Origin of the sequence: Cytobacillus horneckiae (assembly GCF_002835735.1) — a bacterium.
Taxonomy (GTDB): Bacteria; Bacillota; Bacilli; order Bacillales; family Cytobacillaceae; genus Cytobacillus; species Cytobacillus horneckiae.
In genome coordinates this window covers 1-57,671 of record NZ_PISD01000018.1, presented here as the reverse complement: position 1 = coordinate 57,671, position 57,671 = coordinate 1, and the positions used below count along the sequence as shown (strand labels likewise).

63 protein-coding genes, 1 other RNA gene and 2 other annotated features are annotated in these 57,671 nt (G+C 38.7%); of the genes, 9 read left to right on the top strand and 55 right to left on the bottom strand.

Going from position 1 to position 57,671, the window contains the following annotated elements; all coding sequences use genetic code 11:
* The first annotated feature begins 306 nt into the window (after positions 1 to 306).
* The gene (locus CWS20_RS09675) at positions 307 to 441 is read left to right on the top strand and encodes a YqzM family protein (RefSeq protein ID WP_066191919.1); all 135 of its coding nucleotides are present in this window, start codon (positions 307 to 309) and stop codon (positions 439 to 441) included.
* Between the two features lie 171 nt (positions 442 to 612).
* Here CWS20_RS09675 and CWS20_RS09670 read toward each other — a convergent pair whose 3' ends face one another.
* The 3 genes from CWS20_RS09670 to CWS20_RS09660 all read right to left on the bottom strand — a co-directional run bounded on the left by CWS20_RS09670 (position 613) and on the right by CWS20_RS09660 (position 4,430).
* Entirely contained in the window at positions 613 to 2,931 is a 2,319-nt protein-coding gene (locus CWS20_RS09670; RefSeq protein WP_066191918.1) for a DNA internalization-related competence protein ComEC/Rec2, read from the bottom strand.
* A gap of 142 nt (positions 2,932 to 3,073) precedes the next feature.
* Positions 3,074 to 3,640: a ComE operon protein 2 gene (locus CWS20_RS09665; protein WP_066191917.1), complete on the bottom strand. Its 567-nt coding sequence runs from the start codon at positions 3,638 to 3,640 to the stop codon at positions 3,074 to 3,076.
* A gap of 178 nt (positions 3,641 to 3,818) precedes the next feature.
* Positions 3,819 to 4,430, bottom strand: coding sequence for a helix-hairpin-helix domain-containing protein (locus CWS20_RS09660; RefSeq protein ID WP_066191915.1), 612 nt, complete (start codon positions 4,428 to 4,430; stop codon positions 3,819 to 3,821).
* Between the two features lie 88 nt (positions 4,431 to 4,518).
* On the opposite strand from CWS20_RS09660, the gene comER reads away from it, so the two are divergent.
* On the top strand, positions 4,519 to 5,343 hold the full coding sequence (comER, locus tag CWS20_RS09655) for a late competence protein ComER (RefSeq protein WP_066191914.1): 825 nt from the start codon (positions 4,519 to 4,521) through the stop codon (positions 5,341 to 5,343).
* Between the two features lie 80 nt (positions 5,344 to 5,423).
* On the opposite strand, the gene CWS20_RS09650 is transcribed toward comER, so the two are convergent.
* From CWS20_RS09650 to CWS20_RS09615, 8 genes are read right to left on the bottom strand one after another with little or no spacing between them, the layout of a single operon-like run.
* A complete protein-coding gene (locus CWS20_RS09650; RefSeq protein ID WP_066191913.1) occupies positions 5,424 to 6,170 on the bottom strand; it encodes a class I SAM-dependent DNA methyltransferase in 747 nt (248 codons plus the stop codon).
* Complete coding sequence (gene rsfS / locus CWS20_RS09645) at positions 6,170 to 6,526, bottom strand: ribosome silencing factor (protein WP_066191909.1); 357 nt, start codon at positions 6,524 to 6,526, stop codon at positions 6,170 to 6,172. The genes CWS20_RS09650 and rsfS overlap by 1 nt, the downstream gene beginning before the upstream one ends.
* Positions 6,523 to 7,098 (bottom strand): bis(5'-nucleosyl)-tetraphosphatase (symmetrical) YqeK, encoded by a 576-nt coding sequence (gene yqeK, locus CWS20_RS09640; protein WP_066191907.1) that lies wholly within the window; start codon positions 7,096 to 7,098, stop codon positions 6,523 to 6,525. The genes rsfS and yqeK overlap by 4 nt, the downstream gene beginning before the upstream one ends.
* On the bottom strand, positions 7,088 to 7,657 hold the full coding sequence (locus CWS20_RS09635) for a nicotinate-nucleotide adenylyltransferase (protein WP_066191905.1): 570 nt from the start codon (positions 7,655 to 7,657) through the stop codon (positions 7,088 to 7,090). The genes yqeK and CWS20_RS09635 overlap by 11 nt, the downstream gene beginning before the upstream one ends.
* A 23-nt stretch (positions 7,658 to 7,680) precedes the next feature.
* Complete coding sequence (yhbY, locus tag CWS20_RS09630) at positions 7,681 to 7,971, bottom strand: ribosome assembly RNA-binding protein YhbY (RefSeq protein ID WP_066191903.1); 291 nt, start codon at positions 7,969 to 7,971, stop codon at positions 7,681 to 7,683.
* Positions 7,972 to 7,973: 2 nt separating this feature from the next.
* Positions 7,974 to 8,804 carry a shikimate dehydrogenase gene (gene aroE, locus CWS20_RS09625; RefSeq protein WP_066191901.1) on the bottom strand — a complete coding sequence of 277 codons (831 nt, stop codon included), beginning with the start codon at positions 8,802 to 8,804 and terminating at the stop codon, positions 7,974 to 7,976.
* 24 nt (positions 8,805 to 8,828) lie between these two features.
* Complete coding sequence (gene yqeH, locus CWS20_RS09620; protein WP_066191900.1) at positions 8,829 to 9,932, bottom strand: ribosome biogenesis GTPase YqeH; 1,104 nt, start codon at positions 9,930 to 9,932, stop codon at positions 8,829 to 8,831.
* 4 nt (positions 9,933 to 9,936) lie between these two features.
* Positions 9,937 to 10,452: a YqeG family HAD IIIA-type phosphatase gene (locus CWS20_RS09615; RefSeq protein WP_066191898.1), complete on the bottom strand. Its 516-nt coding sequence runs from the start codon at positions 10,450 to 10,452 to the stop codon at positions 9,937 to 9,939.
* An 879-nt stretch (positions 10,453 to 11,331) separates the two neighbouring features.
* On the opposite strand from CWS20_RS09615, the gene CWS20_RS09610 reads away from it, so the two are divergent.
* Complete coding sequence (locus CWS20_RS09610) at positions 11,332 to 11,472, top strand: sporulation histidine kinase inhibitor Sda (RefSeq protein ID WP_083957188.1); 141 nt, start codon at positions 11,332 to 11,334, stop codon at positions 11,470 to 11,472.
* A 112-nt stretch (positions 11,473 to 11,584) separates the two neighbouring features.
* On the opposite strand, the gene CWS20_RS09605 is transcribed toward CWS20_RS09610, so the two are convergent.
* Together CWS20_RS09605 and CWS20_RS09600 are read right to left on the bottom strand one after the other, a co-directional pair.
* Entirely contained in the window at positions 11,585 to 12,364 is a 780-nt protein-coding gene (locus CWS20_RS09605; RefSeq protein ID WP_066191896.1) for a phosphatidylserine decarboxylase, read from the bottom strand.
* A 418-nt stretch (positions 12,365 to 12,782) separates the two neighbouring features.
* Positions 12,783 to 14,579 (bottom strand): M3 family oligoendopeptidase, encoded by a 1,797-nt coding sequence (locus CWS20_RS09600; RefSeq protein ID WP_066191894.1) that lies wholly within the window; start codon positions 14,577 to 14,579, stop codon positions 12,783 to 12,785.
* A 173-nt stretch (positions 14,580 to 14,752) separates the two neighbouring features.
* Between CWS20_RS09600 and CWS20_RS09595 the strand changes: the two genes are divergently transcribed.
* A complete protein-coding gene (locus CWS20_RS09595; protein WP_066191892.1) occupies positions 14,753 to 15,724 on the top strand; it encodes a F510_1955 family glycosylhydrolase in 972 nt (323 codons plus the stop codon).
* Positions 15,725 to 15,781: 57 nt separating this feature from the next.
* Here the strand turns inward: CWS20_RS09595 and CWS20_RS09590 are convergent, their stop codons facing one another.
* The gene (locus tag CWS20_RS09590) at positions 15,782 to 16,114 is read right to left on the bottom strand and encodes an antibiotic biosynthesis monooxygenase (protein ID WP_066191890.1); all 333 of its coding nucleotides are present in this window, start codon (positions 16,112 to 16,114) and stop codon (positions 15,782 to 15,784) included.
* A gap of 168 nt (positions 16,115 to 16,282) precedes the next feature.
* Positions 16,283 to 17,002 (bottom strand): RNA polymerase sporulation sigma factor SigK, encoded by a 720-nt coding sequence (gene sigK / locus CWS20_RS09585; RefSeq protein WP_066191888.1) that lies wholly within the window; start codon positions 17,000 to 17,002, stop codon positions 16,283 to 16,285.
* 131 nt (positions 17,003 to 17,133) lie between these two features.
* Here sigK and CWS20_RS27725 point away from each other — a divergent pair, with 131 nt between their 5' ends.
* Positions 17,134 to 17,358 (top strand): hypothetical protein, encoded by a 225-nt coding sequence (locus CWS20_RS27725; protein ID WP_142385374.1) that lies wholly within the window; start codon positions 17,134 to 17,136, stop codon positions 17,356 to 17,358.
* A gap of 152 nt (positions 17,359 to 17,510) precedes the next feature.
* On the opposite strand, the gene CWS20_RS27945 is transcribed toward CWS20_RS27725, so the two are convergent.
* From CWS20_RS27945 to CWS20_RS09560, 6 genes are all read right to left on the bottom strand, one after another.
* Positions 17,511 to 17,681, bottom strand: coding sequence for a hypothetical protein (locus tag CWS20_RS27945; protein WP_157090490.1), 171 nt, complete (start codon positions 17,679 to 17,681; stop codon positions 17,511 to 17,513).
* Positions 17,682 to 17,898: 217 nt separating this feature from the next.
* Entirely contained in the window at positions 17,899 to 18,039 is a 141-nt protein-coding gene (locus CWS20_RS09580; protein ID WP_083957187.1) for a YrzI family small protein, read from the bottom strand.
* 438 nt (positions 18,040 to 18,477) lie between these two features.
* Complete coding sequence (locus CWS20_RS09575) at positions 18,478 to 19,614, bottom strand: bifunctional cystathionine gamma-lyase/homocysteine desulfhydrase (RefSeq protein WP_066191886.1); 1,137 nt, start codon at positions 19,612 to 19,614, stop codon at positions 18,478 to 18,480.
* 1 nt (position 19,615) lies between these two features.
* Positions 19,616 to 20,539 (bottom strand): PLP-dependent cysteine synthase family protein, encoded by a 924-nt coding sequence (locus CWS20_RS09570; protein WP_066192072.1) that lies wholly within the window; start codon positions 20,537 to 20,539, stop codon positions 19,616 to 19,618.
* A gap of 22 nt (positions 20,540 to 20,561) precedes the next feature.
* Positions 20,562 to 21,263 carry a 5'-methylthioadenosine/S-adenosylhomocysteine nucleosidase gene (gene mtnN, locus CWS20_RS09565; protein WP_066191884.1) on the bottom strand — a complete coding sequence of 234 codons (702 nt, stop codon included), beginning with the start codon at positions 21,261 to 21,263 and terminating at the stop codon, positions 20,562 to 20,564.
* Between the two features lie 17 nt (positions 21,264 to 21,280).
* A complete protein-coding gene (locus tag CWS20_RS09560; RefSeq protein WP_066191882.1) occupies positions 21,281 to 21,919 on the bottom strand; it encodes a class I SAM-dependent methyltransferase in 639 nt (212 codons plus the stop codon).
* Between the two features lie 207 nt (positions 21,920 to 22,126).
* Here CWS20_RS09560 and CWS20_RS09555 point away from each other — a divergent pair, with 207 nt between their 5' ends.
* On the top strand, positions 22,127 to 22,333 hold the full coding sequence (locus tag CWS20_RS09555; RefSeq protein WP_066191881.1) for a YrzA family protein: 207 nt from the start codon (positions 22,127 to 22,129) through the stop codon (positions 22,331 to 22,333).
* Positions 22,334 to 22,403: 70 nt separating this feature from the next.
* On the opposite strand, the gene CWS20_RS09550 is transcribed toward CWS20_RS09555, so the two are convergent.
* The 21 genes from CWS20_RS09550 to CWS20_RS09455 all read right to left on the bottom strand — a co-directional run bounded on the left by CWS20_RS09550 (position 22,404) and on the right by CWS20_RS09455 (position 42,049).
* Complete coding sequence (locus CWS20_RS09550; RefSeq protein ID WP_066191878.1) at positions 22,404 to 23,060, bottom strand: DUF1510 family protein; 657 nt, start codon at positions 23,058 to 23,060, stop codon at positions 22,404 to 22,406.
* A 193-nt stretch (positions 23,061 to 23,253) separates the two neighbouring features.
* A complete protein-coding gene (locus CWS20_RS09545; protein ID WP_066191876.1) occupies positions 23,254 to 25,020 on the bottom strand; it encodes a peptidoglycan D,D-transpeptidase FtsI family protein in 1,767 nt (588 codons plus the stop codon).
* Positions 25,021 to 25,088: 68 nt separating this feature from the next.
* On the bottom strand, positions 25,089 to 25,565 hold the full coding sequence (gene greA / locus CWS20_RS09540) for a transcription elongation factor GreA (protein WP_066191874.1): 477 nt from the start codon (positions 25,563 to 25,565) through the stop codon (positions 25,089 to 25,091).
* A gap of 154 nt (positions 25,566 to 25,719) precedes the next feature.
* The gene (gene udk / locus CWS20_RS09535; RefSeq protein ID WP_066191872.1) at positions 25,720 to 26,355 is read right to left on the bottom strand and encodes a uridine kinase; all 636 of its coding nucleotides are present in this window, start codon (positions 26,353 to 26,355) and stop codon (positions 25,720 to 25,722) included.
* Between the two features lie 151 nt (positions 26,356 to 26,506).
* Complete coding sequence (locus CWS20_RS09530; protein ID WP_066191870.1) at positions 26,507 to 27,145, bottom strand: O-methyltransferase; 639 nt, start codon at positions 27,143 to 27,145, stop codon at positions 26,507 to 26,509.
* A 262-nt stretch (positions 27,146 to 27,407) separates the two neighbouring features.
* On the bottom strand, positions 27,408 to 28,547 hold the full coding sequence (gene mltG, locus CWS20_RS09525) for an endolytic transglycosylase MltG (RefSeq protein ID WP_066191869.1): 1,140 nt from the start codon (positions 28,545 to 28,547) through the stop codon (positions 27,408 to 27,410).
* Positions 28,548 to 28,806: 259 nt separating this feature from the next.
* Positions 28,807 to 29,094: a DUF1292 domain-containing protein gene (locus CWS20_RS09520; protein ID WP_066191867.1), complete on the bottom strand. Its 288-nt coding sequence runs from the start codon at positions 29,092 to 29,094 to the stop codon at positions 28,807 to 28,809.
* A 13-nt stretch (positions 29,095 to 29,107) separates the two neighbouring features.
* A complete protein-coding gene (ruvX, locus tag CWS20_RS09515) occupies positions 29,108 to 29,524 on the bottom strand; it encodes a Holliday junction resolvase RuvX (RefSeq protein WP_066191865.1) in 417 nt (138 codons plus the stop codon).
* A 2-nt stretch (positions 29,525 to 29,526) separates the two neighbouring features.
* Complete coding sequence (locus CWS20_RS09510) at positions 29,527 to 29,793, bottom strand: IreB family regulatory phosphoprotein (RefSeq protein WP_066191863.1); 267 nt, start codon at positions 29,791 to 29,793, stop codon at positions 29,527 to 29,529.
* A 238-nt stretch (positions 29,794 to 30,031) separates the two neighbouring features.
* Positions 30,032 to 32,665, bottom strand: coding sequence for an alanine--tRNA ligase (gene alaS, locus CWS20_RS09505; RefSeq protein ID WP_066191861.1), 2,634 nt, complete (start codon positions 32,663 to 32,665; stop codon positions 30,032 to 30,034).
* A gap of 78 nt (positions 32,666 to 32,743) precedes the next feature.
* Positions 32,744 to 32,951 (bottom strand) — a binding site (T-box leader).
* 60 nt (positions 32,952 to 33,011) lie between these two features.
* Complete coding sequence (locus tag CWS20_RS09500) at positions 33,012 to 34,094, bottom strand: AI-2E family transporter (protein WP_066191859.1); 1,083 nt, start codon at positions 34,092 to 34,094, stop codon at positions 33,012 to 33,014.
* Positions 34,095 to 34,202: 108 nt separating this feature from the next.
* A complete protein-coding gene (locus CWS20_RS09495) occupies positions 34,203 to 34,334 on the bottom strand; it encodes a DUF3918 family protein (protein WP_083957186.1) in 132 nt (43 codons plus the stop codon).
* A gap of 33 nt (positions 34,335 to 34,367) precedes the next feature.
* Positions 34,368 to 34,559 carry a YrzR-like zinc ribbon domain gene (locus tag CWS20_RS09490; RefSeq protein WP_066191858.1) on the bottom strand — a complete coding sequence of 64 codons (192 nt, stop codon included), beginning with the start codon at positions 34,557 to 34,559 and terminating at the stop codon, positions 34,368 to 34,370.
* Positions 34,560 to 34,575: 16 nt separating this feature from the next.
* Complete coding sequence (locus CWS20_RS09485) at positions 34,576 to 35,046, bottom strand: PRC-barrel domain-containing protein (RefSeq protein WP_066191856.1); 471 nt, start codon at positions 35,044 to 35,046, stop codon at positions 34,576 to 34,578.
* 80 nt (positions 35,047 to 35,126) lie between these two features.
* Complete coding sequence (locus CWS20_RS28950) at positions 35,127 to 35,252, bottom strand: hypothetical protein (protein ID WP_276328299.1); 126 nt, start codon at positions 35,250 to 35,252, stop codon at positions 35,127 to 35,129.
* An 84-nt stretch (positions 35,253 to 35,336) separates the two neighbouring features.
* Positions 35,337 to 37,757, bottom strand: coding sequence for an SF1B family DNA helicase RecD2 (gene recD2, locus CWS20_RS09480; protein ID WP_066191854.1), 2,421 nt, complete (start codon positions 37,755 to 37,757; stop codon positions 35,337 to 35,339).
* 38 nt (positions 37,758 to 37,795) lie between these two features.
* Positions 37,796 to 38,455 carry a tetratricopeptide repeat protein gene (locus CWS20_RS09475; RefSeq protein WP_066191851.1) on the bottom strand — a complete coding sequence of 220 codons (660 nt, stop codon included), beginning with the start codon at positions 38,453 to 38,455 and terminating at the stop codon, positions 37,796 to 37,798.
* A gap of 141 nt (positions 38,456 to 38,596) precedes the next feature.
* A complete protein-coding gene (mnmA, locus tag CWS20_RS09470; protein WP_066191850.1) occupies positions 38,597 to 39,712 on the bottom strand; it encodes a tRNA 2-thiouridine(34) synthase MnmA in 1,116 nt (371 codons plus the stop codon).
* 24 nt (positions 39,713 to 39,736) lie between these two features.
* A complete protein-coding gene (locus CWS20_RS09465; protein WP_066191849.1) occupies positions 39,737 to 40,882 on the bottom strand; it encodes a cysteine desulfurase family protein in 1,146 nt (381 codons plus the stop codon).
* Positions 40,883 to 40,905: 23 nt separating this feature from the next.
* Complete coding sequence (gene cymR, locus CWS20_RS09460; RefSeq protein ID WP_066191848.1) at positions 40,906 to 41,325, bottom strand: cysteine metabolism transcriptional regulator CymR; 420 nt, start codon at positions 41,323 to 41,325, stop codon at positions 40,906 to 40,908.
* 67 nt (positions 41,326 to 41,392) lie between these two features.
* On the bottom strand, positions 41,393 to 42,049 hold the full coding sequence (locus CWS20_RS09455) for a YczE/YyaS/YitT family protein (protein WP_066191845.1): 657 nt from the start codon (positions 42,047 to 42,049) through the stop codon (positions 41,393 to 41,395).
* Positions 42,050 to 42,302: 253 nt separating this feature from the next.
* Here CWS20_RS09455 and CWS20_RS09450 point away from each other — a divergent pair, with 253 nt between their 5' ends.
* Positions 42,303 to 43,568, top strand: a complete 1,266-nt coding sequence (locus CWS20_RS09450) for a replication-associated recombination protein A (protein WP_101226296.1) — start codon at positions 42,303 to 42,305, stop codon at positions 43,566 to 43,568.
* A gap of 32 nt (positions 43,569 to 43,600) precedes the next feature.
* Here the strand turns inward: CWS20_RS09450 and CWS20_RS09445 are convergent, their stop codons facing one another.
* From CWS20_RS09445 to CWS20_RS09420, 6 genes are all read right to left on the bottom strand, one after another.
* On the bottom strand, positions 43,601 to 44,353 hold the full coding sequence (locus CWS20_RS09445; protein ID WP_066191842.1) for a polysaccharide deacetylase family protein: 753 nt from the start codon (positions 44,351 to 44,353) through the stop codon (positions 43,601 to 43,603).
* 294 nt (positions 44,354 to 44,647) lie between these two features.
* The gene (locus CWS20_RS09440) at positions 44,648 to 45,607 is read right to left on the bottom strand and encodes an ABC transporter permease (RefSeq protein ID WP_066191840.1); all 960 of its coding nucleotides are present in this window, start codon (positions 45,605 to 45,607) and stop codon (positions 44,648 to 44,650) included.
* Position 45,608: 1 nt separating this feature from the next.
* On the bottom strand, positions 45,609 to 46,526 hold the full coding sequence (locus CWS20_RS09435) for an ABC transporter ATP-binding protein (RefSeq protein WP_066191838.1): 918 nt from the start codon (positions 46,524 to 46,526) through the stop codon (positions 45,609 to 45,611).
* Positions 46,527 to 46,536: 10 nt separating this feature from the next.
* On the bottom strand, positions 46,537 to 47,229 hold the full coding sequence (locus tag CWS20_RS09430) for an ABC transporter ATP-binding protein (RefSeq protein ID WP_066191836.1): 693 nt from the start codon (positions 47,227 to 47,229) through the stop codon (positions 46,537 to 46,539).
* Entirely contained in the window at positions 47,226 to 47,597 is a 372-nt protein-coding gene (locus CWS20_RS09425) for a GntR family transcriptional regulator (RefSeq protein WP_066191834.1), read from the bottom strand. Before CWS20_RS09425 ends, CWS20_RS09430 begins: the two co-directional genes overlap by 4 nt.
* A gap of 3 nt (positions 47,598 to 47,600) precedes the next feature.
* The gene (locus CWS20_RS09420; protein WP_066191831.1) at positions 47,601 to 48,395 is read right to left on the bottom strand and encodes a hypothetical protein; all 795 of its coding nucleotides are present in this window, start codon (positions 48,393 to 48,395) and stop codon (positions 47,601 to 47,603) included.
* A 134-nt stretch (positions 48,396 to 48,529) separates the two neighbouring features.
* Here CWS20_RS09420 and CWS20_RS09415 point away from each other — a divergent pair, with 134 nt between their 5' ends.
* Positions 48,530 to 48,919, top strand: a complete 390-nt coding sequence (locus CWS20_RS09415) for a hypothetical protein (RefSeq protein ID WP_066191828.1) — start codon at positions 48,530 to 48,532, stop codon at positions 48,917 to 48,919.
* 166 nt (positions 48,920 to 49,085) lie between these two features.
* Here CWS20_RS09415 and CWS20_RS09410 read toward each other — a convergent pair whose 3' ends face one another.
* The 7 genes from CWS20_RS09410 to CWS20_RS28380 form a co-directional block, all read right to left on the bottom strand.
* Positions 49,086 to 49,856 (bottom strand): tRNA threonylcarbamoyladenosine dehydratase, encoded by a 771-nt coding sequence (locus tag CWS20_RS09410; RefSeq protein WP_066191826.1) that lies wholly within the window; start codon positions 49,854 to 49,856, stop codon positions 49,086 to 49,088.
* A 117-nt stretch (positions 49,857 to 49,973) separates the two neighbouring features.
* A complete protein-coding gene (locus tag CWS20_RS09405) occupies positions 49,974 to 50,381 on the bottom strand; it encodes a hypothetical protein (RefSeq protein WP_066191823.1) in 408 nt (135 codons plus the stop codon).
* A gap of 312 nt (positions 50,382 to 50,693) precedes the next feature.
* Complete coding sequence (locus tag CWS20_RS09395; protein WP_083957185.1) at positions 50,694 to 51,326, bottom strand: nuclease-related domain-containing protein; 633 nt, start codon at positions 51,324 to 51,326, stop codon at positions 50,694 to 50,696.
* 118 nt (positions 51,327 to 51,444) lie between these two features.
* Positions 51,445 to 51,634, bottom strand: a non-coding RNA gene (gene ssrS, locus CWS20_RS09390) — 6S RNA.
* Between the two features lie 114 nt (positions 51,635 to 51,748).
* Positions 51,749 to 53,521: an aspartate--tRNA ligase gene (gene aspS, locus CWS20_RS09385; protein WP_066191816.1), complete on the bottom strand. Its 1,773-nt coding sequence runs from the start codon at positions 53,519 to 53,521 to the stop codon at positions 51,749 to 51,751.
* Positions 53,522 to 53,534: 13 nt separating this feature from the next.
* Entirely contained in the window at positions 53,535 to 54,809 is a 1,275-nt protein-coding gene (gene hisS / locus CWS20_RS09380; protein ID WP_066191814.1) for a histidine--tRNA ligase, read from the bottom strand.
* 327 nt (positions 54,810 to 55,136) lie between these two features.
* Positions 55,137 to 55,377: a binding site (T-box leader), on the bottom strand.
* Positions 55,378 to 55,471: 94 nt separating this feature from the next.
* Positions 55,472 to 55,648 carry a hypothetical protein gene (locus CWS20_RS28380; RefSeq protein ID WP_162840959.1) on the bottom strand — a complete coding sequence of 59 codons (177 nt, stop codon included), beginning with the start codon at positions 55,646 to 55,648 and terminating at the stop codon, positions 55,472 to 55,474.
* A gap of 223 nt (positions 55,649 to 55,871) precedes the next feature.
* Between CWS20_RS28380 and CWS20_RS09370 the strand changes: the two genes are divergently transcribed.
* Positions 55,872 to 57,659, top strand: a complete 1,788-nt coding sequence (locus tag CWS20_RS09370; RefSeq protein WP_066191810.1) for an N-acetylmuramoyl-L-alanine amidase family protein — start codon at positions 55,872 to 55,874, stop codon at positions 57,657 to 57,659.
* Positions 57,660 to 57,671: the final 12 nt, after the last annotated feature.

Sequence of the window (57,671 nt, the reverse complement as noted above, 5' to 3'; positions counted from 1 at the left end):
CTTTCCATCATTCACGGCTTATCCTAAATTGTCGTCTTTAACGGTCGTACCTACCCGTTAATCTGCGTAAAATAAACAAAAGAAAAGGCACTTAATAAGCGCCTTTTCCAAATCTATATAGAACGCTTCAACGACGAGGCCTAGGATACTCTCGTTGTAGCGGTGCACCCTTGTTATAGATTATATTGCACAAGCTGTCCCTTACTTATTGCTGACAACTCTTGTAAGGATAGGAAAAGGAAGCTTAGAAGTGTAGATTTTTTCTAGTAAATCACTTATACTTAATAGGAAATAGGAGGGTTGACTGTGAACGAATTTGAAAAAAACGTCCAATCAAAACGTCACGACATTGGTGACTCAGCAATGGGATTCATTGCCTCTTTCGGATTCTTTGCACTACTGTTCATTATTGCAACAGTCATTAAAGTTATCGGAGCTTAATCGCAAATTTGCGAAAATTGACTGAAGAGTTTAATAAAAGCAGACAGCTTCTTATGAATACAGCTACATATTGTTAAGACTTTTATTAAACGCAATCATTCTGGAGACTGCATTATATGCAGTCTTTTCCTTTTTGTTTTGCTTTAGACCTTTCTAGTTAGCTAAAATATCTTATGGCAGGACTGCGGAAAAAGTTCCTGTTTTTCCAGAGAATTTATAGGTAATTGCACCATGCAAATCCGTCCGGTAGATCATGACATCGAATTGATCGAGACGGTCTAATACCTCACTATGCGGATGACCATAGCGATTCTTTCTCCCCGCTGATATCACTCCTACACTTGGCTGAATATGCTCAAGAAAAGCCTCGGTCGAAGACGTTTTACTTCCATGGTGGCCAACCTTTAATATATCTGCAGTGAGGTGAGGGTACTTCTTAATGAATTGCTCTTCCCCCACTTTTTCTAAATCCCCGGTAAATAACCACCTAAAACCACCTATTTTTGCAAAAAGTACAATCGAACCGTCATTTTTTGATTCTGCCTGTGCAACAATTGGCATGAGAGCAACAAATTGCGCCTCCCTGAATCCCCAGCTTTCTCCTGCACCTATTGTCCTTAAAGGTATACCTTTTTCCAGTGCTATCCTCATTAATTCCTTTTCCAGCTGTGACAGTTCTGCTGTAATTGGCATCACAATCTCCTTCACATGAAAAGCCTTCACAATTGCTTCAGCCCCACCAATATGATCTGCATCTCCATGAGTCAATATTAGTTTATCAATCGTTGTAACTCCCTTGCTTTTTAAAAAAGGCATCACAATCTCCGCTCCTGGATCAAATTTTTTCTTCCTTTGCTGCCATACCTCCAACGGAAAAGCAAGACTGCCTCCCGTATCGATTAAATAATTTCCTTGATTATACGGAAGTTTAATAAATATGCTGTCTCCTTGACCAACATCAATGAAAGTAATTTCTCCATAAGGTGTGTATACTTGCGAAACATAATGGATGACAACCACAAAACCTGGTATAAAAGAATATTTTATGAACTTCCTCTTCCCCTCACACTTTTCCCATAATATAAAAAAAAGGATTGCTGCAGCGATATAGAGCATCACGATAATCGGATGAGGTCTTCCTAGCGTTAGGACTGCAAAAGGGAGGTCAGCCATTACTTTTCCGAAATCATCCAACCAGCCAAGGAGTGTATTAATAATGGTCAACAGAATAAAAACATGACTGCCAAAAAGCAAATGTAGAAGAAATAAGATGAGTAAGGAAGGTAAAATAATCACTGAAAACAACGGAATATAGAGGATATTAGCTAGAATGGAAATGATTGATACTTCAAAGAAATAGTAAAACAAGATAGGTACAGATGCTAATTGGCAAACAACAGATGTAAAAAATATCGTTTTCATTGGATGCATCTCTTTTTTTAATAATATGGGCGTACTGAGAATAAGGAAATAGGTTACGACGAAGGATAGCTGAAAACCGACATGAAAAATAATATACGGTGTGAAGAGAATGTATAGTATTAAAACAAAGGAAAGTACATCCTGAGTTAATATAGATGGTATATATTTTCGGATAGCCAATACAAGCACCAGCATCAATACCGCTCGTACAACGGATGGTGCTGCACCAGCAAGTATCGCATAGCAAGGTAGAAAAACAACTAAAAAATGTATCATGCTTTCCCTTGTTATTCCAATTCTGATTCCTAAATAAAATAACATCCCAGTTAACAATCCGACATGTAATCCGGATATAGCTAATAGATGGACGATTCCTAGTCTTTCATAGGCGAGCAGGCTAGATTCATCAATCAACCCTCTATCTCCAAAAATAAGTGCGACGGCTAGCGGAGCTGTATGAGAGGGGAAATTTGTTCGAAGATAATCAATTCCTTTACTTCTTAAATTTTGAAAAAAGGTTACAAGGGATGAGTCTTCCTTTTTACATTGTTGCAGTGATAACTCATCGGCTGTCAAGATCCAGTAAGTTTGCTTATGATATAAAAAGTTTCGATAATGAAACCCATTAGGGTTGGTCGCAACGGCAGGCTCTGCTAAACTGCCCTTTAAGCTGCAGCCTACGCCTGCGCTTAGTCTCTCATTTAATAACCGCTTTTCTTCCATAGACTTTATTTTATACCGCAAAATAAGCTTCTCACCTGCTCTAACCTCCTTCACTTCAGCCGTTAATAAATCACCATTTATATCCCAATCACGTAAAAACAGGATGTGAAACTGATTTGTTTCTGATGCTATTTTTGAAATATTGAATCTTTCTGCAAGCTCTCCTCTAATAAAAAAAGCAAGAAAACATAAGCATAGAAAAAAGAATTGTTTGTAAGATAGACGTTGAATCCGAATGATAAACAGAAGGAAAATGATATGGAGGAAAATAAAAACTGATGAAAACAGCGAAGAAAGTAAACCAGAAACACTAGCAATGGCAAAATAAATCCATTTGCCTCTCAAAATCAAACCACCTTTCTAAAGGTAAGTTCCATAAGCAAGCTGAAATTCACCTCGCTCATGGAATTTCCCACTTTTGAATATGAATAATAGAGCTTGAATTGACGATGACATTCCGGCACTTTATATAGGATTATATTAAAATCTATTCTGCTGAAAAAAGCTTATCAGCTTCTTTCTTTAATTCAGCTAACCCTCCTTTATTAGCAGCATTCTTTTCAAGCTCATTGAATACTCTATCTAAAAATTGCTGTTTTTCCAGTGAATGAAGCTCAACTTTCATTTCATTTTGTTCAACTTTTTCTACAGATACTCCTGCTTGTCCGAATAATTCGATGGCATAAGGATGATTTTTATAATCCTGTGCGTAATATACTTTTTTAATGCCTGCTTGAATAATGGCTTTGCAGCATTGCAAGCAAGGAAAATGCGTCACATAAATTTCGGCATCTGTTGTTGGTACACCGAATTTTGCGCATTGTAATATCGCATTCATTTCTGCATGAATCGTTCTCACACAATGATGATCAATTACATAACAGCCTTCATCAATACAATGTACCCCTCCAGCTATGGAGCCATTATAGCCTCCAGCGATAATTCGTTTATCACGGACAATCGTTGCTCCTACAGCTAGTCTTGTACAAGTACTCCTCAGCGCAAGCAACTGGCTTTGCGCCATAAAATATTGATTCCATGAAATTCTTTCCACTTTTCTCTCTCCTCTTTCAATACATCTATTTCTTCATTTAAGTTTAATCCCCCGGCTGAACATGGTCAAATCACATTAAAAGACTATCCCTCCTTAATGCCTCTCATCATCAGTCTTGGATTACTTTTGATAGTTTTTTATTATCGGTTTCATAGAGGACAGGTGCTTAACAATCAGACTATTTAATTTTTATTGAATCTTTAAGTTTTTCGAAAGTCTTGTCACCAATACCGCTAATTTTCTTTATATCTTCAATTTGCTGAAATGGTCCGTTTGCTTCTCTATACTCAATGATGGAAGCTGCTTTTGAAGGTCCTATTCCAGCTAGCGTTTCGAGCTCTGATTCAGTTGCTGAATTTATATTAATGATACCATCATTAGCTGATTGGCTCCCTGCAATTTCCTGCATCGTATAGCCATCAGCTTCTTCGCCAATGACAGGGATATATATGACCATTTCATCCATTACCTTCTGTGCAAAGTTTACTAGCATTTCATCTGCATTTTCAGACAGCCCTCCAGCGCGATTAATCACATCAATTACACGCTCTTGATTGGAGGCAGTGTACACACCAGGGCGATTAACAGCCCCTTTTACATCTACAATAATTTCGTCGATTTCTTCCTCTTCATCCACTATGTCTGTTGATTTTGTTTCTTCAAGAAGCAATTGTTCTATAGAAATAGGTTTATCTTCTGGTTGTCGTAAATAAACAAGTACCGCAGCAATGACAGCAATAATTCCGCCGCAAACATAAAGCCAATTTTTCTTCATCAGCGTATTGATCATAAAACGATTCCTTTCTTTTAGCATAAATCAGAGCACTATTTCATACTTTTATAGGAGTAATTCTTGCTTGTGAAGGAGGGAAAAACTTATGAAAATCGGCATGATTGGCACAGGCAATATGGGGAGGATTTTGGCAGAAGCAATGCTTGACAGCAAAGCCGTATCCCCTTCTTCCATGACAATCACAAACCGGAGTGTCAAGAAGGCTTTACAGATTAAAAAGGTATACACTGAAGTAAATGTTGCTGCTGATGCCATCACAACAGCAAAAAATGCATCGCTTATCTTCATTTGTGTAAAACCTCATGACGTTTATCATGTCATTAAGAGGATTAGTCCTTATCTTACAAAGGACAAATGTGTAGTCTCCATAACTAGCCCTATTAGTGTAAAACAGATGGAATCAGTCGTCCCATGTTCAACTGCCAGGGTGATACCAAGCATAACTAACCGCGCTTTAGCAGGTGTGTCATTAGTTTCCTTTGGAGAACAGTGCGAACAAAGCTGGATTCAAAAGATTAAATTATTATTTGAGCATATATCCATACCAGTGGAGATTAATGAAGAGATTACGAGGGTTGCTTCAGATATTGTTAGCTGCGGACCAGCTTTTTTCAGCTTTTTAACTCAGAAGTTTATTGAGGCCGCTGTATCAGAGACCGAGATCGATGCTGAAACAGCAACTAAGCTTGCGAGCGAAATGCTGATCGGACTTGGCGAGCTGCTGCGACAAGGGCACTATACATTACCTACTTTGCAGGAAAAGGTATGTGTAAAAGGCGGAGTAACTGGAGAAGGAATTAAAGTAATGGAAGCTGAAATTGGAGAAATGTTCGAGCACTTATTCCAAGCAACACATGCAAAATTTGATGAAGATATAGAAAATGTTAAAAAGCAGTATACAACTATTTAATTCTCCATCTCCATTGTTATTCCCTCTAAAAAAGCCATCTCTTTTTGAGATGGCTTTTCTTATTTACACCTTTGCACAGATTAATTTTTTGTACAAACAAAGAATATCCGCTCAGGATTTTCCTCAATTGGCCCGTCATGAAAATCAGCGCTAACTTGAAGTATTGTAAATCCACATTCATTCAGCCACGTCTGATAAACCTCTGGAGAAAATGTGCGTTGATAATGGAGCTCATCATAGCGGTCATAGCGGCCGGATTCTTCATCCAACACAAAGAACGATAATTCATGCTCGGCACTATGTTCATGCTCACCGGCAAAGCTTTGCCATATATAACTTATTTCTTCATCGTTTAAAACATAGGTTTGATCGATAAATAAATAAGCCATTTTATAAAGTGAATGAACATCAAAAACAAATAAGCCTCCATTGCTTAAATGATTATACACAGCGTGAAATGTGGCAGCCACTTCTTCTTCAGTTTCTAAATAATTTAGTGAATCACATAATATACAAATCAAATCATACTTTCCTAAGCCGTCTAGTTCCGCCATATTTTGCTGAAAAAACTGGATGGATGCTTGCTGGCTTGCTGCTTTTCCCTGTGCCACAGCCAGCATATCTTCAGAGAGATCCACACCCACTACATCGTATCCCGCTTGTGCGAGCCGAACAGAAAGCTCACCTGTACCACATGCAAGATCAAGCAATCTATTTCCCTGAAGTTGATGTTTTTCCGTTTGTTTCGCTAGAAATTTCACCCACTCATCATATGGAGCATCTTTCATTAACTCATCATACAAATAGGCAAATTGTTGATAGCTCATTATTGTTGAAGCTCGCTTTGAATATCTTCTACTTTGGCATCTCCCCAAAGACGTTCTAAATTATAATAGCTTCTTTCATCACGATGAAAGACATGGGCGACAACATCTCCAAGATCAACCAAGATCCATCTGGCTTCATCAAACCCTTCCAATCTTTTCACTTCATAGCCATTCTCTTCAGCCTTATCCTTTATTTCTCTTGCAATCGCCTGTACTTGTTTATCTGAGTTACCGTGACAAATGACAAAATAATCCGAGATTAAGGAAATCCCTTTCATATTTAGTGCGACAATATCCTCCGCACGTTTGTCATCTGCAGCTTTTACAGTTGTCAGCAATAATTCTTTTTCATTCATCTAATCAATCCTTCCTTATTTATTACTAAGTCGTTATACATATCAATTGTTAACGGGTAAACTGGCTGGCCCTTTTTTAATAAAAACATGATTGAATTTTGTACAGATGTCACTAATGCAGCATGAAGATCTGTTTTCGCAAGTCTACGCACTTCATCAACCCCAGGGAAATGCCTGCCCGGTTCTATATAATCGGCTAAATAAACAATCTTCTCCAATAAGGACATGCCTACGCGACCAGAAGTATGAAATCTAATCGCATCTAATATTTCTTTATCATTGATGCCAACAGCCTTTTCAACGAAATAAGCACCTACTGGAGCATGCCAAAGTTCACTACTAAAATCAAGCAAATCACTAGGCATCTGTTGTTCAATAATAATCTGCTTCATTTGATCCTTCGGATGAAACTTTGCATAATCATGGAATATAGCAGCTGTTTCGGCTTTCTTCTCATCAGCTCCATATTTTTCTGCCAGCAAAATAGCTGTTTCCATTACCCCAATTGTATGTGTATATCGATGATCTGTTAATTGTTCTTTAACGATTTTTAAAGCTTGTTCACGATTCATATAACCTGTTCTCCTTCATATATACCCGCACTTCATCAGGCACCAAATAACGAATGGTTTTTCCCTCTTCCACTCGTTGTCTAATTAAACTTGACGAAATTCCGATTTCAGGAACATCTACATAGATTATTGGATATTTCGAATTCAGATTATAATCGGGCCTTTTCACTCCGATAAAACGAACTAGGTGCAATAATTGGTCAATTTGATGCCATTTAGGTAAATATTCAACCATATCTGCACCAATAATAAAGTAAAACTCTACATCCTTTTCTCTCTCAGTTAGGATTTTCATCGTTTCTGCTGTATAGGAGGGGCCTTTTCTTTCCAGCTCTATCGTCTCTATCCGGAACTGCTTATGAGTCGAAATTGCCCGCCTCAATAAATTGACTCGATCTGCATTACTAATCTTATTAGTTTTTACTTTATGAGGAGGTTCCTGATTTGGCATAAACCAAATTTCATCTAATTCTTGGGTATGCAGCACTTCATTGGCAATGATTAAATGACCAATATGCGGCGGATCAAAAGTGCCGCCAAGAATACCGACTTTTTTCACGTTGTTTCACCCCTCACCTCTAACTACGGCAATTTAATTTGCTTGTTTTCTCTTGATTCTTTGTAAAGAACAATGATATTGCCAATAACCTGTACAAGCTCTGCTCTAGTACCTTTTACTAGTGCACTCGCCACTGTGTCTTTATCCTCGTCACAATTTTGCAGTATGCTTATTTTCAAAAGCTCTCTTGCTTCAAGTGCATCTCTAATTTGTTTCACCATATTTTCGTTTACCCCGCCTTTTCCAACTTGAAAAATTGGGTTTAGATGATGTGCCTGTGAGCGTAAAAATCGTTTTTGTTTTCCTGTTAACATTGTTAACCTCCTAGTTGTTGTAACACATTTTTCTTCATCCGTTCGCTGTCAGGCAAAATGCCTGTCCATTTTTCAAAGGCAAGGGCACCTTGATATACAAACATATTTAAACCATTTTGTACATTTACGCCTCTCTGTTTTGCTTCATGCAAAACAGCGGTCTCATGTGGGTTATAAATAATGTCACTGACAAACGCATGTTGATTTAATTTTTTTAATGACAGTGGCTTTTCTCCAATGTGAGGCGACATTCCAATCGATGTAGTTTGGATAATACAATCATATTGCGCCAACAGCTGCTCTGCCTCCTGTATTGTCAAAAGTGTTGATTTTACAGGATATGGACATTCCATAGCCAGCTTTCTCGCTTTATCCAATGTGCGATTGCAAATATCGATTTCCTCTACTCCTGCTTCAGCCAGCGCATAGTAAATGCCTCTTGCTGCGCCGCCTGCCCCGATGATTAACATTTTTTTCTGATTGAAATCTTGCAAATCTTCCTTTAAGCCAGCAATATAGCCTGTACCATCCGTATTGTACCCAACGAGCTTTCCAGCTTGATTAACAACAGTGTTGACTGCACCAATCGCTTTCGCCAATGGATCTATCTCATCTAATAATGGCATAATTGCTTCTTTATGCGGTACAGTTACATTGAATCCAGCTATTCCAATAGCTCTAAGACCTGCAACAGCCACACGCAAGTCTTCACTTTTTATTCGCAGCGGCAAATAATAGGCGTCCAGTTCATTCAATTGAAATAACTCATTATGCATCGCTGGAGACATCGAATGTGCAATTGGATCACCGATTACAGCAAAAAATTGTTGCATCTGTTTCTCTCCCCTTGCCTTTTACTATATTAAGGATTTTCTCAATAAAACACTCACACCTCTAGGTACATATGCAGCCACCTTTATGCCGCCCTCATTAATCGTCATCCATCCTAATCCTGAAAAGACCACATCCGTCTTCCCTTCTTTGATTGAAAATTCATGACGGACAAGCTCTGGGAATGTCCCAAGCTGATCTTGACGCGGAGGCGTAAGCATTTCACCTACATGCTTATCATATAATTGATTGGCGTTCTCTGTTTTCGTTCGATGGATATTTATTTCGTTAGATAAGTGACAGCTAAATGACTTTCTCCCTCCGCTAATAAAATCGAAGCGGGCCAGGCCGCCAAAATACAAAGTTTGTCCTTCATTCAGCTGATAAACTTTCGGCTTAATTTCTTTCTTTGGTGTTATTACTTTTAAGTCTCGCTTGTCAACGAAATGAGCCATTTGATGGTGATTAATAATACCCGGTGTGTCCACTAATGCTTTGCCGTCAGCTAACGGTATTTCAATCATATCCAATGTTGTTCCCGGAAAATGTGAGGTTGTGATAACATCACCCTCACCGGTCACTTCCTTCAAGATGCGATTAATAAATGTCGATTTCCCTACATTAGTACAGCCGACCACATATACATCTTTTCCACGTCGGTACTGATCAATCGCTTCTGCCACTTCAGCAATTTGCTTTCCCTTTGCCGCACTGACAAGAAATACATCTTCAGGCTTCAGCCCTAATTGTTTCGCTTCTTGTTTCATCCATTGAATGAGTTTATTATGTTTAACAGACTTTGGCAATAAATCAACTTTATTACCGACAAGCAGTACTTTATTGTTGCCGACAAATCGGTGCAGGCCTGGAAGCCAGCTCCCATTAAAGTCAAAGATATCAACGATTTTGACAATCAAAGCATCCTTTTGACCAATTCCGTTTAAGATTTTGAGAAAATCATCATCTGTTAAACTTACATCCTGGACTTCATTATAATGCTTTAAGCGAAAACAGCGCTGGCAAATAATTTCTTCCTTTTGCAAAGCAGACAGCGGCGCATATCCAATTTCATCACGTTGTTCCGTTTGAATTTTCACACCGCATCCGATACATACATATTGTTCTGTCAATTCCTTAATCCTCCCAGCTAATCATACCTTTTTTTCTAAACCAATTAAGAATTCTTCGTTCAATTTTACGGTTGAATCTAGTCATAAAACCATCAGTTTGTGCGACCGGAACGACTAAAATGGTATTAAATCCGCTTCTATTTCCGCCTAATACATCTGTTAAAAGCTGATCTCCTATGACGACCGTTTCCTTCTGAGTTAAATTCATTTCACGAAGCGCTCTTTTAAATGCACGCCCCATCGGTTTTCTTGCCTGATAAATAAATGGTATATTCAACGGGTCTGAAAAAGCCCTTACCCTGCTCTCATTGTTATTGGAAACAATCGTTACCTTTATATCGCTCATTTTTAATTCTTCAAACCACTTAATTAATTGCGGAGTAGCATGTGGTCTATCCCATTCTACAAGCGTATTGTCTAAATCTGTAATGATTCCCTTCACACCCTGCTCTTTTAATAATTCAGGTGTGACCTCAAAGACGGTTTTCACATGCTGGTCCGGCAAAAAGTTTTTTAACACTATTATTTACACCTCAATCTTTTTAATATCAAAATCTGCACTTTTTATTTATACCCGATAAAGTGAAACTTCCTTCAGTGGAGGTGTTTCTAAATCCCCCACTGAAGGTTAGTTTTGGCACGCAGGAGACGGGTCACTCAGACGTTGCCACAGTAAGTGCGTATTTAGTCTGAATTATAAGAAGCGGGCTTTTACGGGCATATACGCCACCTAAACTTTGAGGTGGCGGTCTTAGTGCTCGTTAATCTGCGATTAGTAGATCTCATTGATCAAATCCGTCTTCTATTTTCAAACTCTTACTACCTTTCCTGCCTTGCAACAACACATGTCTCAAATAAAGCAAGGTAGTCGAAATTATCTGCCCTTCAATCAGACTCAAATCAAGGAGGCGACGCACTGCCCTTTTGTTTTTTACTCTTTTATGTCCCATTTTTATTAGATAACTAATCAATACTTGCAGTCTTACAATTCCTCTAGTCCCGTTTAGGTGAGATTTATGTTAATTGTAATTCATTAAGATAACTGAGAATGGTAATTATTTATTATCCTGCCCTACTATGGCATATTCGAATATTGCGGTCAATCCTATTTTAGCCATTCATACCGATTCAGTTTATTTATACATAAAATATTTTTCGACAATTTTCACTCTAAAAAAATTGTGGATAACGTTATGCACATTATACACTGCTCAGCTTACCACTTAGTGGAACATATTAACAAATTAATAACAAGTTATCCACTATTCGCTGTGGATAAACGAACGATTGTTCTATTTCTTTCGTTCTGCTAAAGTTATACTTACAGCTAGGAAACCTACATCTTATGAAATAAATTGATTAGCTAGAACGAATCATTTGATGGAGGTGAGAGTCCAACATGCGAAAATTATCTGATGAGTTATTAATTGAGTCCTACCATAAAGCCATAAAACTACAACTTTCCCTGGACTTTATCCGTCTCATTGAGACTGAAATTCACAGGAGATCTTTATCAAATAGAATTAAAGCTTCCTCTTAAAGGAAGTCAGCCCAAATAAGAGGGCTTTTTCTTTTTGGCTATCCGGTTACGTGAACTGAAAAACTATGGCATTCGCTAAGTAGACTTGGCGAATGCCAAGTTATTCTATCTTTCACACAATATGACCTATACATTCTCCCACTTTCACCGGTGCAGGTGCTTGGATGGAAGGTAATAACTGAAAGGCATCCTTTTGAAAAAGTAATATAACTGTCGAACCAAAAGAAAAATATGCCATTTCCTCGCCTTTTTGCAATGTTTCATTTACATGTGTTCTTTCAATAGAATTTACGAACATTGCGCCCACTTTTACAATCGCTAATTCTCCACCGTCAAATTGCACTTCTGATATTTTCCGATAATTTTTAGATAACGTATCTTTTCCGAAGGCAAGACCCCACTTATTTACAGGATATGACTTTTTGCCAAGTGTCCATTGCCTTTTAACTTTTCCAGTTACCGGACTATGAATTCGATGATAATGGCTAGGACTTAAATAAAGAATCATAAAAGTTCCACCTTTATACTTTTCCGCCTCTTCATCTCCGCCCAGCATTTCTGCTATAGAGTAATCTTTTTCTTTTACTGTTATTTTACGATCATTATCAACAAGACCAATATCCTCAATCACAGCATCGACAGGGCTTACAATTGAATCCTCATCCACGTCGATCGGCCTGGCGTCTAGTTTTAACTTCCTAATAAAAAATTCATGTAAGGTTGCAAAGCTGCTAAGTTCATTTTCAATTTCACTTTCATTAATTCTATATGTTTTTGAAAATGGGGCGATTGCAAATCTGCTTAATTTTGACCTTGCAAATTTGTACAAAAGCGAAGATGTGAACCTCCCATTTGTTAATTCAATCATTGCACGGTAGATGGACTGCTTCATATTTTACACCTTTCTTTACTTCGTTCATATTTATCTTATTATCGCATCATTGAATTAAAAGTGACAAGACTACATCAATTAATGATTATATTCAAATAAAGCGAACCTTCAATTAGTAAGATATTTCTCTACTCTCACAAATCAATTAGAGTTTTTACGAACAATTTTATCAAAGTTTTTTCCGCTCTTTCGCATTCTGGTCTAATTGCCGTTAATCTGCGATAAATCAATAGAATCATGTTACTAAACAAATGTGATGATTCCATGAGTGCTATTATATCATTTGAAAGAACAACTGGACTATTAAAATTAGAGGATATTTGGAATCTCATCCATTTTTATTTGCGAGGCTCTATGAAGGTAAAGCAAAATGGACCAAAAAAATCTCATTGAAAAAATTCAATGAGATCTTAAATTGTTACGACTGTGTTAAGCTTAAAAATTCTTCTACATCATCAATGCATAATTGCACTGCTTTTTCCCAAAAATCAGGTTTAGTTAAGTCTGTCTGCAAATGCTTCTTCGCAAGGTCTTCTACTTTCATAGAGGCGGTATCTTTTAAAAGGGCAATGTACTGCTCCTCGTAAGCTGCTCCCTTTTCTTGCGCATAAGCATAAATACCAAGCGAGAACAAATAGCCAAACGTATATGGAAAATTATAAAACGGTACGCCGGTAATATAAAAATGAAGCTTTGATGACCAGAATGACGGATGATACTCATCGAGCGCATGACCATAAGCTTCCTTCTGAGCTTCAGTCATCAGCTCATTTAATCTTTCAGCGGAAACCATTCCTTTTGCTCTTTCATTATAATATTTTGTTTCAAAAAGGAAGCGCGCATGAATGTTCATTAGCAACGCTACAGAGCGCTGAATTTTATCTTCAAGCAGTGCGAGCTTTTCCTCATCTGTTTTTGCATTTTTTACTGACGCATCAGCAACAATCATTTCTGCAAAAGTTGACGCAGTTTCAGCCACATTCATGGAGTAGTTGCGATTTAAAAAGTGCAAGTCTTTCATTGCGTAAGTATGAAAGCCATGACCCAATTCATGCGCCAATGTCGATACATTTGAAGCCGAACCGGAATACGTCATAAAAATTCTCGACTCCTGGCTTTCGGCAAAATAAGTATGAAAGCCACCAGGCTTTTTACTTGGGCGGTCTTCAGCTTCAATCCACCGGTTTTCAAAAGCTTTTTCTGCAAAAGCCTTCATCTCTTGGCCGAATTGGCTAAAATGCTCAATGATAAACTCAGCACCCTCTTGGTAGGATACCTTTGTTTCAGCGCTTCCAAGCGGAGCGTCTAAATCATACCAGCTAAGCTTTTCCACCCCTAATAATTCCGCTTTACGTTCTAAAAACTTCACAAATGGCGCTTTATTCTTGGCAATGACGTCCCACATAGCATCAAGTGTGTTCCGCTCCATTCTATTAATTGCCAATGGCTCCTTTAGCGGGTCATCCCAGCCTCGTTTTTTATAAATATTTAATCGAAAGCCAGCGAGATGATTTAATGTTTTTGCAAAATATGGAGCTTTATCCTGCCATGCTTGCTCCCATTTTGTAAATACAGCTTGCCTTACGTTTCTATCTGGATGAGAGAATTTATTTGCTGCTTGTCCAACAGATAAATTCTGTTCTGCTCCATTCTCGACAAAAGGAATTACCATCGTACCAACAACTACATCATACATCTGACCCCACCCATGGTAACCATCAACACTTAGAGATTGTATGATTGCTTCCTCTTCCTGAGACAGCTTCTCCTGTGCTTTTTCACGTCTTTCATTCAGAATAAAGGATATTTCTTTTAATTCATCCGTTTGTAAAAACGCTTGCCATAAATCATGCTTAATCTTTGTAAGCTTTTGATCAAACGGCAATAAACTTGTGTTTAAGTCTGCGCTTAACTCTGTCACCCTTGCTCTTAATGGTCCGGCATTTGTATCTGCTGTATTTTCCGCTTCCAAACAAGATACATAGGCTCCGGCCTGTCTTATCTTCACCCCTGCCTGCTGAAATAAAAACAGGATTTGAGTGATTTTTTCTCTATCCTCTTCGTTATTTGCTACATCCCAACTATGTATCGCCTGACTTAAGGAATCAATGCGCTTATGGACCTCCATTAAATAAGCTTGAAATTCCGCTGACTCACTTCCCCCTAGAAAGAAGGTATCCAAATCCCATACATCAGAATATATAGCAGCTGTCATTTTATCTCTCCCTTTCAATATGTACTAATCCTATTATAGGAATTTTATTCTGAAATTTCTATCAATAATTTCGAAGGTGACATCTATTTGACATGCAGGTTGTACTCCATTACCTTAAAGTAAGTAGAATATTGGCTACAAAATAAATGACATATCTTGGAGTGGTTTAAAAGATGAAGTGGAAATATTCCGTCGGCTTATTGCTATTCTTTCTTATTTTTATGACAGGTTGTTCTAGTTCAGATGAGAAAGAGACAAAGAATACAGAGGCACCCCAACAAACAACCGAAGATAATCGTAAATTTGAAACCGTTGCGGCTTCCCCTAAACAGCTTGAGCAATTACAAGGAATTGGCTACCCTGGAAATGATGATGGTTTATATATTGCTACAACTGATGGATTAAAAATCTATAGAGAAAATAAATGGTTCGAAAATACTGCTGAAAATCACAACTTTTATGGCTTCTCAGCAGTTTCTGATGGTTTTTATACTAGCGGCATGAAAGCAAATGCTTCTAAAGACAATAACGCAGCTTTAGGGGTGAGTAAGAGCACGGATAAGGGAGCTACTATTCAGCCAGTATCTTTAAGCGGTAAAGAAGCCTTTCAATTTTTATCGGCCGGCTATAAAACGGAAACATTGTATCTTATCCAGCAAGAAGATTCAAATGAGTTAGCTCAAGGCGTTTACATTTCTAATGATGGCGGAAAAAGCTGGGACCCATTAGCATTGAATGGAATGGACGCAAATACTCTTGGAATGATTGCTCCACACCCTGAAGATAATGAAATAATGGCTATGGCTACGCGCAGCGGGATCTATTTATCTGAAGACAGCGGTGAAAGTATGGAGTTGATTTCAGACCCTGTAATGGTAACAGCACTTGCATTCTCCAACGACACGCTTTTCTACTCGTCCGTAGAAAATGAAAAAATCAAGCTAAACAAACTTGATTTAGAATCACGCAAAATAGAAGAAATCGATATACCTTTTCTTAAATATGATAACCCAATTACTTTTATTACCGTAAACCAAAACAGTGAACAAACAGTTGCCTTTTCCACTTATCTTTCTGATGTATATGAAACGACAGATTTGGGTGAAAGCTGGAGTCTATTATTAAGCAATGGGCGCATTGAATAATTTGATTGAAAAAAGGCGATCCAGAACTGACTTCTGGATCGCCTTTTTTGCACCTTACTATGCCTTTGAAGTGTCAGCAGGTGTTTTCACCGTTTTCACTTCATAAACTCCACCTTCGGATTCAATAATATATTCCGGTTTTGGCTGTCCAATTTTTGCTTTATGACCAGCAATATGTGCATCACTTTTCTCCCAAGCTTTCCAGTGGTCTTCTGATTCCCAGCGCACAAGAACCACCACTTCTTCATCACCGCGGCGAACTTTTTTCACCATAATTGTAGAATCAATAAATCCATCCTGTTCTTCAATGATGCCTTTATTGCTAAAACGATCTACAATTTTAGTCGCGTTGCCTTCAGTTACAGTAAATTTCCTCATTTGTACGAACATATCATTCACTCCATTCCTTCACTTTGCCTGTAAAGTATTATAAATGATAATGATTATCATCGTCAAATAAAGTACCTGCGCCGTTTTTCAAAAGGCAAAAAAAAGGAGCCAAAAGGAGAGACCCTATTAGACATCTTACATTTTAATCAAATAAATAATTTGAATGAGTTAGGACTCATTTTTCCTTTTCTCTTTTTCCGCACGGTAAAACTCATGAAACATTTTCATTAATGCCCGCTTTTCTATACGGGATACATAACTGCGCGATATTCCTAATTCCTTTGCGATTTCCCGCTGTGTTTTTTCTTTCTTTAAATCGAGTCCGAAGCGACCAACGATTACTTCCTTTTCACGATTATCCAGAACATCAATGTACTCCCTTACTTTTTCTAACTCCATATTTAACTGAATTGTATTAATCACATCTTCAGATTCTGATTTTAGTACATCGATAAGAGAAATTTCATTCCCTTCTTTATCCTGGCCAATTGGATCATGCAGCGAAACGTCCTTTTTTGTTTTTTTTAATGCTCTTAAATGCATGAGAATTTCGTTTTCGATACAACGTGCTGCATAGGTTGCAAGCTTTGTCCCTTTACCTTCAGAATAGCTCTCAATCGCTTTAATCAAGCCGATTGTGCCAATTGATATTAAATCTTCCGCATCCTCGCCAGTATTTTCAAATTTTTTTACAATATGTGCTACTAGCCGCAAATTATGTTCTATTAGCATATTGCGCGCATGCGGATCCCCAGCCGCCATTTTCCGTAAGTATTTTTTTTCATCAGCAGGCGACAACGGCTGAGGAAAGGCATTATTCTTTACATACGATACGAGAAATACAATCTCTTTAACCAAAAAACCGAGCGCTGTAATAATTCCAGACATTTCGCCACCCCCGCTTGTTAGAACTTTCGCTTATAAAACATTTCTATGTAAGCAAGGAGTTGTTTTTGTCTGTCCATTGGATTTATTTTTTTAGACAACCTTTTTCTTGTTTAATTAGTGAGAGAGGATGAATGGACGCAGATAGTTATTTTCGGTTAATATTAACCTATAAGATGGATGAGAAGAGGGAAATAGACATGGCTGCAAACCGTCTCGTACTGGCATTGGTTTTTTTTATCATTACTTTAGTTAGTATTGCAGAATTAATTTTCAAAGATTTTTCATGGAAACCGATATTATTGTTTATCGTTTCCTTTATTTTAATCGCATTTCTTTGGAAGCGCGGAGAAAAATAACAAAAATGAAACTTCCAAAAGCGGGGTTTTCCTTTATCCCCACTTATCCTTCAAGACTCTCTCAGGGAGTCTTGAAGAAGGGTCTTACTGGTCATTAACCCGCGATAAAAGGGATAAGGAACACCAATCGGGTTTCCCTTATCCCCTTTCAGCTATTCTACACTAACCTCAGCTGCCACAATGCATCCGACAGCACTGCACACAATTAAGCCCATAACGATTACAAACATGGTATCCCGCTCCTTAAATAGAATATGAAGGATGGCTTCTTCGCCTGAACAAAGTAGGCAGTACCTTTCATACCTTAAACGTACCATACTCATTTAACCGTCAACATCTTTAATTGCGAATTCTTTGTTAAATTTTTCTTTTTTATACTTTCTTGAAAACAGCACACTAAAAATGATAATATGCAACGACATTTGAAACCTCCTCAAATCACGTTAGGTGGTATCTTTCTCCACCCAGAAAAATAACCTTCTACCTTGCATTAAAAAGAACATATCTCCTCCACCTTTCTCTATTTTTTATAATTAAAGATTAAAACGGGTGATACATATTAAATTGACGCTGTTTGTTTTCTTCTAGCATTTGATAAGCTTTTTCTTCACGCATCATGTCTTCCACTGTCCGGTTTCTTTTTCTCACAGTAATAGTAAAAAATAATATATTGAGTGTCATATCTACACCTCCTCATTCTATCCATTTTTGGGCACAAAAAAGCCGCTAAGAGAACAGACTCCTCCTGCGGCAATATGGGCATAAAAATGCCGCAGGGAATACGATTCTCCCTGCGGCATGGATAGACATCGTTAAATTAAGCGATCCATTCCAGATAGGTCGAAATCGTACCATATTGAGTTTCATTTAATAACCTTGCTGTTAAAATGCATTGATTCATCATTGTTTCCGACCTCCCTTTCTAGAATTTTTCACTTACATTGGTAAGTATATCCATGATTAGCCGTTTTGTAAACCACTTTTTTGAAAATTTTTAAAACAAGGTGAATTGACTGCGTAAATAGTACGAATATTAATTAATTTCACTCACATACTTTTGCTGCATACGAATACAAACCATAGCCAGAAAGACTATGTTTTGTATTTAAACAGCATTGATTAGTTGTCTAACGCTTGTTTCAAATCTTCGATTAAGTCTTCAGCGTCCTCTAAACCAACTGAAATTCTTACTAATCCGTCTGTAATTCCAAGCTCATCACGACGCTCTTTCGGAATAGATGCATGCGTCATTCTTGCTGGTACCGAAATTAAGCTTTCAACTGCGCCTAAACTTTCTGCAAGCGTAAAGTATTTTACGCCTTCCAGAAGCTGATCAGCATTTTTTTCACTGCCGACATCGAAGGATACCATTCCACCGAATCCTTGGGCTTGCTTTTTAGCTATATCATGATTTGGATGAGTCTCAATCCCAGGATAATACACATTTCTCACTGCTGGATGGCCAAGAAGGAACTCAACGATTGCTTTCGTATTGCGCTCAGTTTCTTCCATTCGAATACCTAAAGTTTTAATCCCTCTCATCAATAGCCATGAATCTTGAGGTCCTAGAACGCCGCCAGTCGAGTTTTGAACAAAATGTAAGTCTTCTGCTAGCTGATCGCTGTTTACAACAACTAAACCAGCTACAACATCACTATGGCCGCCAAGATACTTCGTTGCACTATGAAGGACGATATCCGCACCTAATTCAATCGGTGTTTGCCAATAAGGCGTTGAGAAAGTGTTATCAACAATTGTTAACAATCCGTTCTCTTTAGCCAAATTTGCTGCGGCTTCAATATCTGTAATCTTCAATAAAGGATTTGTAGGCGTTTCGATATATACCGCCTTTGTATTCGATTTGATGGCCTCTTTAATATTTTTTAAATCGCTGCTGTCAACAAAAGTAGCCTCGATGCCAAATCGATTTAGCACTTTTGTGATTACGCGATATGTGCCGCCATATACGTCGTCAGTTAAAATGACATGATCACCGCTGTCAAACATCATAATGACTGCTGTAATGGCTGCCATCCCTGATCCAAAAGCAAAACCGGCTTTGCCGCCTTCAAGATCTTTAATTAGTTCTTCAAGCGCGTGTCTAGTCGGATTGCCTGTTCTTGAATATTCAAACCCTTTATGATTGCCAACTCCGTCCTGCTTGTAGGTGCTGACTTGGTAAATCGGCACAGAAACCGCTCCTGTTGCTGGATCACCAACAATGCCGCCGTGTATCAATTTTGTTTTACGTCGCATGTTAAATGCCTCCTTCATAGATTTTCTTGCTTAAATAGCGTTCGCTGCCATCAGGAAAAATGACTGCAATATTTGTTCCCGGTACGGCATCCTTTGCTTCTGTTAATGCTGCATGCAGTGCAGAGCCCGATGAACTTCCCGCAAGAATTCCTTCTTTAACAGCAAGTTCTTTTACTAAATCAAAAGCATCCTTATCTGTTACCGTATGAATGCTGTTAAAATATGCTGTGTTCATATAATCTGGCAGAAACTCCATTCCGATTCCTTCAGTTTTATGAGGTCCCGATTCTCCGCCATTTAAAATTGAGCCTTCTGGTTCAACAATGACTGTTTTAATTTTATCATTTTTTTCTTTAAGATATTTGGCGCATCCCATAAAAGTCCCGCCGGTACCTGCACCAGCTACAAAAATATCAACCTGACCATCAAGCTGCTCCCACAATTCCGGTCCAAGGGTTTGGTAGTAAGTGTTCGGATTGGCTGGATTCGCAAATTGCTGTGGACAGTAAGCATCAGGGATTTCATCTAGAAGTTCCTTCGCCTTTGCAATCGCCCCAGTCATTCCTTTTTCAGTCGGCGTATGAACAACAGTGGCGCCTAATGCTCTCATTAGTTCCTGTTTTTCTATACTAAACTTTTCAGGGACACAAACGATGACACGCACGTCCTCTTTAACGGCAGCAAGAGCAAGCCCTATTCCAGTATTACCGGCAGTCGGCTCAATGATTGTTCCGCCTTTGTTTAGCTTTCCGCTTTCAAAAGCCTCCTTTAGCAGTTCTTGACCTAATCGATCTTTAACACTGCCCCCAGGATTCATAAATTCTAATTTAGCAAATAACCGGACACCTTCAGGGAGGTCGAACTCGGTGAGTTCAACAATTGGAGTTTGACCGATCAATTCATGTATATTTTTATATACTTTCATAGACTCCCATCCTTCATGTTGATTATTTGTTTTTGATTCCATCAACAATCTTCATAACAAGATTAGCCGAATGAAGTGCTGCTGTTTCTAAAAATTGGTCAAATGAAATATTTGATTCTTTACCTGCAATATCTGATAAAGAGCGGATAATAACGAATGGTGTTTTAAATTGATATGCCACTTGCGCAATTGCCGCTGCTTCCATCTCAACAGCTTGAAGATCTGTAAACTTATCATGTATAGCAGCCGTTTGAGCAGGATTGCTTATAAAGGAATCCCCTGTTGCAATCAATCCTCTGACTACTTGAATACCTTCTATTTCTCTCGCACTTTCTTCCGCAATTTTAATAAGGGTTTCATCTGCAGTAAAAGCGGGTGGCTGCTGTGGTACTTGGCCATATTCATAGCCAAATACCATCGCGTCCACATCATGATGCCTAGCTTCAGTTGAGATCACGACATCACCAACATTTAGTGCTGGGTTAATTCCTCCCGCTGAACCTGTATTAATACAAAAGTCAGGCTTGAACTTTTCCAAAAGAATAGTAGTAGACATAGCTGCACTTACTTTTCCAATTCCTGATTTCAGCAAAATTACTTCTGCTCCATTCATTTTTCCTGTAGTAAATTCACAGCCGGCAATCATTTGTTGTTCCTTATCTTCTATATTCTCTCTTAGCAAAGTTACTTCTTCTTCCATTGCGCCGATAATTGCGATTTTCATTTCATAAACCTCTTTCCTTAAGCCTTCACACCTTCCATAATCCAAACGAAATCATTGCATCTATTAAACGATACAGAAAAACCGTTATTCACCATCATTTCTCTCAGTATCGGTATAGTTGTATAATATTCCCGCTGCAAATCTTCAGCAAGATTATGGTATCCTTTTTCAGTTGCGTCAGCTATAGCTTTTTTATACGCTTCTACATTTTCATACATTGTATCCGCAAACACTATTTTACCACCTGCGGGAAGAAGTTTTCCATAAAGTTCGATTGCTTCCGCTTTTTCTTTATCTGTCAGGTGATGAAAAGCGTATGAACTAATAATTGTATCAATTTGCTCATCCACTATAAAATGCATAAAGTCGCCATTTATAATATTGGCTCTGCCTTCTAACTTTACAACAGCAATTTCACGCATTGATTTCGATGGTTCAACCCCCGTTATAGATAAACCGCGCGCAACAACTTTTGCAGTTAAATTACCAGTGCCAGGGCCAAATTCTAATACATTTCCTTCTGCACGGTCAGCGACCTCTTGTAATAATTTATCATAGTATAAAAAAACGTCTTTATATTCTTCATCATGACCTGTTACTGTATCATCATATGTTTTAGCCCACTCTTCGAATAATTCAATAAATTCATTCCCCACTGTTATATACCTCCTGATAGGTAAACACCATAACTTATAATTCCTATGAGTATACTATGAATTACAATAAAACATGTTCCCAATTTACCATATGCAATGAAAAGTTTCAAGAAAAATAAAGCAGACTAAGCTTATGTTATATACGTTGCCAAGGCGGCATTTTCTATTTAAAATATATTTGTTAGCCATTCGAAAGGAACGATAATAATGAATTTTCACTTAGACACGATAGAAGATAAGATCGAATTCTTTGAAGCGCTTGATTTAAAAACATTAGAAAAAAAAATCAATGATCAAATTGAAACAAATAAAGCCATTCTGCTCTCCGTTCACCACGTTTCCCATCAAATGCATTTAGATGAAAATGGCCGCTGTTTTTATTCGGCAGTTGTTCACTTTAAGGCCAAAAAATAAAAGAGCGGAAGTCTTCTAATAGACTTCCGCTCTTTTATTTATATAGATAACAACAAAGCTTAGACTACATTTAAATACTGCTTAATTCTTCAACCTTTGTCGGCTTCCAGCCTTGTCCGTCTACCCATTCAATATAGACGCGGTAAATTTGCTCTTTTCCCGGTGAAAATACAGTACCTACTGAACGGTTCACTCCATCATTCCCTAAAAAGTAAACAGTCATTGAGGATTTATCCAAACCAGTTGCATAAGTAATTGCATTAAGCATCTCATCCCAATCAGCCGAGCTGGAGTCATAGACAGCTGAAGGATGTTCGCCCGTTTGCGTTGTACCTACTGGTTCCCAGGCAGGATTTTCAATCGTTCTCACGACGTTGCTATCGCTTCCGCCCTCTGTCACAATTGCTTCATCTTCCACATTTTCTTTATTCTCTTCTTCTGTGTCTTTTGATTCAGACGCATTTTCTTCATCTGCATTCTCGTTCGCTTCATCTTTGGCATTAGCATCTTCTGCTTGGTCATCTTTTTGTTCTACTTTATTTTTATCTGCTTGTTCGTTTTCAGTAGCATTGTTTACATCATTATTGTTCCCGCCTGAAAAAATGATGACTGAAACAACAATAATCAATAAAAGGACAACGCCAATTAAGCTATTTAAGATAATATTCGTTTTCTTTCTTTTTGCCCGCTTGTCATATCTTGATGATTTATTATAATCATTGTTCAAAGGAACTCTCCTCCTTTTTTACTCATTGGATGATTGCATAAAAGTTAAACTTTCTTCAGTAGGGTTATTACTGCATGTTAAAGCGCGATAAACAAAAAATAATAATAACTGTCAACATTTTATCATGTCTTTATAAAAACATGAAGGAATAACCCATGCTTTACAGACGGGAATTCCTTCATAAATGTTTCATTTAATATGATTGTGACTGGTCAAATTCATATAAAGCGGTGACCATATCAGCAAATAACGCAGTCGTACTTTGATCATTTTCCAATGCTTCAAGCCTCACTGTCACTAAAGCATATTTCGGATCTTTATGAGGAAAATAACCGGCAAACCATTTATTTTCAATCTCTTCTTGCCCTTGTGAATGACCTGTTTGGCCCGTTCCAGATTTTCCGGCAACTTCATATGGAAGATCGTTTAATAATCTTCCTGTGCCCTCTTCATTCACAACCACTTCACGCAGCAGCTTCTGTAAGCTCATTGCTGTATAGGGCTTAATATAATCTCCCTCTAGTGGCATTTCTTTAAATTGAAGCATAGAGGTACGATTTTTATATAAAACCGCCGATGCCGTCCGTACCATTTCCTTCTCCCCACCCCTGGCAATTGTGGCCATCATGTTTGCCATTGCTAACGGCGTTCCCCTTACCTCATATTGTCCAATACCTGTCATTGCCACGAAGTTAGGATCCTTTCGATCTTCCTCATTTAGAAAAACATGCCCTTGTTCTTCATTATATAACTGTTTAAAATGTTCAAAATGATATATATCACCCTCCCAGCCGACTGTTTCCGTTAAAGAGAGCTTTTTTGCATATGTTTCAATGATATTAGGGTCAATCTCCATTAATTCCTTAGCCAAAGTACCAAATGTATTATTACAACTGACTGCAAAGCTGTCAGAAAAATTCAGCATTCCATGTTGATACTGCTCGTCCGGTTCGCCATTTATTTTTTTGCTGCAATCAAACAAACGGTTCGGATCGGTTAATTCATAGTCAATTGCGGCAGCGGCAATCACCGTTTTAAAAACGGAACCCATTATCTGCTTTTTAAGCATAAAATTTTTTGTTCCTACCTCTCCCTCTGCAAAAGGGTCCTTTTTATTCATACTTGGTCGCGATACCATCGCCACAATCGAGTTGGTTTCTATATCTAAAAGGACAAGTCCGCCCTTTTTAATGCCATGCTTGTCAACTAGCTTTTCCGCGATTGTCTGCACCTCATAATCTAAAGTTGTTTTAACATTCAGCGGATAGAATGGATTTGCTGGATCAACATATTTTACATTAATCCCAAATAGCGGACCACCTTTCGCATCTACATGGTAGATTAGCTTCGACTCCTTTTCCGCCAACAAAAACTCATCAAAGGTTCGTTCCAAGCCAGTAACACCTAGTAAAGCATCATTCGGCAGTTCTTTATCATCGTATCTCGTTCGATGCTGAATATCCTTATTAGCAATTCCTAACAATTGTTCAGCCGGACGATTAGCGAGATGATATTTCTTTTCAACAGCAAATACACCAGGTATTTGAAGTGCATTAATCTCCCTTACTTGCTTGTCTGTTAGCTCCAGCGGTTTCGGCGTGCCAAACGTAACAGGCTCTTTCGCTTTCTCGACAGCATCACGCAACGCGTATTCAGAAGCACCTGTTATCGTCGACACCTTTTCAATATCCCAATCCATTTTGGATAGAAAAGGAAATAGAATGAGAACAGGCTTATATTCTTCCGTCAAAGGTTGCCCATTTCGGTCAAGGAAACTGCCCCTTCCTGAATCTATCACCATTTCTTGGGACCTTTGCTGTACACTAGCTTCCAGCAAGTTAATATTTCGCTCTGTAAAATGATTCGTGTCGACAAGCTGAATTTGTACTAGCCGGCCAATCAAGCCGACGAGCACAGTTATAAATAAAGCTACAATAATTATTGCTCTTTTTCGCCACATAAAAAAAACACCTCGTCAAAAGTTTTGACGAGGTTTAGACTTTTCAAACAAATATGAATCATTTATTATTAATTAATTGTTACAATACGGACGTTCATTTCGCCGCCTGGTGTTTGTACTGTTACTTCTTCACCGACTTTTTTGCCGATTAAGCTTTTTGCAATTGGTGAATCATTTGAGATTTTTCCTTCAAATGGATCAGCCTCTGCACTTCCTACAATCGTGTACGTTTCTTCTTCGCCGTCAGGCAGCTCGATAAAAGTTACAGAACGTCCTAACCCTACTGCATCACCGCTTAAATCATCTTCAGCAATAATTTTAGCATTGCGAATCATATTTTCAAGAGTAGTGATTCTTCCTTCAACAAATGCCTGTTCTTCCTTTGCAGAATCATACTCTGAGTTCTCTGATAAGTCTCCAAAACTTCTTGCAATCTTAATGCGTTCAACTACTTCTTTTCTTTTTACCGTTTTTAAGTTCTCCAGTTCTTGCTCCAATTTCTCTTTACCTGCTTGTGTCATTGGGAATACTTTTTCAGTAGCCAAAACATTCACTCCTTGTCGTTTCTTCGCCTCAATTGGGCAATATTATGTATTGTAAGCATTGATTATAAATGCACTTACAGCGCGTCCTAGCGTTTTAGGGGCGCGCTTTTTTTGCATGCTTTTTTATACCTTAACATTTTTCTATGCTATTGTTTCACAAAAAAGACTTTTGTTCAAGAATTGTTTGAATTTTTGTGACCATTAAATCAATTGCCACATGGTTGTGCCCGCCTTCCGGAATAATGATATCTGCATATCTTTTGGTCGGCTCAATAAATTGATTATGCATCGGGCGGACAACATTCACATATTGTTCGATAACCGAATCCATTGTACGACCGCGCTCTTTTATGTCTCTAAATAAGCGGCGAATAATCCTTAAATCTGCATCTGTATCAACAAACAGCTTAATATCCATTAAATCTCGCAAGCGTTCATCTTCGAGCACCAGAATGCCTTCAAGTATGACTACATCTTTCGGCTCAACCATGATGACTTCCTCTGACCTTGTATGCATTGAATAATTGTACACTGGCTTTTCTATCGCTTCATAGTTGATCAAAGCCTGGATATGTTCAATCAATAGGTCATTATCGAATGCCAGTGGATGGTCATAATTTGTTTTTAAGCGCTCCTCAAAAGGGAGATGCGATTGAGTTTTATAATAATAATCCTGTTCAATCATTAAAATTGAGTGTCCTTTAAAGCGGTCATAAATGGATCTCGTAACACTTGTCTTACCTGACCCTGAGCCACCAGCCACTCCAATAACAACTGGTTTTCGTTTCATTTCTATCATTCTCCCTTGCCACTACACTCATTTCAAATAAGCTTCACCAGATGTTTTTATATAACTGTTGTCCAATATACACCTTTTTGCTATGATTGCCAAACATCTGCTACTTATACAGTAGGTAGGGCATGTTAGTACTTTTTCAAGTTTATTTTTTTCTGCTGATGGCAACTCCATCTCCAATTGGGAGAATGACAGTATGATACTCTTCATGAGTCATCAGCCATTGGTTGAAGTCATTGATTTTCCTCACCATATTACGTATCCGCTTGTTGTCAATTTCTTCTTCAAAAACTAAACCTTTGAATAGGACGTTATCGGTAATGATGAGTCCTTCGTTATTTAAATATTTCGAGTATAGCTCAAAGAACCGCTTATACTGGCCCTTTGCCGCATCGATAAAAATTACATCATAAAGACCGTGTTCCTTCACTTCCAGCTCTTTCTCAAGTGCATCGCCTTTAATAATCAATATTTGGTCAGCCTTCCCGCTTTTGGCGATAAACATCTCAGCCTGTTCATATCGTTCAGCATCTCTTTCTAATGTAACGATACGGCTCTGTGGACATTCATAGACCATTCTTAAAGCCGAATAACCAATCGCCGTTCCTACTTCCAATATCGTCTTAGGCTGCTTAATGCGAAGGATTTGCAGCATCGTCTCAATACCTTCAATTTCCATGATGGGCACTTTATGCTCTTTTGCGTAGCTTTCCATCTCCATAAGCAAGTCATTGCGTTCAGGAACCATCTCTTCTAAATATCGCTGCAGCTTATCATTTAGCAACTGCCGTCACCTCAACTGTTTATTGACACTAATTATCTGTAATATCGCATTCAGCGATCTTTTATACGCCTAATGAAGCAAGAAAAAAAGCGTTCACAGCAGTTAAAATAAAGCACCTGTATATGGCGCATAGTTTTATCCACTGTTAGAGACGCTATCACATTCATTATGAAACAAATATTATATGATAAAAATACTTGTGTTATTTTAACATAAAAAAATGAGGAAAGCTATTTTTTTATGCTCTCCTCATCATCTTTGCTTAATTATTATTACTTGTAATATGTTCGTTCTTTTTCACATTATGTTCGTCCAATGTTTTGGAAAATAACACTTCTCCAGATGGCGTTGCCAAGAAATAGAGATATTCGGTTTCTTCAGGGAATAACGCGGCATCGATTGAGGTCTCTCCAGCATTCGCAATCGGACCAGGCGTTAGTCCATTATATTTATATGTGTTATATGGAGAATCGATTTCTAAATCCTTATACAAAGTCCTCGCTTTATGTTCTCCATGTGCATAAAGCACTGTCGGATCGGTCTGTAACGGCATATCTGTATCTAAGCGATTATAAAACACGCTGGCAATTTTATCGCGATCCACTTGTGCTGTAGCTTCCTCTTCAATTAATGAAGCCATCGTCAATAATGTGTGTGGCGTGTATTCTTGAGCCTCCATTTCAGCCCAGTACTTCTCTATTACTTCATTCGTTTTTTTCAGCATTGGTGTGATAATTTCTTCAATTGTCGGCTCTTCAGAAAAATAATCATAAGTTGCCGGGAATAAATATCCTTCTAATGGGTATTTAATATCCTCATCTAGAATTTCATCTGTTAAAATACTAGGATACTTTTTCATCATTGCCTTTACGAAAGAATCATCATTAAGTTGTTCAAATACTTCTTCTGCACTTTGATTTGTTTTTTCAGCGATAATACCAGCTATTTGCTCCAGCTGTTTTCCTTCTGGCACAGTGATTTTGAACACCACTTCCTGTCCAACATTTCCCGTTTTTAACGCTGACATAATTTCACTCATCGTCATTGATGGCGATAATTCGTATGTCCCCGCCATAAAGCCTGATTCATTCCGAAGCTTAACATAATATTTAAATACTCTCGCATCTTTTATTATTCCATTATCCTCAAGAACTTTGCCAATTCCTGAAACGGATGAACCAATTGGGATTTCTACAGCCTTCTCTGTTTTATTTTCCGCATCAACAGGCTTGAGTGCCGAATTTAAATAGAAATATCCCCCTACTCCAATAATCCCAACTATAATAACTAATATAATTGCTGTAATCATTACAATTTTACGAACCACTTTCGCTTCACCTTGACGTTCAATCAAATTTTTTCGCATAAATTCCTTCTTATTATGCTTATCGTCATTTGACATCAGTCTACCTCCAATCATAAGATCTGATTTCTGTAATTTTTCACATAAAATAAATCATCGATAATTATGGGAAAAATTTCTTATTAACCAGCCAGACCTCTACATCTCGGATTATTATACTATATTTTCACCTGACAAGTCGCACGATATGGCAAAAATCTATGAAATCAGCGTTTTTCCGGCAAAGAATGTAAATTTCAATCGACATTTTTTTGGATAAGAATAAAAAAAGCACCCATTCGGGTGCATTTTTTCCGCCTTATTCCTCGTCGTTTTCTTCAAGGAATGTATTAAGCATTTCCTCGATCAAATCCCATTCTTCATCGGTTTCAATCGGCTTAAGTTCTCCGTCTTTATCATCATCGCTCGGAACGAAAGCTGATGCATGAATTTCAATTTCTTCTTCATCATTTTCGTCTGCTCCGATTGGATAATAAAGAACATACGATTTGCCAAACTGCTCTGAATCAAATGTGAATAATACTTCACATAACTGTTCGTTGCCTTCTTCGTCTACTACTGTAATATTATTTTCTCCGTGATCCATTTCTTTCACCTCATTAATTCTGACTATCTAAGTAGCCTTGTAAAATCATGACAGCCGCCATTTTATCAATCACTTTTTTTCTTTTTTTACGGCTGACATCCGCTTCTAAAAGCACTCTTTCAGCGGCCATTGTTGTTAGACGCTCGTCCCAATAAATGACTTGAAGTCCAAATCGTCTTTCAAGTTCAGCACCATAAAATTGACTGGCTTCACCTCTAGGGCCTATTGTACCATTCATGTTCTTAGGAAAGCCAACAACAGCCTTGCTGACATCATGTTCTTTCACAAGCTCACCAATTCGCTTAAAACCATACTGCTTTTGCTCTTCATTAATTTTAATCGTTTCCAAGCCTTGCGCAGTCCATCCTAGCGCATCACTTAGTGCGACGCCAACCGTTTTAGAGCCGACATCCAATCCAATAGTCCGCATTATTATCCCTCACGCTGCCCGTTTAAATAAGATTTAACAAGCTCTTCAATAATTTCGTCCCGTTCAAGCTTGCGAATCACATTCCGAGCATCCTTATGGCGGGGAATGTAAGCCGGATCCCCGGAAAGCAGGTAGCCTACAATTTGGTTAATAGGATTATACCCTTTTTCCTGAAGGGCATCATGGACGTGAAACAACACTTTATTCACATCTTGTTCAATCGGTTCCTCAGGAAAATTAAATCTCATTGTCTTATCAAATGAGCTCATTTCTTACACCTCACTTTTGTGACCTGTGCGATAAGAAAAGCGCTAGCGCCATCCCTTCATAAGCTGTCCAAATTTTCTTGTTGCAAAAATGAAACGCTGGCTATTAACCAATTGAAAAGAAATCTTCTCAGTCGGTTATGCTCAGTATAAGAGGGCTAAGTGCATATCTGTCAACTTAGGCTCTTATACTGTACATTCGCTAATGGTTACCCTTATTCTACACTACTTTGCAAGGGATTCAAATCGATTTAACCCATTCCTCTACAAATTGAAGCGCAGAATCTAATTTTGCCGGATCTTTTCCGCCAGCCTGTGCCATATCCGGTCTGCCGCCGCCACCACCGCCGCAGCGAGTAGCAACTTCTTTAATTACTTTCCCAGCATGATACCCTTGCTTAATTAGATCATCCGTTACACCAGCAATTAAATTGACTTTACCATCATTTGCACTTCCTAATACAACAACAGCAGAACCAAGCTTTTGTTTTAAATCATCAGCCATATTGCGGAGATTATTCATATCGGTTGCTTGAACCTTAGCCGCAAGCATTGTAATACCATTTACCTCTTTTGCATGATTTACAAGGCTTCCTGCTTCAATATTGCCCAATTTTGCAGCTAAAGATTCATTTTCTCTTTGAAGCTGCTTCATCTCCGCTTGTAAACCATCAATTCGAGCCGGTAGATCCTTCGTATTTGCTTTTAATTTTCCAGCAGCATCTTTCAGTATGCCGATTTGCTCTGTCATCATTTTATACGCAGATTCACCAGTCACTGCTTCTATACGTCTTGTTCCTGCACCAATTCCACTTTCTGATTGGATTTTAAATAGCCCTATGACTGATGTATTTGGCACATGGCAGCCTCCGCAAAGTTCCAGTGAATAAGCACCGATTTGAACAACTCGGACAATTTTACCGTATTTTTCACCAAATAAAGCCATTGCGCCCATCGCTTTCGCTTCGTCAATATTCTTTAAATCAATTTCGACATCCAAGCTCTTCCAAATTTTTTCATTAACTATTGTTTCAATTTGTTCAAGCTCTTCCGCAGTTATTTGGCCAAAGTGAGAAAAGTCAAAGCGTAAGCGATCTGGCTCTACAAGGGAGCCTGCCTGGTTAACATGAGTTCCCAGTACATCTTTTAATGCCTGGTGAAGCAAATGTGTTGCTGTATGATTTTTTATAATTCTACCACGATTCGTGCGATCAACTGTTGCAGTTACGTGCTGTTCAAGCTTCAAAGACCCTTCTAATACAGTTGCACGATGAAGGTTTTGGCCATTAGGGGCTTTTTGAACATCCTTAATCTCTACTTTCACGCCATCAGCTTCTAATAAGCCTTTATCAGCGATTTGTCCGCCGCTTTCAGCATAGAAAGGTGTTTGATCAAGGACAAGTTGAATGATATCGCCGGCAGCTGCTTCTGATACTAGCTGTGCATCCTTCACAATTGCTACAACTTTAGAATTTGCAGTCAATTGATCATACCCTACAAATTTACTTTCAGCTTTAATTTCACCAAGAACGCCATCCTGTACTTGCATGCTATCAACATCTTGACGAGCTGCACGTGCACGCACGCGTTGCGCTTCCATTTCTTGTTCAAATCCATCATGATCGATGCTCATGTTTTCTTCTTCCGCATATTCTTCAGTTAATTCTACCGGGAAGCCATAAGTATCATAAAGACGGAATACATCTTGACCACTAATAACTGTACTGTTATTTGATTTTTCCTTCTTTATCACTTCAGAAAGAATCGCTAGCCCTTCATGCAAAGTTTCATGGAAACGCTCTTCTTCATTCTTGATTACTCTTTGAATAAATTCGGTTTTTTCATTTACTTGCGGGTAAAAATCAGCCATCACATCACCGACCACAGGCACAAGTTCAAACATGAAAGGACGGTTAATGTTAATTTGCTTTGCATAGCGAACCGCTCTGCGCAATAAGCGGCGCAGAACATAGCCACGTCCTTCATTAGAAGGAAGCGCGCCATCACCTACAGCAAACGCAACTGTTCGAATATGGTCAGCAATAACTTTAAACGCGACATCCGCATCATCGCTTTCTCCATATTTCACATCAGCAATTTTTTCTGTCCCTTGGATAATCGGCATAAATAAATCAGTGTCAAAGTTCGTACGAACATTTTGAACGACTGATGCCATTCTTTCTAGCCCCATCCCCGTATCAATATTTTTCTTTGGCAGCGGTGTATAAGTGCCGTCAGGGTTATGGTTAAACTCAGAAAAAACGAGATTCCATACTTCTAAATATCTTTCGTTTTCTCCACCAGGATATAATTCTGGATCTTCCAGGTCATTTCCATATTCAGGTCCTCTATCATAAAAAATCTCTGTGTTTGGCCCACTTGGTCCCTCTCCAATATCCCAGAAATTACCTTCCAGACGAATAATTCTTTCCTCTGGTATACCAACTTTTTCAATCCAAAGCTTATATGCTTCATTATCTTCCGGATGGATCGTTACTGACAATTTCTCAGGGTCAAAGCCAATCCATTTAGGGCTTGTTAAGAATTCCCATGCAAATACGATGGCTTCTTCTTTAAAATAATCACCAATAGAAAAGTTCCCTAACATCTCAAAGAAAGTATGATGACGTGCTGTTTTTCCTACATTTTCAATATCGTTTGTACGAATGGATTTTTGCGCATTAACTATTCTCGGGTTTTCAGGGATAACCCGTCCGTCAAAATATTTTTTCAATGTTGCTACACCGCTGTTTATCCATAATAGTGATGGATCTTCATGTGGAACAAGTGACGCACTTGGTTCTATAGAGTGACCTTTTTCTTCAAAGAAATCCAAAAACATTTTGCGAATTTCAGCACCAGTTAAATGTTTCATTATGTAAACCTCCTAAATAATATTTAATACTGTTGATTAGACATTTTCTCTAGACAACATAAAAAGCCCTCATCCCTATGCAGGGACGAGAGCTAACTCGCGGTACCACCCTGATTATGAGAAAAAATGCGTTCTCACCTCTCAGCACCTTAACGCGGTGAAACGGCAGGAATTAACTGCACTCCGGATTAGCGTTCTGTTATCCTTCATCCAGGAATTCTTCCAGCCTAGGAATTCCCTCTCTAAGAAATGGTCTATAACATACTTATTCCTTCTACATGTTCACTTATAAATTCTATATAGTCGCATTATAGCTAGTATTTTAGCGATTTGTCAATATTGCTTTTTAAGAGCCCTGCGTTTGCGTCCTTGATTTCTTTGAAAAATGATTCCGCGCATGCAGCAATGTTACTTTAATAACGGCTAAAATGGGCACAGCAAGAATTAAGCCGATGATTCCGCCTGCCTCTCCACCTGCCAAAAGTGCTAGCATGATGATAAGAGGGTGCATATGCAAGCTTTTGCCGACAATAAATGGTGATAATATATTCCCTTCAATAAATTGCAGGACAAGAATGATAATAATCGCGATAACTACCATTTTAATCGACATCGTAAAAGCAATGATTATCGCCGGTACGGCACCGATGATTGGCCCAAAATATGGGATAATATTTGTGATAGCAATAATGAATCCAAGCAGAAGGGGGTATTTTAAACCAAACGCCCAAAATAAAAGGGCGCTGATCACACCAATAACGAGACATACTAATAATTGCCCTCGTATATAACTCCCTAATGATTTGTCAATATCACGCAAAAATAAAATTCCTTCTTTTCGCCATTTCCTTGGTGTTAAATACCAGACCGCTTTTTTCACTAGGACATGATCCTTTAATAAATAGAAGGAAATAAACGGAATGACAGCAATAATGACTGAATAGTTTAAAATCCCAATCAGGAAATTGATTACCTTTGAAAGCAAGCGGTCAAGTGCAGCTTCCACATTTTGTATTCCTTCATCCACCCTAACTTGAAGCGTTTCCGGCCATGTCGATGTTTTATTTTGTATCGTCTGAATTAAGTCACGATATTGATTGGCAAATTCAGGTGCATTATCAACAAGGTCATTCAGTTGATGAATAAATGCAGGAATACCTTTATACAGTGCAAGACCTATCCCGCCAAAAAAAATAAAATAAATGATAAATGTGGCAATTCCGCGATGAAGTCCTGAAGCATGCAGCTTTTCAACGATTGGATGAAGCAGATAGGTAATAAATGCACCGATAACAAAAGGGATGAAAACAACTAGTGCGATCTTGACAATTGGCAGCCATAATTCCTTTAATTTAAAAAAGATAAAAAGTACGATAAAAACAAGAAGCAGAAACCCTAAACGATAAAACCATTTCAAGCGAATATCCAATATCATCCGCCTCCCTCAATTTATTGTGGGATGGTGTTAATGGAAATATACATAAAAATCTCACCAGCAAATGCAAAGGGCCATTCTTATTGAATGACCCTTAAAAAGCTAAAACAGCTTATTCATTTTTCTTTGGATTCTTTTAATATCTCTTTTAGAGATTAAATTATTTTTTTGAACATACCCGTATGCAGCAATACCTGCACCAATAACAGCTGCTGAGGTTAACATTTTATTCATGACTCTCACCTCTGTCTAGTTATTTTAATTGGGTTAAGATGAATATCTGCGCTCATCCTCATCAAATAGATCATCCAATGAACTCAAGGATCCATCTTCCTCAACTTGGTGGGTCTTGATGATTCCATCCGCAAGGGAAAGTTCAATAAAACATCCCCAGCAATAATATTGATTGATACCGATTTTACCGATATCCTTACTACGACAGTTTGGGCATTGGAGCATGAAATGACACCTCGCATTATTTTACATTGACGATGATGGCATCCTTCCCAATCGCGGGCGGTTCTTCGGTTTTAACTACCTTCTTTCCTTCCAGCACATCTGAAAAGAAGCCATCCGATAATTCATACCCTACGATTGTGCCCACTTCCTCATGGAAATATACATCCTCAAGTAACCCAAGCCTGTCTCCTTCACGTGTCATCATCATCTTCCCGGCTAAACGATTCTCACCGGCGACAGTAAAGGTTTGATCTTTTGTAAGGGGATGCATGATGGAACCTTTAGGAATCATCACCCCATCCCAGCCGAAGGAAGAAACATCATTAATATCCAAAAAATAAGTCTTTTTAAAAAACGAGCCTGTTTTCACTAATAATCCCTTAACCAATCCATCATGTGAAATCGATAGATCACATACTTCTCCAAGACAATTGCCGCTGTCTACTTCTATCACTGATAGCCCTTTTAATAATGAAAATGTCCGCAAAAGTTTACCCCACCTTCTTCGAACATTTATATCTTTTGCGAAAAAGCTCGATTAAATGATGATAAACGATTACCAATTTGTTATTTTAGCAAGTAGCGCTGTTGATGAAAACGTGCATTTCTCTCTCCGCCATCAGATAATTCTTCAGAAAATGGATGCTCATTCTTTTTTGCATTTTTATTTTTCTTTAACTTCATTTTTTTCATTTTGCACACCTCATTTATTAGACATTTGCTCCGCCACAGCCAAGATGGAAAAAAGAAACAGCCTCATGTAAAGACTGCTTCTTTTTAGCTATATTCTTTTTCAAGGAAATCATACGGTGTGATATTTTCCATTCCAATCATAGGATCGACCTGCATCATCTTTTCTTCTATTGTTAATCCTTCATCAACTTCCATCGATGGTACGGGATGAGAATTATCACCAATAATTTCCTCCTGAAGCTTTTCTAGCAAGCCCGATAGCCGTGATTGGTCATCGGAACGTTCAACACCTAATCTTAATGCCTCTTCATCACCGCATAAGATTAAAAATTGCTTGCTTCGCGTGATGGCTGTATAAAGCAAATTGCGTCGGAGCATGCGATAATAGCTTTTTACAATCGGCAAAATGACAATTGGAAACTCACTGCCTTGTGACTTATGCACCGAACAGCAATAAGCATGTGTGATTTGATTTAAATCCTGTCTTGTGTAGGTCGCCTCTGCGCCATCAAACGAAACGACCATCATATCCTGTTTCTCTGTATTTTCTTTCGCATAGAAAATGGAAACAATTTCACCCATATCACCATTAAACACGTGGTTTTCAGGCTGATTAACAAGCTGCAGCACTTTATCGCCTATTCGATATTTCACATCACCGAAAGCCAATTCCTTTTTTGCTCCGTCTGGATTTGGATTAAAAATATCCTGGATGATTATATTTAATTTATCAATGCCGGCAGGTCCTTTGTACATCGGTGCTAGCACTTGAATATCCTTAGCTAGGAATCCTTTATTTTTGGCATTTTTCACAACCTGCTCTACAACCGTGCCAATTTGATTCGGGTGACATTTTATAAATGAGCGGTCCTTTTGTTGTATCGTAATATTTCCGGGAACATGGCCTTTTTTCATTTCATGGGCAAGCTCGATAATGGATGATCCTTCTGCCTGGCGGTAAATATCAGTCAGCATTACCGACGGAATCCGCTTAGACATAATTAAATCCCGCAAAACTTGACCAGGCCCTACTGAAGGAAGCTGATCCTCATCTCCTACAAGTATGACCTGCATATTATCAGGGATAGCCTTAAATAATTGATTCGCCAGCCAAATATCAACCATAGATGTCTCATCAACAATGATGATTTTCCCTTCTAACGGATTTTCTTCATGTCGGTCAAATCCTTCACTACCATTCCAGCCAAGCAGCCGGTGAATAGTCACAGCTGGCAAACCAGTAGATTCAGTCATTCTTTTCGCTGCCCTGCCTGTCGGTGCAGCAAGAAGAAACGGGAACGGTTCTTCCTTTTTATAAGCTTTTGGTTCCATTGAGCAGCCATGCAGCTCCGCATACAACTCCACGATCCCTTTTATGACGGTCGTTTTCCCAGTACCTGGACCTCCAGTAAGAATAAGCATTGGTGACATTAATGCTTTTTGAATGGCATCTCTTTGTGATGAAGCATATTGTACGCCCAATCTTTCCTCCAGGTTTCCGAGCGCCATTAAAAACTCTGATTCAGGAAATTGTTCATCATATTGTGTCTGTTTTAAAATTCTTTTTATATTTGATACAATTCCTTTTTCGGAAAAATAAAGTGAAGGCATGTATAGCTTTTGCTCATCAGCCATTATTTTTCCTTCTTCACCAAGCTTAATGATTTCGTTAGATATTTCATCATACATGATCGGATCATTCTTATTTTCCTCTAGAAGATTTTTCACCCCTTCAAGAAGAACCTTTGCTTCAGTATACACATGACCAGCCTGCATGCTTTCCTGCTCCAATACATATAAACATGCCGCCCGGATTCTGTCGGGATGACTGCCGGATAGTCCAAGCTGATATCCTAACTCATCAGAGCGGTGAAAGCCTATTCCCTCAATATCTTCTACTAGCTGATAGGGGTTTTTTTGAATCGTTTCGATTGTCAGTTCTTTATATTGCTGATAAATCTTCATTGAAAGCTGCGGTCCAAAACCATACTGATTAAGGGCAATCATCGTTTGCTCAAGGCCTTGATGCTCCATTAAGGTATCATATAGCGACTTCGCTTTTTCAGAAGATAATTTCGGCACGTTCTCCAAAACAGACGGATCATTCATAATCTTGCTAATTGCATTTTCTCCTAAAACATCAACGATGCTTTCAGCCGTCTTTTTTCCTATGCCTTTAAATAATTCGCCTGATAAATAATTCGCTACCCCTTGTTTTGTCTGTGGGATATCTTTCTGATAATGGCTGGCATGAAGCTGCATGCCGAACTTTGGATGCTCTTTTAATTCACCATAGAAAATATAGGTTTCCTGGGGATGAACCTGAGGGAAGTATCCAGTGACAACGGCTTCCTTATCATCATAATCATGATTGGTCTCCTCAACACGGATGCGTATCACAGTATACATATTTTGCTCATTATGGAAAATCGTAACAAGATGCTTTCCCTTTATAAATTTCTTCTTTTGCTCAGCAAAAAGATCGAGAGAATCCTGCTCTTCCACCTATGCTCCCTCCTTTTCAAAATATCTCCCTGTCTTTCTTACTCTTCCTCGCCTTTTTCTATCAATTTTTTCCCATATCCAGCAAGCAAATGGTCTGGTTGGATTTCAAGCGCACGATCAAAATGCTTCTTTGCCTGCTTTTCATCTTCTTTAAACCCATACGCTACACCCAAGTTATAATGAGCATCAGCATGATCAGGGTCAACTGCTACACATTTTTTTAGTTGAGGAATGGCTTCATCAATCAGTTCTAATTGCGCTAAGCATAATCCATATTGAAAATAAGCTTCAGCATCCTCAGGATTTAATTCTGTACTTCTTTGCAAATAGGGCAATGCCAATTTATCTTGTTCTAGCTGCACGAATGACATGCCAAGCATGAAATAATTGTCACCGGTATTGATACCTTTTTTCATCGCTTGTTCATACATATTTTTAGCCTGATCGAAATTTTCCTGTTCAAAATAAAGATTGCCTGCGCTGTAATAAGCCGCACCTGCATTTTCATCTATCTCGATCGCTCTTTCAAAAAATTTAAGTGCCTTTTCGACTTCACCGACAGCAGAAAGGACGTTTCCGAAGTTTATATAAGAAACAGGATCTTTTGGATTTTCTTCAATTGCCTCCATAAAGACTTTTGCAGCATCCTCCCATTTTCCTTCTTGCATATATTGAATACCTAATTGGTTTTTTTCCATCTTTATCTACTCCATTCAACTTTCTCTCCTGAAAAGTATAGCATATTTATATCGTCGCATTCACTCACGTCCTATTAGAATGATTTATTCAGATTGTATAGTAAAAAAAACTGACTTGGAATTAACCAAGCCAGTTTTTAATCAGCCTACATATGCAAGCTGTTTACCATTATTAAATACTTTATCAATCGTGCCGCCGCCGAGACATTCATCGCCATTATAAAAGACAACAGCCTGTCCCGGTGTAATTGCACGGATCGGTTCATGGAAGATGACCTTTACGTTTCCGTCCTCGAGCAATTCAACTGTTACTTTATTATCAGGCTGGCGGTATCTGAATTTCGCTGTACATTCAAAGGTTTTCGGCATTTCCTTATTTGATACCCATCCGGTGTTAACCGCAATGATTGAGTCTGAGTACAGCTTTTCATGATGGAAGCCTTGTCCCACATATAAAACATTTCTCTTCAAATCTTTTCCAATCGCAAACCAAGGTTCTCCTGATCCGCCAATTCCTAATCCATGCCGTTGGCCAATTGTATAATACATAAGACCGTCATGCTTGCCGACAACTTTCCCATCAAAGGTTTCCATATTACCTGGTTGTGCAGGCAAGTAATTTCCAAGGAATTCTTTAAAGTTCCGTTCACCAATGAAACAAATTCCGGTACTATCTTTTTTAGTTGCTGTCGCCAAATTCGCTTTTGCTGCGATTTCACGGACTTTCGATTTTTCAATATCACCAATCGGGAACATGACTTTTTCAAGCTGCTCTTGGCTTAGCTGATTTAGAAAATAAGTTTGATCTTTATTTTCATCCAGACCGCGCAGCATTTTCACTTCGCCATCGCGCTTTTCCACCCGTGCATAATGGCCAGTAGCTAAATAATCTGCGCCTAAGCTCATTGCATGATCTAAAAATGCTTTAAATTTTATTTCCTTATTGCACATTACGTCAGGGTTAGGTGTTCTGCCTGCTTTGTATTCATCAAGAAAATAAGTAAATACTTTATCCCAATATTGCTTTTCAAAATTAACCGCATAATACGGGATGCCGATTTGATTACATACGCGAATCACATCATCATAATCTTCAGTAGCTGTACAAACGCCGTTTTCGTCTGTATCATCCCAGTTCTTCATGAAGATACCGATGACATCATATCCTTGCTCTTTTAAGAGAAGGGCCGCAACGGAGGAATCGACGCCGCCAGACATTCCTACAACAACGCGCGTGTCCTTCGGTGCTTTATTCATCTTTCTCACCACACTTATCTTATTTTATTTATTTGTAAATCGCTGTACGATTTTACTTGTTTCTTTTCCTACCTGTTTAATTTGTTCAACGGTATTGTTTAATCCAAAGCTGAAGCGAATTGAATTGAGAAGGCGCTCATCATCTTTCCCATACATCGCAACTAAAACATGAGAAGGGTCGATTGATCCGGCAGTACATGCCGAACCGCTCGATGCAGCGATTCCAGCCAAATCCAAATTGACAAGCATTGCTTCAACATTTGTACCAGGAAAGCTTAAGTTTAATACATGAGGTAAAGTTTCATCAAGTGAACCGTTCTGACTATAATTAATTTTATAGTCATCAAGCGTTTCCATAAGGACAGATCTTAACTGATTGAAAAATTCCTTTTTATTGTCCATTTCCTTTTGAGCTATGTTGACCGCCTCTAAAAAGCCTGCAATTGCAGCGACATTCTCGGTTCCAGCGCGCCTTTTCCGTTCTTGCTGGCCGCCATATAGACGAGAAGGGAGCTTTACATCTTTATCAACATAAAGGTAGCCAATTCCTTTTGGACCATTTATTTTATGAGCTGATACCGATAATAAATCGATTCCTGCATCCTTTACATCTATTTTTACTAATCCATAAGCTTGCACAGCATCTGTATGGAAGATAGCTTGATGATTTGCCAGTGCTTGTCCAATTTCACTTATAGGCTGAAGTGTTCCGACTTCATTATTCCCATACATAATCGTCACAAGAATCGTATCATCCCGCAAGGCTGCTTTTATATCAGGTACAGATACTCTGCCATTTTTATCAACAGGCAAGTAAGTTACCTCATATCCTTGTTTTTCCAATTGTTCGCATGCATGCAGAACTGCATGATGCTCAATCTGTGTTGTAATAATATGGTTCCCCTTCGTCTTATAGCTTTCTGCCACTCCAAATATTGCATGGTTATCAGCTTCAGTTCCGCCGCTAGTAAAAATAATATCATTCGGGTGTGCGCCAATGCTATCAGCCATTGCCGCCCTTGCCACGTCAATAATTTGACGTGCACTTCTTCCAAATGAGTGAATGCTGGATGGATTTCCAAAATCCTCATTCATAATGGAAACCATTTTTTCGATTACTTTTGGATGCATCGGCGAAGTTGCCGCATGATCCACATATATATGTTCCACTGCCTTTCACCTACTTGTACTCTTTATATATAAAACATATAAGCGTCTGATTCTCCATTGTCTGTATGATTTGCCAGGTCTTCTACCGTCGTATTATCAAGCACATCTTTCACCGCATCACGAATGCGCATCCACAGTTCTCTTTTTGCCGGCTCCTCATTCTCAATACCCTCTACAGGGCTAATCGGGCCTTCTAGTACACGGATAATGTCACCTGCTGTAATTTTTGATGGAATATCACCTAGTACATATCCGCCATATGCTCCGCGTATACTTCTCACTAATCCCGCATTGCGCAATGGAGCAATCAGCTGCTCCAAATAATGCTCAGATAAATCATTAGCCTGGGCTATCGTCTTAAGCGATATCGGCCCTTCGCCATGTTTCTTTGCCAATTCAATCATGATTGTTAGGCCATAACGACCCTTTGTAGATATTTTCATTTCTTGACACCCCTATTCCCTCTTTCATACCGTTCCACATTTGCTTACTACCTAAAATAGTAGCCATTTAATGAGCAATAAATACTTTCGGCTTTTTAAGTCGCGCTAAAAAGCGATCCGTTAACGACTGGCATTGCGGAAGTGCAAAACCGACAATTGGTCCAATTGAAAGACTTAACACAATTGTTCCCCAAAATACTGGTCCACCAAGCTGCCAGCCAATAATTAAGACAATGATTTCCATACAGGATCGAACCGGACCAACCTTCCAGCCTGTTTTCGTTGTTAAAGCCATCATCAAACTATCTCGCGGTCCTGTTCCAAACCGTGCGGAAATATAAATGCCCATACCGTAGCAATAGATCACTATTCCTGCGATAAACATCAACAGCTTCCCTGTAAATGAACCAGGTGTTTGCATAAATGGAAGCAATAAATATAAATCAATAAAGACACCAATTAAAATCATATTGATATAGGCGCCAGCTTTAGGCAGTTCCCCGGAAATAAGAGAAGCCACAATTAAGATGAAGATGCCAACAATAATTGACCAGCTACCAATTGATAAGCCAAGCTGAAAATATAATCCTACATGCAAAACATCCCAAGGTGTAGCACCCAAATCTGCTAAAATTAATAAGACGATGCCAAGGCTCATGACTAATAAGCCAATGATGTAAACCAAAAACCTTGGCCCTACCTGCCCCCGCTTGAACTTGTTCATATTTATTTTCCCTTCGCCGCTTTATAGCTAATCAAATAAATTCAAATTATATATATTTTTACATTTTGGATAGACTTTGCTATTATAGCATATTTGGAAGCATTATTCATTTTAGCAATCTTCATTGTATGGTATGTTTTAATTATAAAAAGTTGTCGTTCGTCCCCCACTTTCAGGGAGGATGTTAACTGACAGTAAACAATAACTAAGTTTTGCCTAATTTGAATTCGGTTTAAGAGTTGGAGTGATGTATGTGAGTATTAAACCATTAGCATTCCGGATGAGGCCTAGAACAATTGATGAAGTTATCGGGCAGAAGCATCTTGTAGGTGAAGGAAAAATAATTCATAGAATGGTAAAGGCAAAGCAGCTTTCTTCTATGATTTTATACGGACCGCCTGGCATTGGAAAAACATCGATAGCGAGCGCGATTGCCGGCAGTACAAAATATGCATTCCGCACGTTAAATGCAGTTACTAATAATAAAAAAGATATGGAGGTTGTTGCTGCTGAAGCAAAAATGTCAGGCAAAGTGATATTATTGCTCGATGAAGTCCATCGGCTCGATAAAGGAAAACAGGATTTTCTTCTCCCCTATTTGGAGAATGGCATGATTACATTAATTGGGGCAACGACAAGCAATCCTTACCACGCCATTAATCCGGCAATCAGAAGCAGATGCCAAATATTTGAGTTGAAGCCATTAACTGAAGATGAGGTCATTACTGCATTAACAACAGCAATGGAAGATAGTGAGCGCGGCCTTGGAGAAAAGCAAATCCAGATATCGGAAGAGGCATTAAGTCACTTTGCATCGGCATCTAATGGCGATGTCAGAAGCTCCTTAAATGCGTTAGAGCTTGCCGTTCTTTCCACAAAAGCTGATGCCGAGGGCCTTATAAATATTGGTTTACAGGAAGCAGAAGAATGCATGCAAAGAAAAAGTTTGGCTCATGACAAGGACGGTGATGCACATTATGATGTATTATCCGGGTTTCAAAAATCCATCCGCGGCAGTGATGTGAACGCAGCACTACATTATTTAGGAAGACTAATTGAAGCCGGCGATTTAGTCAGCATTAGCAGAAGGATGCTTGTCATCGCCTATGAGGATATCGGACTTGCTTCACCTCAAGCGGGTGCAAGGACGCTTGCGGCCATCGAGACAGCTGAACGAGTCGGCTTTCCAGAAGCAAGAATACCACTAGCAAATGCTGTCATAGAACTTTGCTTATCGCCAAAATCCAACTCTGCTATCATGGCCATTGATGCCGCACTTGCTGATATTAGAGTAGGAAAAAGCGGCGAGGTGCCGGATCATTTGAAGGATGCCCATTATAAAGGTGCAAAAGAGCTTGGGCGCGGCAATGATTATAAATATCCGCATGATTTTGAAAACGGCTGGGTTAAACAGCAGTATTTGCCTGATAAAATCAAAAACAAAGTTTATTACCACCCAAAGAATACAGGTAAATTTGAACAAGCCTTGGGCGTAGTATACAACAGAATAAATGAATAAATTGAAAGGGTATGGCGTATGAGCCATACCCTTTATAAACTAAATAAAAAAGGTGGGATTTCTTCTGAGAGAATCATTAATTCCGATACAGTTACGGCGTTAAATTTTTTTCTATTTGCATCTTTTAAAATTAACTCCAATGCTTCAATCGTTTGCGATCGATCACCGCCCGAATCATGTAATAAGATAATATCTCCCGGCTTCATTCCAGTTTGAACATGACTTACTATCTTTTGAACGCCTGGATTCATCCAATCCTTTGGATCTTGATGCCATGACCATAAAACAACCTGATAGTTATTTTTTTTAGCTATCGCAACGATTGAATCATTATATAGACCACCAACAGGCCTGTATAAAATAGGTGAAAATCCTAAAATGCCTTTTATGATTTCTGCTGTTCTAGTTAATTCATCTATCAGCACTTCTTCAGATATATTTGCATTATACATATGGCTGTATGTATGATTGCCAATTTCATGCCCTTCATTAACTATTCTTTTTACAAGCTTTGGATGCTTTTCAGCTTTTTCACCAGTAATAAAAAAGGTTGCCTTCGCATTGTACTTTGCCAATAAATCTAAAATTTTCGGTGTAAATTCAGGGTTAGGACCGTCATCAAATGTAATGGAAATATATCTTACCCGCATCATCCCATAGTCCCAAATCACATCGCCACGTTTCTCGTAAAATTCTCTCTCCCTGACTATAGAAGCATCAGCATGTAATGAATAAAAGAATGAGGCAAATAAAATAACAATCGAATATACGCACTTTCTGCACACATCTGTTCACTCCTATTTATGAATAGGTATATCATATGTAAAAATTGTTTTTATCAAACATATTTTCTATATAAAAAAAAGCACCGTTTTATACGGTGCCTAGGATGTAGCGAAACTCATATAAAAATAATAAGGTTTTGGATTTTCTAAGGTTACCGCGGGCAAGCGTCGAGATGCTTCGGCGCTACGTGCCTCCACGGTCTCGACTGTCTCGCTACCCTCCCGCAGGAGTCGAGCGGACACCTCTTCAAATCCAACTAATTTCTTATCATTACTTTCTCTCATCTGAAAAGATTAAGCGGCAACATCCCTTTTCTTGAACATAAGAAATGCAACTGCTTGAAATAGGAGAAAATAAATGATTAGCATAATAATTGAAAAACCAAGGGTCATTCCAGGCAGCATTGGCGTTCCCTCGAAATATTGAAATAAATCGGTATTAGCAAACAAGCTAAACTTCGCCCACTCATATTTCATAGCTACCAATTGAGTCACTTGACCGCCGACGAACATAAGGAAAATGGATAAACCTATCGCTAGCGAGCTGCTTCTAAATGCTGCTGAAATCATGAATGCCATTGTTGCGAGCATAATCATATTAATTGATGATAGACCGTACACCTTCATAAGATGGAATAGCATACTTTGCTCTGTCACTGTGCCATCTTGATAGTTTAAATATGGCGAGGATTGTCCGCCTGTTCCAAATAGCAATACACCTAATAATCCTGAAAATACAAAAAGCAGTAATAACAGACTGCCCCCAAATAAAAGCATCGTAATATATTTGGAAACTAATATTTTTTCCCGTTTAATTGGGCGAATGAGCAAAAGCTTGATTGTCCCCCATGTAAATTCGCTGGCTACAATTCCTCCAGCAATAATAATCATGAATAAGCCAACAAAATCTATTAGCGATGACATATCGGCAATAAAGCTTAAACTAGAATAATCCTGATTTGGAGAGAGATTATTCTCAATGCGATAATCATTTATAGCAATCGTACGCTCATAGCTTTCCTTTACATCAACCGGGAGCATGTCCCCCATTTCTTCCAATTCCTTTTGATAACTTGCATTTTGCATTTCTAAACCTTTTTTCCAATCTTCATTATCAGGTACAGATCCCCTTGTATCCTGATATTTCATAAATGCTCCTGCTATCGAAACGATCAATACGAGTATACCAATCATTACATACGTACCTGACCGTTTAAAAATCTTTAACCATTCATTTTTTATTAAGCTGATCATCTTATTTTCCCTCCTTTCCAGATGTCACTTCAAGGAAGCGGTCTTCTAAAGTTCTAGTGGTTTCTTGTATGCTGAATATATTAAGGCCGTCATGAACAAGTTCTTTCACTAAAAATGGAACATTTTCCTTTTCTATTGTGACAACAATCGACTGATTATTTATCGCGATGGACTGTCCAGGATATAGCCTTTTCATTGCTTGTTCTGCTTGGGCTGGCGCATCCACTTCTATTTCATACAATCTTCCTTCTTCTTGAACAAAATCATTTACACTTTGGATATCGATTAACTTTCCATTTTGAATAATGCCGACTCGGTCACACATCATTTCCATTTCAGATAAGAGATGACTGGAAACGATGACTGCCATCCCTTTCTCTCTTGCAAGCTTTCTTACATGATCCCTGATTTCTCTAATTCCAGCAGGGTCAAGACCGTTGGTAGGTTCGTCTAAAATAAGCACTTTCGGATCATGAAGAAGACATTGAGCAAGGCCTAAACGCTGCCTCATTCCTAATGAATACGTTTTTACCTTATCGTGAATGCGATCTGTTAGCCCAACAAATTCAACTGTTTCTGCTATTTTTTCTTTCGTAATGCCCTCAGACATTCGCGCAAAATGAAGCAAGTTTTGATATCCGCTCATAAACTTATACATTTCAGGATTTTCAACAATGGCCCCCACATGCTTAATTGCTTTCTCAAAATCTGATTGAATGCTCGAACCTAAAATTTTTATATCTCCAGAAGTTATTCCAATTAGTCCGACAATCATGCGGATCGTTGTCGTTTTCCCTGCACCATTTGGACCTAAAAATCCAAATACTTCCCCTTCATTTACTTGAAAACTTAATGAGTCAATGATTTTACGTCCTTTAATTATCTTTGAAACATCTTCTATATTTACTACTGCCTTCATGCTTCTCCCCTCATTCCTTAAAAGTCCTTCTCATCCATTCAATGATTGATAATCCTTCCTTTTCTCTTAATTCTTCTACATTAAACATTCCTAAAAATTCCCCATCACTGAGCGCAATGACATCATCTAATAAAGGCTCAATTTCATCGATTTCATGCGTCGCTATAATAACGGTTTGCTTTTCAAAATCTATATACGACAGCAACCCTTTGACAATGGAGTCTCTTACCATGGGATCAAGCCCGGAAAATGGCTCATCAAGAAGCAGTACAGATGCCTGCCTGGAAAGAGCGAGTACAAGCTTCAGCCGCCCTCTGTTTCCTTTAGATAAATTTTTTATTTTTCTATCCTCTTCAAGATTCATGAAGTCAAGCAGCTCTCTTGCCTTTATAACACTAAAATCCTGAAACTGTGAGTCATAGTAATCAATCATATCTTTAATTTTAAAGGAAGGATAAAAAATATCTACTTCTGTTAAATAGATGACGTCAGCTGCAGCTTTCCGATTGGCCTCCTTCCCCTTTACAATGACCTGGCCACTCGTTGGGGACACAAGACCAGCAATTAGTTTTAATGCTGTTGATTTCCCGCTGCCATTCGGACCTAATAACCCATAGATTTTCCCTTGCTCAAGGGAAAAACTAATATTTGAAAGACCATTGTGGCGGCCATACTTTTTTGAAACAGAACGAAAATCAATCATTTGTTTTCCTCCCTTAAATATTTTTCCAAGCCATTGATCATTTCCTTATTTGATAAGCCAAGCTCTTTAAGGTTGCTTACAAAAGAAGCAAAGATTTCATTCTGCATATTTGTTTTTAACATAAGGAGTATCTCTTCATCCTGCGTGACAAATGTCCCTTGACCGCGCTTTGACATCACCACTTCCATCCTTTCCAACTCCTGATAGGTTCTTTGAATCGTATTAGGGTTTACACCTGCATGTACAGCCATGTCACGAACAGAAGGCAATTTATCACCAGGCGATAACTCTTTTCTAATAATCTGCTGACTAATACGATCAACAATCTGCATATATATCGGCTTTGACGCCTGGAATTCTTCGCCCATTTCTTACACCTCAACCTTCTTCTCAATCAGCCAGGCTGATAGGTAAAATAGGAAAATCACAAGAAGTGTATAAATTAGACCATGAACAAGAGAAATTTCAACCGTTGGGTTCATTCCAATGGATGCTGATGATTGATTGACTTCAAGGTCAATGCTCAGCCACTTAGCATCAGCCTCTATAACGCCAATACTAATGATTTTTTCAAACCATTTGGAGGACGTAATATAATTGCCTGCAATGGTTTGGATAATCCAAAAGAGAATCAAAATTGGCCACCTTAAAGCGCCTGCCACAGAAACATTCTTCAATGAATGGAAAAATGACCAATAAAAGAGAATCCAAACCGCGAAATAGATCGTGACAAATGTGATAGCTATGCTCATGTACAATGTATTTGTTAGCAATGAGCCTTGTATAAGCGTATAAAACTCAGCTGATGGATAAAGAAAGTAGACGGCCGCAGCCAATAAAAGCGTAAAACAAATAGAAAAAAGGTATGCCACTAAAGCAGACCCCAATTTACTTAAGAGCAATAATGCAGCACTGTTTGGATTATGTAGCCAAGTTTGCGTCTTCGCTTCGATGTTCAGAGATGCAAGAATAAATAAAGGTATATACATGATATGAGCAAACAAAACCATCAACATAACAGCCGCCATTATATTAGGCTCTTTAAAATACTTGGTAAGAAGCCCTCCTCCTACAACAGCCAAAAGAATCAAGCCCATCCCTAAAAAATAGTAATTTTTCATCACCTTAATATCTTTAGTGAGCAGCCCTTTGTATGCTTGAATCATTTAATTCCTCCTATTTTTTACTATCAGTGTATTAGTTAGATAGTACACTAATACTTATATATCGTCAATACAAATGTATGATTCTTTGTTTGTCGGTGACGATAAGATGAAAGGAAGATGAAGGAGTGAAGCCAATGAGCCAGCAAAAAAGATCGTGGGAGGCAGAGGAAGACGTCCTTCTTAAAGAACTGGTCTTACAATATACCTCAAATGGGGATAGTAAAGCAGATGCCTTTCGCATGGCAGCCAAGAAACTAAAGCGGTCTGAAGCCGCATGTCAAACGCGCTGGAATGCAAAGCTGAAAGAAGCGGATCAGCTAAACCTCGAGCATGTGATACAATTTTTAAAGACCATGCCGCCTATTTTCCTGCTAGAAGAAAATAACAAGCTAAAAGCAGAACAGGAAGGGCTAAAAGCGAAACACCATGCTTTAGCAAAGAAATGGGAAAATGCTGCCTTGCATATGAAGGAGGAACTTGCATTATATGAAGGGGTGTTAAAAGTAATCAATGAGACTAAATAAAAAAAAGATCTTCCCATTTTTATTTGGAAGATCTTTGAGTGTTCGTTTCTTTTTTTATGTTTGGAGTGGCGTTTTCTTAGTTTGCCGATCATTTATTTTCGGTTTAAAATAACCATTGTTCCGGTTATCTCGCTTTCCCTCATGTGTCAAGCTAATGCGACGGTTTTTATTTGCTTTCGTCGTTGACCCGGCTGATTTTAATTTCACTAAGAAGTTCCCTTACGACATAGCTTGCCATGACCAAGCCAGCCACCGATGGAACAAAGGCATTGGAGGACGGCGGCATTTTCGCTTTACGAATTTGCGCATCATCCTTACCAACTGTTTTTCGGACTTCCTCACGAATGACAATCGGGCTTTCATCAGAGAAAACAACCGGTATTCCTTTTCTTATGCCCTCTTTTCTAAGGCGTGTCCGAATGACTTTCGCAATTGGGTCTGTATGTGTTTTTGAAATATCTGCAATTTGAAAGCGAGTAGGGTCCATTTTGTTTGCGGCTCCCATACTTGAAATCATCGGAATGTCCCTTTTTAAACATTCCTTCATAAGATGAATTTTATAAGAAATCGTGTCCGAAGCATCGATAACAAAATCAAGCCCATAATCAAAAAATTGCTCATATGTTTCTTCTGTATAGAACATTTTAAGAGCGATCACTTCACAGTCCGGATTAATATCTTGTATTCTTTCCTTCATGAGATCAACTTTAGGCCTGCCAACAGTTGAAAGAAGCGCAATAATTTGACGATTCACATTCGTGATGTCCACGTCATCTTTATCGACTAAAACAAGGCGGCCCACACCTGACCGAGCCAAGGCTTCCGCTGCAAAGGTCCCCACTCCGCCAATACCTAAAACAGCTACCGTGCTGTTCTTCATCGTTTCTAATCCTTCTTCTCCAATCGCAAGCTCATTACGCGAAAATTGGTGTAGCATTCTATCAACTCCATCATTCAGTTCTTTCTTTAGATAATACCCGATAATGAATATATCATACTATGGTGTAAATACAAGTGGGAAGGTGGGGATTGGGATGAGAATATTGGAGGGGAGCTAAGTAGCATTACTGGTTACAAGTATTAGTTTTCTCCTCTCTATGACCATTTTTTCGTTTTCTCGTGGATTTTTGGTTCCAGTTCTCCTCTCTATGACCATTTTTTCGTTTTCTCGTGGATTTTTGGTTTCAGTTCTCCTCTCTATGACCATTTTTTCGTTTTCTCGTGGATTTTTGGTTTCAGTTTCGCTTTCTATGACCATTTTTTCGTTTTCTCGTGGGTTTTTGGTTCCAGTTTCGCTCTCTATGACCATTTTTTTGTTTTCTCGTGGATTTTTGGTTTCAGTTTCGCTTTCTATGACCATTTTTTCGTTTTCTCGTGGGTTTTTGGTTCCAGTTTCGCTCTCTATGACCATTTTTCCGTTTTCTCGTGGGTTTTTGGTTCCAGTTCTCCTCTCTATGACCATTTTTTCACTGCTTCTTTGTCTTTAATGCTAGGAACTTTCATTGGCTTTGTTAATTTCTTATATAATGTGATGTCTTATTATAACCTAATCGAACAAAATGTTGATTTAAAACCCTCTGAGTTCTCCTACTAGAAACAATTTCACCACACCAGTCAAAGATTAGGTTTGTTGTAATTTTTTTGTTCGGAAATAATAATTCTAACTCCTTTATACTTCGTAGGATTCCTTTTTCTACTTTTTCTTCGTAGCCACAAACGCCACAGTACAAAATTGATTGTCTCGCCATCATCCTAGCACCACATCTAGAACAATTCACGCATTTACAAAGATTCTCATACAAATAAGCGGGGACACTGCTTCTGCGGCTTTAATCATATTCATTGATATTAGTTTCATATAAAGGCTTGATTGCGCTGCACTATTACTTAATTGGTAGGATAAATATTTAAGAAATCTGGGCAGCTGTGTCGGAAGGATCATTTGCTTATTAATTGGGGCTGTCAGTAAAGTGAATTGTGGATTAACAAAAACGATGTAGGATTCAAATGAGTTGTTAAAATTATACGAGGTTAACAGTTGTCGAAAGTTTGTCTCTGTTCGTTGAAGCTGAATAAGCGGGTTCTTTATTTCTTTTCCGCTCAATTTGTACCAACGGTCTTCTTTAATAAAGTATTCTCCTTCAAAGTTTTTCACTTCTATAAGGATTGGTTTACCTTGCGTTAGAAGAAGAAAGTCGATTTGTATAGGGGATTTATTTTGTTCGAAGTAGAGGTCATGGAGGATATTCAATTCATTCGTAATAGAATCCAATTTTTTATATAATTGCCGTTCACCATCAAATCCCTTTTCAATGTTGTGGTAATGGTTTTCATCATCCTGACTTAAATCTTGACGCTCGTATAAATAGCGCATAATTAACAATTCCTTATTTGGTTCAATCATCATTTCGTTCCTTTCATGGATTTAATATTATCATATAAAAAAAAGGCATAAAGCTGACAAGCCTTTAACACAAAAAATCCCGCACTCGAAAGTACAGGAGTTCGTCATTTACATTAGGCTAAAGAGTCCCAATTATGCCGTCGCTCTTAGGCCTTCATTTTGAACCCGCACTAATGCAGGTGGGTGTCCTGTTTTCTGCGTTTGTAAGTCCTTATATACAAAGGCATTTACGCTGCGGAAAAACTCCGGACTCCCGAAGGTAATATGTTCGGTCAAAATTTCAGGATATACGACGAACACATCAGGACTCTTTAAGATTGAATAAATCTTATCATAGACTTACTTTTTTTTCAAGAAAGGATGGATAGGACATTACTCACTTTTTTTAATAAAAATACGAGGAGACTGATCTCCTCGTAATGTTATTATTGATCTTTTAAGTTTAAAGCAAGGTGTAAATCATTCAATTGTGCACTGCTTACTTCCCCTGGAGCGTCGGTAAGCACACAGCTTGCGCTCGCTGTTTTCGGGAAGGCGATTGTATCGCGGAGATTTGTTCTCCCAGTAAGCAGCATGACTAGACGATCAAGCCCTAAAGCAATTCCGCCGTGCGGTGGTGTGCCATAGTCGAAGGCTTCGAGAAGGAATCCGAATTGTTCTTCAGCTTCCTCTTTTGTAAATCCAAGCACTTCAAACATTTTCTCTTGAACATCTCTTTCAAAAATACGAAGAGAACCGCCGCCTAATTCATAGCCATTTAATACTAGGTCATATGCTTGGGCTTTCACTTCACCAGGATTAGAATCAAGCAGTGCCAAATCCTCTCTAGCTGGCATTGTAAATGGATGATGAGCAGCATAATAGCGGCCGTCTTCCTCATCATACTCAAGCAGCGGCCAGTCTGTTACCCATAGGAAATTGAATTTGCTGTGGTCAATTAGATTTAGTTCTTTGCCCAGCTTTAGGCGCAGCGCACCAAGTGCATCAGCGACAACAGATTTTTTATCAGCAACAAAGAGAATTAAATCTCCAGTTTCTACACTTAAAGCAGCTTTGATACCAGCTTGCTCTTCTTCGGTAACAAATTTTGCAATCGGTCCTTTTAAGCCTTCTTCTTCAGCTTTCAGCCAAGCAAGCCCTTTTGCACCATAAACTGAAACAAATTCAGTTAGCGCATCAATATCTTTACGGGAGTAGCTGCCCGCACCATTTTTCACATTGATTGCTTTTACTTGGCCGCCTGAAGAGATGGCGCCTGCAAAAACTTTAAAACTAGAACCCTTCACAATCTCAGACAGATCCGTCAGCTCCATCGCAAAGCGTGTATCTGGTTTATCTGAGCCGAAACGTGCCATCGCTTCACGGTAGGACATTCTTCTGAATGGAGTCTCAACTTCCAAACCTTTTACATCCTTCATAATCTTAGTCATCAGATTTTCCATCAGAGAAATAATATCCTCTTGACTCATAAAGCTCATTTCAATATCAATTTGTGTGAATTCAGGCTGGCGATCTGCACGAAGGTCTTCATCGCGGAAACAACGGGCAATTTGATAATAGCGATCCATTCCGCCGACCATTAATAATTGTTTAAAAATTTGCGGTGATTGCGGCAATGCATAGAATTCGCCAGGATGGACGCGGCTTGGAACTAAATAGTCACGTGCACCCTCCGGTGTACTTTTAGTTAAAATCGGTGTTTCCACATCGATAAAGCCTTCGTCATCAAGGAAATTACGTATCGCTTTCGTCACTTGATGGCGCATTTTAAATGTTTCAGCCATCACAGGTCTTCTTAAATCAAGATAGCGGTATTTAAGGCGCACATCTTCGGAGACATCTGTTTTATCATCAATAATGAATGGCGGTGTTTTTGCTTCATTTAAAATTGTTACATTGTCTGCATGAACTTCAATTTTGCCGGTTTTAAGGTTTTCGTTAACTGTACCTTCACCACGGGCAACAACCGTCCCCTCAATATCCAACACGTATTCGTTTCTAATTTTCTCAGCGAGAGCAAGCGCTTCAGGAGACAGCTCCGGATTGAAAACGATTTGTACAATGCCGGTGCGATCACGAAGATCAATAAAGATTAATCCGCCCAAATCACGGCGCTTTTGCACCCAGCCTTTTAATACAATCTTTTCCCCAATTGCTGTTTCTGTTACTTCTCCGCAGTAGTAGGTTCTTCCAAACATTATGTGATTCCTCCTAATTTCTATATAACGCGGTAAATTCTTCGATAAATGAAGCAAGCTCCATTTCCTTTTGCTCACCACTGTCCATTGATTTAAGGTTGATTTTATTTGCTTTCAGTTCATCATCGCCTAGAATTGCCACAAATTTTGCTTGCAGACGATCAGCCGCTTTAAACTGTGCTTTAATTTTCCTATCCAAATAATCTCTCTCAGCTGAAAAGCCAGCTTGACGAAGCTTATTCAGCAAACCAACGGTATAATCCTTCGCATCTTCACCTAAAGATACAATGTAACAGTCAATTCCGTTATTTAATGGAAGCTCAACTTTTTCAGCATCCAATGCAGCGATAAAGCGTTCAATACTTAAAGCAAAGCCAATGCCTGGTGCTTCTGGTCCGCCAATTTCTTCAGTCAGACCGTTATATCTTCCGCCGCCGCAAAGCGTCGTAATTGCTCCAAAGCCTTCTGCATCGCTCATAATTTCAAAAGCAGTATGATTATAGTAATCTAGACCGCGGACAAGATTTGAATCTACTTCAAATTCAATTCCTAAGCTTGTTAAATACTGCTGAACTTTATTAAAATAAACCTTTGATTCCTCATTCAAATAATCAATAATGGATGGCGCAAATTTCATAAGCTCATGATCTCGGTCTTGTTTACAATCAAGAATCCGCATTGGGTTTTTCTCTAAGCGGTTTTGACAATCGGAACAGAATTCCCCGATTCTAGGTTGAAAATGATTGATTAATGCCTCTCTATGCGCCTGCCTGCTATCTTTATCCCCAAGGCTATTTACGACAAGCTTTAATTTCTTTAAGCCCATTTCTTTATAAAGGGACATTGCTAAAGCAATCACTTCTGCATCAATAGCAGGGTCATCGCTTCCAATCGCTTCTACGCCAAACTGCACAAATTGGCGGTATCTACCTGCTTGCGGCCGCTCATATCTAAACATTGGGCCCATATAATAGAGCTTTACAGGCTGGTTGGCATAGCCAAACATTTTATGTTCAACAAAAGAGCGGACAGTAGATGCTGTTCCCTCTGGACGTAATGTTAAGCTGCGCCCGCCACGGTCATCGAAAGTGTACATTTCCTTTTGCACGATATCGGTTGTATCGCCAACGCTCCGTAAAAATAAATCTGTCTGCTCAAAAATTGGTGTCCTTATTTCGTGATATTGGAACTTTTCACAGATTTCCCTTGCTTTCTTTTCTATCAATTGCCATTTCTCTACATCTCCAGGAAGTATATCCTGCGTGCCTCTTGGTAATCGGATTGACATAAATCATCATCCTCCTCTATCATTCATTTCATTTATTAAAAACTAACAATCGCTAAGTACTTGCGGCGACGGATTCAGCTATAAATTCCCATTCACAATTCCTTTAGACTACAGCCGCACGCACCTCCCGCAGAAGTCTTTGGATCTCTTTTTTAGGTATTTCACGAAGATAAATGACTTTATCTCTGTGAACAACCTCTTTTTTATGCCCTTCACGTAGATAAATGACTTTTATCTCTGTGAACACTCTCTTTTTTTCGACATTCACTAGATAAATCTCGCATTTAACTAAAAAACAAAAAAACTCTCGTCCCTTGTATGATTCATACAAGGGACGAGAGTTTGAATTCCCGTGGTACCACCCTAATTGAAGATGACTAAAAGTCCAACTTCCTCTTTCACAGTTAACGCCTGTCAACGTTCATCCCCTATTAGAAAATTAATTTTTTCAGGGAGAAGCCTAAGAAGTGTTCGTTCGTCAAATCATCATATGGAAATGCTTTCAGCCCATGGCATTTCTTCTCTTTTTATGTGGGGTTTAACTACTTTTCTTCCTCATTGGTTATTATCGCTAAAGTTTATACTGTAGCGTATTAAAATATTATTTTATCTATATAATCATACGGACCATTGCGGTACATGTCAAGCCCTTCTTACATAATTCAAGACCGCCCAAGTTTCTTTTTTAACTTTCGTACATCCTGAATGGAGACACCAAATTCAGATGCAAGCTCAAGCATTGTTGAATACTGTTCTGATTGAATAAAATCATGAAAATCAACTCCAAACAATTTATTCTCACCAGATTGTACATTCATCCCTTTTTCACCAAATCGCATTTACAATCACCCTTCGTTAATAAATCGTCTAAAATTTATTATTTCCATATTATGAAGGAATTATTTTTCATTTTACAATCTGTTTACAAATTAAATGCATTGACCGATATTAGAAGGGATTGCCTTTATAAAATAGAATGTATACATAAAGATTGTCATTCTTGACTAGCATAGTAATTTTTGCTTTGCTTGTAAGGTGATTAAGAGGAGAGGAGGAAATTGATTGCTCAGAAGGAAAAATCTCATCATTGTTCTATGCTTCATCCTTCTAGCCAGCATTGTTTTTCCGTTTGAAAAAGCAATGGCTGATGGTCAAAAAGTAAAAATAGGCACTGATAGTTTAAATGTTCGCACAGGGCCGGGACTAAGTTATCCAGTTTTAGGAATGGCTCAAAAAGGTGAAAGCTTTACGATGATTTCAAAGCAGGATGAATGGATTGAAATCGATTTTGGATCAGGCCAAAAAGGGTGGGTCGCAGATTGGCTCGTTGTACCTGATAATGGCGAATCAGAAACGGCAATTGAGCAAAAAACAGAGCCTGTCACGACCACAAACAACCATGCCACAGTTACTACGGATGGCTTAAGGGTTCGTGGCGGTCCATCGACAGAACATCGAGTGTTGGGACTTATTGAAAAAAATAAAGAATATCGCATTGTTTCACAACAAGGAGGATGGGTTGAGTTAGAAACTCAGTATGGAAACGGCTGGGTTTCCAGTGAATTTCTAAACTTCACATCGTCTTCTGCTCCTTCCCAGCAATCGTCCAGTAAACCTAAGTCTGCTGTTAAAAGCGGCACGATTACTACGAACTCATTAAATATTCGAAGTGAGCCATCTCAAGGCAGTGCATTACTAGGAAAGTTTGCTAAAGGAGATAAGGTGGAAATCATCTCTCAGCAAAACGATTGGACAGAAATTTCATATAATGGAGCATCTGCATGGATTAGCAGCCAGTATGTACAGGCGCAATCAAGCGAAGCAAAAAACAGCAAAAAAACTAAAGCAAGCGGAGGAAGCGGAAAAATAACCGCCACCTCATTAAATGTAAGAGAAACACCTTCACTTAATGGAAAAAATATTGGCACTGTATCGCAGGGTCAAACCTTCTCCATCATTGAGGAACAGAATAATTGGGCAAAAATCGAGTATGAATCAGGGGTATATGGCTGGGTTGCTGGCTGGTTCTTGGAAAAAGACGGACAAGAAAGCACACAATCATCTGCAGAAAAACCTGCCGCCGGCAAAAAAATTACGATTTTGCAAAATGGATCGAATGTGAGACAAGAAGCCAATACAAGCTCACAAGTGATAGAAAGAGCTAATCAAGGTGATGTTTTTGAAGTGGTTAGCTATGAAAACGACTGGTATGAGATTAAACTATCTGGTGGAAAAACCGGCTTTATTGCCGGCTGGATTGTGTCTTCCGGCAAAACTTCACCTAATGTCGGAAATCCTGGTTCAGGATTACCGCTTCAAAATAAAACAATTGTTCTTGATCCCGGACATGGCGGGCGTGATAACGGTACGACAGGTGCATCTGGAACATTAGAAAAAACCGTTACAATGGCAACAGCAGAATTATTAGCAAGTAAATTAAAAGCAGCAGGTGCTAATGTAGTCTTTACAAGGCAGCAAGATACATATGTTCCGCTTCAATCACGTGTAAGCAGCTCTCATATGCATAATGCTGATGCGTTTCTCAGCATTCATTATGACAGCATCGATGACCGAAGTGTACGCGGGATGACTACTTACTACTATCATGACTATCAGCAGGAGCTTGCAGCTGATGTGCATAGCAGCACGATTGCAAAAATCAACATTCCAGATCGCGGACATCGACAAGGTGACTATTTTGTTATAAGAGAAAATAACCGCAAAGCAATTCTGCTTGAATTAGGCTATTTAAGCAACCCTGCAGAGGAAATGATTGTATCCTCCCCGCAGTATCAAGAAGCTGTTGCAACCGGTATTTTCCAAGGGTTAGCTAGACATTTTAGCAAATAAAAAAAGAGCTGC

What these genes read in the sequence shown, in the direction of transcription:
- yqeK (WP_066191907.1), bottom strand. Translation starts at nt 7,098, where the DNA reads ATGAATCGTGAACAAGCTTTAAAAATCGTTAAAGAACAATTAACAGAT.
- CWS20_RS09405 (WP_066191823.1), bottom strand. Translation starts at nt 50,381, where the DNA reads ATGGTCATAGAGAGGAGAACTGGAACCAAAAACCCACGAGAAAACGGA.
- CWS20_RS09410 (WP_066191826.1), bottom strand. Translation starts at nt 49,856, where the DNA reads ATGCTACACCAATTTTCGCGTAATGAGCTTGCGATTGGAGAAGAAGGA.
- comER (WP_066191914.1), top strand. Translation starts at nt 4,519, where the DNA reads ATGAAAATCGGCATGATTGGCACAGGCAATATGGGGAGGATTTTGGCA.
- CWS20_RS09650 (WP_066191913.1), bottom strand. Translation starts at nt 6,170, where the DNA reads ATGAGCTATCAACAATTTGCCTATTTGTATGATGAGTTAATGAAAGAT.
- CWS20_RS09610 (WP_083957188.1), top strand. Translation starts at nt 11,332, where the DNA reads ATGCGAAAATTATCTGATGAGTTATTAATTGAGTCCTACCATAAAGCC.
- aroE (WP_066191901.1), bottom strand. Translation starts at nt 8,804, where the DNA reads ATGCAACAATTTTTTGCTGTAATCGGTGATCCAATTGCACATTCGATG.
- CWS20_RS09435 (WP_066191838.1), bottom strand. Translation starts at nt 46,526, where the DNA reads ATGAAGGCAGTAGTAAATATAGAAGATGTTTCAAAGATAATTAAAGGA.
- sigK (WP_066191888.1), bottom strand. Translation starts at nt 17,002, where the DNA reads ATGTCTGGAATTATTACAGCGCTCGGTTTTTTGGTTAAAGAGATTGTA.
- CWS20_RS09420 (WP_066191831.1), bottom strand. Translation starts at nt 48,395, where the DNA reads ATGATTCAAGCATACAAAGGGCTGCTCACTAAAGATATTAAGGTGATG.
- CWS20_RS09395 (WP_083957185.1), bottom strand. Translation starts at nt 51,326, where the DNA reads ATGATGATTGAACCAAATAAGGAATTGTTAATTATGCGCTATTTATAC.
- aspS (WP_066191816.1), bottom strand. Translation starts at nt 53,521, where the DNA reads ATGTTTGGAAGAACCTACTACTGCGGAGAAGTAACAGAAACAGCAATT.
- CWS20_RS09570 (WP_066192072.1), bottom strand. Translation starts at nt 20,539, where the DNA reads ATGAAAGTATATAAAAATATACATGAATTGATCGGTCAAACTCCAATT.
- CWS20_RS09440 (WP_066191840.1), bottom strand. Translation starts at nt 45,607, where the DNA reads ATGATCAGCTTAATAAAAAATGAATGGTTAAAGATTTTTAAACGGTCA.
- mltG (WP_066191869.1), bottom strand. Translation starts at nt 28,547, where the DNA reads ATGTCAAATGACGATAAGCATAATAAGAAGGAATTTATGCGAAAAAAT.
- CWS20_RS09490 (WP_066191858.1), bottom strand. Translation starts at nt 34,559, where the DNA reads ATGCTCCAATGCCCAAACTGTCGTAGTAAGGATATCGGTAAAATCGGT.
- CWS20_RS09595 (WP_066191892.1), top strand. Translation starts at nt 14,753, where the DNA reads ATGAAGTGGAAATATTCCGTCGGCTTATTGCTATTCTTTCTTATTTTT.
- ruvX (WP_066191865.1), bottom strand. Translation starts at nt 29,524, where the DNA reads ATGCGGACTATTGGATTGGATGTCGGCTCTAAAACGGTTGGCGTCGCA.
- udk (WP_066191872.1), bottom strand. Translation starts at nt 26,355, where the DNA reads ATGAAACGAAAACCAGTTGTTATTGGAGTGGCTGGTGGCTCAGGGTCA.
- cymR (WP_066191848.1), bottom strand. Translation starts at nt 41,325, where the DNA reads ATGAAAATATCTACAAAGGGTCGTTATGGCCTAACAATCATGATTGAA.
- CWS20_RS09605 (WP_066191896.1), bottom strand. Translation starts at nt 12,364, where the DNA reads ATGAAGCAGTCCATCTACCGTGCAATGATTGAATTAACAAATGGGAGG.
- CWS20_RS28950 (WP_276328299.1), bottom strand. Translation starts at nt 35,252, where the DNA reads ATGAAAAAAATGAAGTTAAAGAAAAATAAAAATGCAAAAAAGAATGAG.
- CWS20_RS09600 (WP_066191894.1), bottom strand. Translation starts at nt 14,579, where the DNA reads ATGACAGCTGCTATATATTCTGATGTATGGGATTTGGATACCTTCTTT.
- CWS20_RS09660 (WP_066191915.1), bottom strand. Translation starts at nt 4,430, where the DNA reads ATGATCAATACGCTGATGAAGAAAAATTGGCTTTATGTTTGCGGCGGA.
- alaS (WP_066191861.1), bottom strand. Translation starts at nt 32,665, where the DNA reads ATGAAACATTTAACTGGTGCTGAAATTCGCAAAATGTTTTTGGATTTC.
- CWS20_RS27945 (WP_157090490.1), bottom strand. Translation starts at nt 17,681, where the DNA reads ATGAGTATGGTACGTTTAAGGTATGAAAGGTACTGCCTACTTTGTTCA.
- mtnN (WP_066191884.1), bottom strand. Translation starts at nt 21,263, where the DNA reads ATGAAAATCGCAATTATCGGCGCAATGGAAGAAGAAGTAACTTTGCTA.
- CWS20_RS09575 (WP_066191886.1), bottom strand. Translation starts at nt 19,614, where the DNA reads ATGCGACGTAAAACAAAATTGATACACGGCGGCATTGTTGGTGATCCA.
- CWS20_RS09555 (WP_066191881.1), top strand. Translation starts at nt 22,127, where the DNA reads ATGAATTTTCACTTAGACACGATAGAAGATAAGATCGAATTCTTTGAA.
- CWS20_RS09590 (WP_066191890.1), bottom strand. Translation starts at nt 16,114, where the DNA reads ATGTTCGTACAAATGAGGAAATTTACTGTAACTGAAGGCAACGCGACT.
- CWS20_RS09545 (WP_066191876.1), bottom strand. Translation starts at nt 25,020, where the DNA reads ATGTGGCGAAAAAGAGCAATAATTATTGTAGCTTTATTTATAACTGTG.
- yhbY (WP_066191903.1), bottom strand. Translation starts at nt 7,971, where the DNA reads ATGTTAACAGGAAAACAAAAACGATTTTTACGCTCACAGGCACATCAT.
- rsfS (WP_066191909.1), bottom strand. Translation starts at nt 6,526, where the DNA reads ATGAATGAAAAAGAATTATTGCTGACAACTGTAAAAGCTGCAGATGAC.
- hisS (WP_066191814.1), bottom strand. Translation starts at nt 54,809, where the DNA reads ATGTCAATCCGATTACCAAGAGGCACGCAGGATATACTTCCTGGAGAT.
- CWS20_RS09520 (WP_066191867.1), bottom strand. Translation starts at nt 29,094, where the DNA reads ATGGATCACGGAGAAAATAATATTACAGTAGTAGACGAAGAAGGCAAC.
- CWS20_RS09510 (WP_066191863.1), bottom strand. Translation starts at nt 29,793, where the DNA reads ATGAGCTCATTTGATAAGACAATGAGATTTAATTTTCCTGAGGAACCG.
- CWS20_RS28380 (WP_162840959.1), bottom strand. Translation starts at nt 55,648, where the DNA reads ATGCGATTTGGTGAAAAAGGGATGAATGTACAATCTGGTGAGAATAAA.
- mnmA (WP_066191850.1), bottom strand. Translation starts at nt 39,712, where the DNA reads ATGAATAAAGCACCGAAGGACACGCGCGTTGTTGTAGGAATGTCTGGC.
- CWS20_RS09455 (WP_066191845.1), bottom strand. Translation starts at nt 42,049, where the DNA reads ATGAACAAGTTCAAGCGGGGGCAGGTAGGGCCAAGGTTTTTGGTTTAC.
- CWS20_RS09580 (WP_083957187.1), bottom strand. Translation starts at nt 18,039, where the DNA reads ATGACACTCAATATATTATTTTTTACTATTACTGTGAGAAAAAGAAAC.
- CWS20_RS09425 (WP_066191834.1), bottom strand. Translation starts at nt 47,597, where the DNA reads ATGGGCGAAGAATTCCAGGCGTCAAAGCCGATATATATGCAGATTGTT.
- CWS20_RS09415 (WP_066191828.1), top strand. Translation starts at nt 48,530, where the DNA reads ATGAGCCAGCAAAAAAGATCGTGGGAGGCAGAGGAAGACGTCCTTCTT.
- CWS20_RS09430 (WP_066191836.1), bottom strand. Translation starts at nt 47,229, where the DNA reads ATGATTGATTTTCGTTCTGTTTCAAAAAAGTATGGCCGCCACAATGGT.
- CWS20_RS27725 (WP_142385374.1), top strand. Translation starts at nt 17,134, where the DNA reads ATGGACGCAGATAGTTATTTTCGGTTAATATTAACCTATAAGATGGAT.
- CWS20_RS09475 (WP_066191851.1), bottom strand. Translation starts at nt 38,455, where the DNA reads ATGGAAAAAAACCAATTAGGTATTCAATATATGCAAGAAGGAAAATGG.
- CWS20_RS09495 (WP_083957186.1), bottom strand. Translation starts at nt 34,334, where the DNA reads ATGAATAAAATGTTAACCTCAGCAGCTGTTATTGGTGCAGGTATTGCT.